This window comes from Gilliamella sp. G0441 (assembly GCF_050589305.1).
Lineage (GTDB): Bacteria > Pseudomonadota > Gammaproteobacteria > Enterobacterales > Orbaceae > Gilliamella.
Map to the genome: position 1 here is coordinate 1 of NZ_JBNRJF010000005.1, position 57,671 is coordinate 57,671.

Annotated in this window: 57 protein-coding genes, 1 tRNA gene, 2 pseudogenes and 1 riboswitch (1 of these 61 running past the window's edge); of the genes and pseudogenes, 35 read left to right on the forward strand and 25 right to left on the reverse strand. The window is 33.9% G+C overall.

Annotation, left to right across the window (positions count from 1 at the left end; genetic code table 11):
- The 6 genes from ACKJXD_RS05710 to ACKJXD_RS05735 all read left to right on the forward strand — a co-directional run.
- Nucleotides 1–624: hypothetical protein (locus tag ACKJXD_RS05710; protein ID WP_430875784.1), on the forward strand; the 624-nt coding region annotated here is incomplete at its 5' end.
- Between the two features lie 6 nt (nucleotides 625–630).
- Nucleotides 631–1,566, forward strand: coding sequence for a hypothetical protein (locus tag ACKJXD_RS05715; RefSeq protein WP_430875785.1), 936 nt, complete (start codon nucleotides 631–633; stop codon nucleotides 1,564–1,566).
- Nucleotides 1,566–2,507 carry a hypothetical protein gene (locus tag ACKJXD_RS05720; protein WP_430875786.1) on the forward strand — a complete coding sequence of 314 codons (942 nt, stop codon included), beginning with the start codon at nucleotides 1,566–1,568 and terminating at the stop codon, nucleotides 2,505–2,507. The genes ACKJXD_RS05715 and ACKJXD_RS05720 overlap by 1 nt, the downstream gene beginning before the upstream one ends.
- A complete protein-coding gene (locus tag ACKJXD_RS05725) occupies nucleotides 2,507–3,445 on the forward strand; it encodes a hypothetical protein (RefSeq protein ID WP_430875787.1) in 939 nt (312 codons plus the stop codon). The genes ACKJXD_RS05720 and ACKJXD_RS05725 overlap by 1 nt, the downstream gene beginning before the upstream one ends.
- Nucleotides 3,446–3,449: 4 nt before the next feature.
- Complete coding sequence (locus ACKJXD_RS05730) at nucleotides 3,450–4,388, forward strand: hypothetical protein (protein ID WP_430875788.1); 939 nt, start codon at nucleotides 3,450–3,452, stop codon at nucleotides 4,386–4,388.
- A gap of 6 nt (nucleotides 4,389–4,394) precedes the next feature.
- Nucleotides 4,395–5,327 (forward strand): hypothetical protein, encoded by a 933-nt coding sequence (locus tag ACKJXD_RS05735; RefSeq protein WP_430875789.1) that lies wholly within the window; start codon nucleotides 4,395–4,397, stop codon nucleotides 5,325–5,327.
- Between the two features lie 87 nt (nucleotides 5,328–5,414).
- Here the strand turns inward: ACKJXD_RS05735 and ACKJXD_RS05740 are convergent, their stop codons facing one another.
- The 3 genes from ACKJXD_RS05740 to ACKJXD_RS05750 all read right to left on the reverse strand — a co-directional run bounded on the left by ACKJXD_RS05740 (nucleotide 5,415) and on the right by ACKJXD_RS05750 (nucleotide 7,615).
- Nucleotides 5,415–5,714: a DUF6694 family lipoprotein gene (locus ACKJXD_RS05740; RefSeq protein WP_220217041.1), complete on the reverse strand. Its 300-nt coding sequence runs from the start codon at nucleotides 5,712–5,714 to the stop codon at nucleotides 5,415–5,417.
- 293 nt (nucleotides 5,715–6,007) lie between these two features.
- Nucleotides 6,008–6,349, reverse strand: coding sequence for a hypothetical protein (locus ACKJXD_RS05745; protein WP_220217040.1), 342 nt, complete (start codon nucleotides 6,347–6,349; stop codon nucleotides 6,008–6,010).
- Nucleotides 6,350–7,405: 1,056 nt separating this feature from the next.
- Nucleotides 7,406–7,615 carry a helix-turn-helix transcriptional regulator gene (locus ACKJXD_RS05750; protein WP_430875883.1) on the reverse strand — a complete coding sequence of 70 codons (210 nt, stop codon included), beginning with the start codon at nucleotides 7,613–7,615 and terminating at the stop codon, nucleotides 7,406–7,408.
- A 147-nt stretch (nucleotides 7,616–7,762) separates the two neighbouring features.
- On the opposite strand from ACKJXD_RS05750, the gene ACKJXD_RS05755 reads away from it, so the two are divergent.
- The 4 genes from ACKJXD_RS05755 (at nucleotide 7,763) to ACKJXD_RS05770 (ending at nucleotide 10,885) form a co-directional block, all read left to right on the forward strand.
- Nucleotides 7,763–8,437 (forward strand): LexA family transcriptional regulator, encoded by a 675-nt coding sequence (locus tag ACKJXD_RS05755; protein WP_430875790.1) that lies wholly within the window; start codon nucleotides 7,763–7,765, stop codon nucleotides 8,435–8,437.
- Nucleotides 8,438–8,464: 27 nt separating this feature from the next.
- Nucleotides 8,465–9,025, forward strand: coding sequence for a hypothetical protein (locus ACKJXD_RS05760; protein WP_430875791.1), 561 nt, complete (start codon nucleotides 8,465–8,467; stop codon nucleotides 9,023–9,025).
- 113 nt (nucleotides 9,026–9,138) lie between these two features.
- Complete coding sequence (locus tag ACKJXD_RS05765) at nucleotides 9,139–10,203, forward strand: DUF262 domain-containing protein (RefSeq protein ID WP_430875792.1); 1,065 nt, start codon at nucleotides 9,139–9,141, stop codon at nucleotides 10,201–10,203.
- Between the two features lie 10 nt (nucleotides 10,204–10,213).
- The gene (locus ACKJXD_RS05770; protein WP_430875793.1) at nucleotides 10,214–10,885 is read left to right on the forward strand and encodes an MAE_28990/MAE_18760 family HEPN-like nuclease; all 672 of its coding nucleotides are present in this window, start codon (nucleotides 10,214–10,216) and stop codon (nucleotides 10,883–10,885) included.
- Here the strand turns inward: ACKJXD_RS05770 and ACKJXD_RS05775 are convergent.
- Together ACKJXD_RS05775 and ACKJXD_RS05780 are read right to left on the reverse strand one after the other, a co-directional pair.
- Nucleotides 10,865–11,896: a DNA cytosine methyltransferase gene (locus ACKJXD_RS05775; protein ID WP_430875794.1), complete on the reverse strand. Its 1,032-nt coding sequence runs from the start codon at nucleotides 11,894–11,896 to the stop codon at nucleotides 10,865–10,867. The two genes, ACKJXD_RS05770 and ACKJXD_RS05775, sit on opposite strands and share 21 nt — an antisense overlap.
- Nucleotides 11,897–12,444: 548 nt before the next feature.
- Nucleotides 12,445–12,969 (reverse strand): hypothetical protein, encoded by a 525-nt coding sequence (locus ACKJXD_RS05780; protein ID WP_430875795.1) that lies wholly within the window; start codon nucleotides 12,967–12,969, stop codon nucleotides 12,445–12,447.
- A 374-nt stretch (nucleotides 12,970–13,343) separates the two neighbouring features.
- Here ACKJXD_RS05780 and ACKJXD_RS05785 point away from each other — a divergent pair, with 374 nt between their 5' ends.
- The 9 genes and pseudogenes from ACKJXD_RS05785 to ACKJXD_RS05825 all read left to right on the forward strand — a co-directional run bounded on the left by ACKJXD_RS05785 (nucleotide 13,344) and on the right by ACKJXD_RS05825 (nucleotide 18,368).
- Nucleotides 13,344–13,628, forward strand: a complete 285-nt coding sequence (locus tag ACKJXD_RS05785; RefSeq protein ID WP_430875796.1) for a hypothetical protein — start codon at nucleotides 13,344–13,346, stop codon at nucleotides 13,626–13,628.
- 1 nt (nucleotide 13,629) lies between these two features.
- Entirely contained in the window at nucleotides 13,630–14,376 is a 747-nt protein-coding gene (gene bet, locus ACKJXD_RS05790; RefSeq protein WP_430875797.1) for a phage recombination protein Bet, read from the forward strand.
- Complete coding sequence (locus tag ACKJXD_RS05795) at nucleotides 14,357–14,917, forward strand: lambda exonuclease family protein (RefSeq protein WP_430875798.1); 561 nt, start codon at nucleotides 14,357–14,359, stop codon at nucleotides 14,915–14,917. The genes bet and ACKJXD_RS05795 overlap by 20 nt, the downstream gene beginning before the upstream one ends.
- A 287-nt stretch (nucleotides 14,918–15,204) precedes the next feature.
- Complete coding sequence (locus tag ACKJXD_RS05800; protein ID WP_430875799.1) at nucleotides 15,205–15,384, forward strand: hypothetical protein; 180 nt, start codon at nucleotides 15,205–15,207, stop codon at nucleotides 15,382–15,384.
- A complete protein-coding gene (locus ACKJXD_RS05805; protein ID WP_430875800.1) occupies nucleotides 15,377–15,634 on the forward strand; it encodes a hypothetical protein in 258 nt (85 codons plus the stop codon). The genes ACKJXD_RS05800 and ACKJXD_RS05805 overlap by 8 nt, the downstream gene beginning before the upstream one ends.
- 2 nt (nucleotides 15,635–15,636) lie before the next feature.
- Nucleotides 15,637–16,260: a single-stranded DNA-binding protein gene (locus ACKJXD_RS05810; protein WP_430875801.1), complete on the forward strand. Its 624-nt coding sequence runs from the start codon at nucleotides 15,637–15,639 to the stop codon at nucleotides 16,258–16,260.
- Between the two features lie 114 nt (nucleotides 16,261–16,374).
- Nucleotides 16,375–16,815: pseudogene (locus ACKJXD_RS05815) on the forward strand (SAM-dependent methyltransferase).
- Between the two features lie 93 nt (nucleotides 16,816–16,908).
- Nucleotides 16,909–17,409 carry a hypothetical protein gene (locus tag ACKJXD_RS05820; protein WP_430875802.1) on the forward strand — a complete coding sequence of 167 codons (501 nt, stop codon included), beginning with the start codon at nucleotides 16,909–16,911 and terminating at the stop codon, nucleotides 17,407–17,409.
- Entirely contained in the window at nucleotides 17,325–18,368 is a 1,044-nt protein-coding gene (locus ACKJXD_RS05825; protein ID WP_430875803.1) for a tyrosine-type recombinase/integrase, read from the forward strand. Before ACKJXD_RS05820 ends, ACKJXD_RS05825 begins: the two co-directional genes overlap by 85 nt.
- A 23-nt stretch (nucleotides 18,369–18,391) precedes the next feature.
- Here ACKJXD_RS05825 and ACKJXD_RS05830 read toward each other — a convergent pair.
- The 4 genes from ACKJXD_RS05830 to bamE form a co-directional block, all read right to left on the reverse strand.
- Nucleotides 18,392–18,468: transfer RNA gene (locus tag ACKJXD_RS05830), tRNA-Arg, on the reverse strand.
- Nucleotides 18,469–18,769: 301 nt separating this feature from the next.
- Nucleotides 18,770–20,785, reverse strand: coding sequence for a DNA helicase Rep (gene rep / locus ACKJXD_RS05835; RefSeq protein ID WP_220217038.1), 2,016 nt, complete (start codon nucleotides 20,783–20,785; stop codon nucleotides 18,770–18,772).
- A gap of 110 nt (nucleotides 20,786–20,895) precedes the next feature.
- Nucleotides 20,896–21,858 carry a tRNA dihydrouridine(20/20a) synthase DusA gene (gene dusA, locus ACKJXD_RS05840; RefSeq protein ID WP_430875804.1) on the reverse strand — a complete coding sequence of 321 codons (963 nt, stop codon included), beginning with the start codon at nucleotides 21,856–21,858 and terminating at the stop codon, nucleotides 20,896–20,898.
- A gap of 491 nt (nucleotides 21,859–22,349) precedes the next feature.
- Nucleotides 22,350–22,763 carry an outer membrane protein assembly factor BamE gene (gene bamE, locus ACKJXD_RS05845; RefSeq protein WP_220217036.1) on the reverse strand — a complete coding sequence of 138 codons (414 nt, stop codon included), beginning with the start codon at nucleotides 22,761–22,763 and terminating at the stop codon, nucleotides 22,350–22,352.
- 212 nt (nucleotides 22,764–22,975) lie between these two features.
- On the opposite strand from bamE, the gene ACKJXD_RS05850 reads away from it, so the two are divergent.
- The 6 genes from ACKJXD_RS05850 (at nucleotide 22,976) to tamB (ending at nucleotide 32,012) form a co-directional block, all read left to right on the forward strand.
- Entirely contained in the window at nucleotides 22,976–23,587 is a 612-nt protein-coding gene (locus ACKJXD_RS05850) for an FKBP-type peptidyl-prolyl cis-trans isomerase (RefSeq protein WP_220217035.1), read from the forward strand.
- Between the two features lie 277 nt (nucleotides 23,588–23,864).
- Nucleotides 23,865–24,686 (forward strand): 4-hydroxy-tetrahydrodipicolinate reductase, encoded by an 822-nt coding sequence (gene dapB / locus ACKJXD_RS05855; RefSeq protein WP_430875805.1) that lies wholly within the window; start codon nucleotides 23,865–23,867, stop codon nucleotides 24,684–24,686.
- A 9-nt stretch (nucleotides 24,687–24,695) separates the two neighbouring features.
- Nucleotides 24,696–25,202, forward strand: coding sequence for a tRNA adenosine(34) deaminase TadA (gene tadA / locus ACKJXD_RS05860; protein ID WP_430875806.1), 507 nt, complete (start codon nucleotides 24,696–24,698; stop codon nucleotides 25,200–25,202).
- A gap of 116 nt (nucleotides 25,203–25,318) precedes the next feature.
- On the forward strand, nucleotides 25,319–25,858 hold the full coding sequence (hpt, locus tag ACKJXD_RS05865) for a hypoxanthine phosphoribosyltransferase (RefSeq protein ID WP_220217032.1): 540 nt from the start codon (nucleotides 25,319–25,321) through the stop codon (nucleotides 25,856–25,858).
- Between the two features lie 627 nt (nucleotides 25,859–26,485).
- A complete protein-coding gene (gene tamA, locus ACKJXD_RS05870; RefSeq protein WP_220217031.1) occupies nucleotides 26,486–28,210 on the forward strand; it encodes an autotransporter assembly complex protein TamA in 1,725 nt (574 codons plus the stop codon).
- Between the two features lies 1 nt (nucleotide 28,211).
- On the forward strand, nucleotides 28,212–32,012 hold the full coding sequence (gene tamB / locus ACKJXD_RS05875) for an autotransporter assembly complex protein TamB (protein ID WP_430875807.1): 3,801 nt from the start codon (nucleotides 28,212–28,214) through the stop codon (nucleotides 32,010–32,012).
- A gap of 36 nt (nucleotides 32,013–32,048) precedes the next feature.
- Here tamB and mnmD read toward each other — a convergent pair whose 3' ends face one another.
- Complete coding sequence (gene mnmD, locus ACKJXD_RS05880) at nucleotides 32,049–32,777, reverse strand: tRNA (5-methylaminomethyl-2-thiouridine)(34)-methyltransferase MnmD (RefSeq protein WP_430875808.1); 729 nt, start codon at nucleotides 32,775–32,777, stop codon at nucleotides 32,049–32,051.
- A gap of 89 nt (nucleotides 32,778–32,866) precedes the next feature.
- Here mnmD and ACKJXD_RS05885 point away from each other — a divergent pair, with 89 nt between their 5' ends.
- The 6 genes from ACKJXD_RS05885 (at nucleotide 32,867) to ACKJXD_RS05910 (ending at nucleotide 37,671) form a co-directional block, all read left to right on the forward strand.
- On the forward strand, nucleotides 32,867–33,598 hold the full coding sequence (locus tag ACKJXD_RS05885) for a 1-acylglycerol-3-phosphate O-acyltransferase (protein WP_220217028.1): 732 nt from the start codon (nucleotides 32,867–32,869) through the stop codon (nucleotides 33,596–33,598).
- 3 nt (nucleotides 33,599–33,601) lie between these two features.
- The gene (locus ACKJXD_RS05890; RefSeq protein WP_430875809.1) at nucleotides 33,602–34,369 is read left to right on the forward strand and encodes a methyltransferase domain-containing protein; all 768 of its coding nucleotides are present in this window, start codon (nucleotides 33,602–33,604) and stop codon (nucleotides 34,367–34,369) included.
- Between the two features lie 111 nt (nucleotides 34,370–34,480).
- The gene (gene rfaD, locus ACKJXD_RS05895) at nucleotides 34,481–35,407 is read left to right on the forward strand and encodes an ADP-glyceromanno-heptose 6-epimerase (protein ID WP_220217026.1); all 927 of its coding nucleotides are present in this window, start codon (nucleotides 34,481–34,483) and stop codon (nucleotides 35,405–35,407) included.
- Nucleotides 35,408–35,418: 11 nt separating this feature from the next.
- Nucleotides 35,419–36,465: an ADP-heptose--LPS heptosyltransferase RfaF gene (gene rfaF, locus ACKJXD_RS05900; protein WP_430875810.1), complete on the forward strand. Its 1,047-nt coding sequence runs from the start codon at nucleotides 35,419–35,421 to the stop codon at nucleotides 36,463–36,465.
- A 2-nt stretch (nucleotides 36,466–36,467) separates the two neighbouring features.
- On the forward strand, nucleotides 36,468–37,430 hold the full coding sequence (gene rfaC, locus ACKJXD_RS05905) for a lipopolysaccharide heptosyltransferase RfaC (protein ID WP_430875811.1): 963 nt from the start codon (nucleotides 36,468–36,470) through the stop codon (nucleotides 37,428–37,430).
- Between the two features lie 40 nt (nucleotides 37,431–37,470).
- Nucleotides 37,471–37,671 (forward strand): YaeP family protein, encoded by a 201-nt coding sequence (locus ACKJXD_RS05910; protein ID WP_220217023.1) that lies wholly within the window; start codon nucleotides 37,471–37,473, stop codon nucleotides 37,669–37,671.
- Here ACKJXD_RS05910 and ACKJXD_RS05915 read toward each other — a convergent pair.
- The 3 genes from ACKJXD_RS05915 to trmA form a co-directional block, all read right to left on the reverse strand.
- Nucleotides 37,664–39,061, reverse strand: coding sequence for a heavy metal sensor histidine kinase (locus ACKJXD_RS05915; protein WP_294826311.1), 1,398 nt, complete (start codon nucleotides 39,059–39,061; stop codon nucleotides 37,664–37,666). The genes ACKJXD_RS05910 and ACKJXD_RS05915 overlap by 8 nt on opposite strands.
- Nucleotides 39,048–39,734 carry a heavy metal response regulator transcription factor gene (locus tag ACKJXD_RS05920; RefSeq protein WP_220217021.1) on the reverse strand — a complete coding sequence of 229 codons (687 nt, stop codon included), beginning with the start codon at nucleotides 39,732–39,734 and terminating at the stop codon, nucleotides 39,048–39,050. Before ACKJXD_RS05920 ends, ACKJXD_RS05915 begins: the two co-directional genes overlap by 14 nt.
- 362 nt (nucleotides 39,735–40,096) lie before the next feature.
- Complete coding sequence (gene trmA / locus ACKJXD_RS05925; RefSeq protein ID WP_220217286.1) at nucleotides 40,097–41,194, reverse strand: tRNA (uridine(54)-C5)-methyltransferase TrmA; 1,098 nt, start codon at nucleotides 41,192–41,194, stop codon at nucleotides 40,097–40,099.
- Nucleotides 41,195–41,719: 525 nt separating this feature from the next.
- Here trmA and srmB point away from each other — a divergent pair.
- Together srmB and ACKJXD_RS05935 are read left to right on the forward strand one after the other, a co-directional pair.
- Complete coding sequence (gene srmB, locus ACKJXD_RS05930) at nucleotides 41,720–43,030, forward strand: ATP-dependent RNA helicase SrmB (RefSeq protein WP_294826307.1); 1,311 nt, start codon at nucleotides 41,720–41,722, stop codon at nucleotides 43,028–43,030.
- Between the two features lie 145 nt (nucleotides 43,031–43,175).
- The gene (locus ACKJXD_RS05935; protein ID WP_255556853.1) at nucleotides 43,176–43,778 is read left to right on the forward strand and encodes a peroxiredoxin C; all 603 of its coding nucleotides are present in this window, start codon (nucleotides 43,176–43,178) and stop codon (nucleotides 43,776–43,778) included.
- Between the two features lie 215 nt (nucleotides 43,779–43,993).
- Here the strand turns inward: ACKJXD_RS05935 and ACKJXD_RS05940 are convergent, their stop codons facing one another.
- The 8 genes and pseudogenes from ACKJXD_RS05940 to eco form a co-directional block, all read right to left on the reverse strand.
- Nucleotides 43,994–44,308 carry a DMT family transporter gene (locus ACKJXD_RS05940; protein ID WP_220217019.1) on the reverse strand — a complete coding sequence of 105 codons (315 nt, stop codon included), beginning with the start codon at nucleotides 44,306–44,308 and terminating at the stop codon, nucleotides 43,994–43,996.
- A gap of 25 nt (nucleotides 44,309–44,333) precedes the next feature.
- A complete protein-coding gene (locus ACKJXD_RS05945) occupies nucleotides 44,334–44,657 on the reverse strand; it encodes a DMT family transporter (protein ID WP_220217018.1) in 324 nt (107 codons plus the stop codon).
- Between the two features lie 390 nt (nucleotides 44,658–45,047).
- Nucleotides 45,048–45,692: a 3,4-dihydroxy-2-butanone-4-phosphate synthase gene (ribB, locus tag ACKJXD_RS05950; protein ID WP_430875812.1), complete on the reverse strand. Its 645-nt coding sequence runs from the start codon at nucleotides 45,690–45,692 to the stop codon at nucleotides 45,048–45,050.
- 197 nt (nucleotides 45,693–45,889) lie between these two features.
- Nucleotides 45,890–46,094: riboswitch (FMN riboswitch) on the reverse strand.
- Nucleotides 46,095–46,203: 109 nt separating this feature from the next.
- Nucleotides 46,204–46,962 carry an ABC transporter permease subunit gene (locus ACKJXD_RS05955; protein ID WP_363317359.1) on the reverse strand — a complete coding sequence of 253 codons (759 nt, stop codon included), beginning with the start codon at nucleotides 46,960–46,962 and terminating at the stop codon, nucleotides 46,204–46,206.
- 243 nt (nucleotides 46,963–47,205) lie between these two features.
- Nucleotides 47,206–48,075, reverse strand: a pseudogene (gene potH, locus ACKJXD_RS05960) (putrescine ABC transporter permease PotH); the annotation flags it as partial.
- A 321-nt stretch (nucleotides 48,076–48,396) separates the two neighbouring features.
- Nucleotides 48,397–49,491 (reverse strand): putrescine ABC transporter ATP-binding subunit PotG, encoded by a 1,095-nt coding sequence (gene potG / locus ACKJXD_RS05965; RefSeq protein WP_430875884.1) that lies wholly within the window; start codon nucleotides 49,489–49,491, stop codon nucleotides 48,397–48,399.
- A gap of 148 nt (nucleotides 49,492–49,639) precedes the next feature.
- The gene (locus ACKJXD_RS05970) at nucleotides 49,640–50,749 is read right to left on the reverse strand and encodes an extracellular solute-binding protein (protein ID WP_220217283.1); all 1,110 of its coding nucleotides are present in this window, start codon (nucleotides 50,747–50,749) and stop codon (nucleotides 49,640–49,642) included.
- Between the two features lie 308 nt (nucleotides 50,750–51,057).
- On the reverse strand, nucleotides 51,058–51,552 hold the full coding sequence (eco, locus tag ACKJXD_RS05975) for a serine protease inhibitor ecotin (RefSeq protein WP_220217014.1): 495 nt from the start codon (nucleotides 51,550–51,552) through the stop codon (nucleotides 51,058–51,060).
- Nucleotides 51,553–51,656: 104 nt separating this feature from the next.
- Here eco and ydiK point away from each other — a divergent pair, with 104 nt between their 5' ends.
- Nucleotides 51,657–52,709, forward strand: a complete 1,053-nt coding sequence (gene ydiK / locus ACKJXD_RS05980) for an AI-2E family transporter YdiK (RefSeq protein ID WP_220217013.1) — start codon at nucleotides 51,657–51,659, stop codon at nucleotides 52,707–52,709.
- 143 nt (nucleotides 52,710–52,852) lie between these two features.
- Complete coding sequence (gene pssA / locus ACKJXD_RS05985) at nucleotides 52,853–54,211, forward strand: CDP-diacylglycerol--serine O-phosphatidyltransferase (protein ID WP_430875813.1); 1,359 nt, start codon at nucleotides 52,853–52,855, stop codon at nucleotides 54,209–54,211.
- Nucleotides 54,212–54,356: 145 nt separating this feature from the next.
- Here the strand turns inward: pssA and ACKJXD_RS05990 are convergent, their stop codons facing one another.
- From ACKJXD_RS05990 to dhaL, 4 genes are all read right to left on the reverse strand, one after another.
- The gene (locus ACKJXD_RS05990) at nucleotides 54,357–55,328 is read right to left on the reverse strand and encodes a sugar-binding transcriptional regulator (protein WP_220217011.1); all 972 of its coding nucleotides are present in this window, start codon (nucleotides 55,326–55,328) and stop codon (nucleotides 54,357–54,359) included.
- 23 nt (nucleotides 55,329–55,351) lie between these two features.
- Entirely contained in the window at nucleotides 55,352–56,131 is a 780-nt protein-coding gene (locus ACKJXD_RS05995; RefSeq protein ID WP_430875814.1) for a triose-phosphate isomerase, read from the reverse strand.
- 135 nt (nucleotides 56,132–56,266) lie between these two features.
- Nucleotides 56,267–57,379 (reverse strand): glycerol dehydrogenase, encoded by a 1,113-nt coding sequence (locus ACKJXD_RS06000; protein WP_430875815.1) that lies wholly within the window; start codon nucleotides 57,377–57,379, stop codon nucleotides 56,267–56,269.
- Nucleotides 57,380–57,463: 84 nt separating this feature from the next.
- Nucleotides 57,464–57,671 carry the final stretch of a dihydroxyacetone kinase subunit DhaL gene (gene dhaL, locus ACKJXD_RS06005; protein ID WP_220217008.1) on the reverse strand. Its footprint extends 443 nt past the window's final position, so only the last 208 of its 651 coding nucleotides appear in the window; the start codon falls outside the window, past its right edge; it ends in the stop codon at nucleotides 57,464–57,466.

The window sequence follows — 57,671 nt, forward strand, 5'->3', positions numbered from 1 at the left end:
GCTGTTTTAGGCAAATATGCCTCTTTTAGAATGAGATTATATTATAGAAAAAATTTTAGGGATCAAGAAATTCCTGAAATCCCTATACTAGATTTCGAACTGCCTTATGAAGAGACTAAAGATTTACCTTATTTTGAAAAATCGTTTGAATTTGAAGCGCAAGTGCCTTATCAAATGACAGGTTGGACAAAATCTAAAGATTTAACCAAAGTCCCCGATTTAGAAAAAAAAGTAGTAAAAAAAATAGAGGAGTTGCGTACTATTTTAGAAAATAAGGATACAGAAGCTTACTTTCAAGCAGCTATGCCTAGATGGAAAGAAAAATTTATCTGTTTATATGCCACTCAACAAGAAATTGAAAATTTTTTTCAAGAACGTTCTTTAACTAATGGGGAATATTCAAAGATATTTGATGGTATACAAATTTTACCGATTGAAGACTATCAGATAATAATTGAACCCAATAATAGGATTGTAAAATTAAGACAAAAAGACAAAGATGATTTTTCTGACGGAATTAAATTTAAAGCAATTTTTAAAGAAAATAATAAGGAGTCTAATGGAAGTTATTTATTCCGTTTCCATATACCCGAAGGCTCTGACGAATTAGAGGTAATAAGATAGGTAATCATGAAAAAATTAATCAGCTTGTTTTTATTAAGTTGTTTTCTGTTTTCTTGCGGACAAGAAAATCAAGAAAAACAAATGGAAGAAATCATACAACAAGAATTAGCCTTAACGCAAAATTACACACATCGCCCGGCATTTGGTGCACAAGTTACCAAAAACGGATGCAAACTCATTATTGAAGTCGAGGGAGCACAAGATTATCGATTTACTGATAATACTGGACAATCAACCATGTTGCCTTTAAATTTTTTATTATTCAATGCCGGTAAAAAAAATGTCATCATCAAAGTCTACCCGAGAGATGGAGAAGACTATCTAACTAAATACGCTAACGCATCTGTTACCATATACCGAGCAGCCGACAAGGATACTTCTTTAAAAGATTATCAACAAATTGCCGACTTTAACTTGCCACAAGGGTTGGAAGAGCAAAAGTTACCTTATTATGAAGCTAAATTGATGATTGATGTCGATGTACCCTTTACTTACGATCAGGAGCTTGCTACATCTATTAATTTAAAAAATATCCCAAATATCGAACAAAAAATTGTCGAAAAATATAATCAAATTAGAACAATATGCATTAACAAAGATGAAATTAAGTACTATAAGGAATCTATACATGCTTCAGGTATTGTATCTAACACAACCTACGAAAATACTTATGAGGAAATAAAAAATTCATATAAAAGAAAGCCTATGCTAACCGATTCGGATTCTAGAATAACAAATCGCGAATTTTTGCCTATCGAAAACTATACTATACAATATTATGCCAATGGTAAAATTGTTGCACTTTGGCAAAAAAATCTATGTCCAATGCTTTATATGAAAGCTCGTGTAAAAAATGATGAAGGAGAAGAAAGAAATATAGAAGGAGGTCGACCTATATTCTTATATATGCCACAAGGTAGCAATGAGTTGAAGGTATGGTAATGATGAAAAAATCAATTAGCTTGTTTTTACTTAGTTTTTTTTTGTTTTCTTGCGGGCAAGAAAACAAAAAAAAACAAATGGAAGAATTAATACAAAAACAAGTATCTTTAACCCAAACCTATAATCATCGCCCAGCATTCGGTGCACAAGTTACCAAGAATGGTTGCAAACTTATTATTGAAGTAGAAGGAAGTACCGATTACAGATTCGTAGATAATACAGGTCAATCAAGCATGTTGCCTTTAAATTTATTATTACTTAATGCCGGCAAAAAAAATGTCATCATCAAAGTCTTCCCGAGAGATGGAGAAGACTATATAACCCAACATGCTAATGCATCTGTTACCATTTACCGAGCAGCCGACAAGGATACTTCTTTAAAAGATTATCAAAAAATTGCTGAATTTAACTTACCACAAGGGTTGGAAGAGCAAAAGTTACCTTATTATGAAGCTAAATTGGTGATTGATGTTGATGTACCCTTTACTTACGATCAGGAGCTTGCTACATCTATTAATTTAAAAAATGTTCCAAATATCGAACAAAAAATTGTCGAAAAATATAAACAATTAAGACAATTATGTATTGAATTCAAAGAGTTCGAGTTACATGATCAATTATTACATGAAGCAGGTAAATATTTTAATGTTTTATATAATAATACTTATGAAGAAATAAGCAAAAATATGAAAAAAGGAAAAATGGCTTTAATAGATAATGATTCTCGTGTGATAAAAAGAGAATTTATCCCTTTAGAAAATTATACTATTAAATACTATTCCAACGGTAAAATTGTGGCACTTTGGCAAAAAAATCTACGTCCGATGCTTTATATGAAAGTTCGTGTAAAAAATGATGAAGGAGAAGAAAGAAATATAGAAGGAGGTCGACCTATATTCTTATATATGCCACAAGGTAGCAATGCGTTAAAGGTATGGTAATGATGAAAAAATTAATTAGTTTATTTTTACTTAGTTGTTTTTTGTTTTCTTGCGGACAAGCACAAAAAACAGATAAACAAATAATTCAAGAAACTATGCAAGCAATTGAAGTGCCAAAGCAGTACAAGCAAGAACCGTTCTATTATGTCGGAATTTACAGCGCTAATATTAAATGGGAACTATTTGTTAATGATGTACAAATGTTTGCCCATTATCAAGGTAAAATTACCAGTCCCATTGTCCCATTAAACTATCGAATATTGGGCAGTGGTAAACAAAAAATAACCTTTCGCATTTATCCCCCGAATGGACAGGCTGTTTTAGGCAAATATGCCTCTTTTAGAATGAGATTATATTATAGAAAAAATTTTAGGGATCAAGAAATTCCTGAAATCCATATACTAAACTTCGAACTGCCTTATGAACAGACTAAAGATTTACCTTATTTTGAAAAATCGTTTGAATTTGAAGCGGAAGTGCCTTACCAAATGACAGGTTGGACAAAATCTAAAGATTTAACCAAAGTCCCCGATTTGGAACAAAAAGTAGTAAAAAAAATAGAAGAGTTGCGTACTATTTTAGAAAATAAGGATACAGAAGCTTACTTTCAAGCAGTCATGCCTAAATTGAAAGAAAAATTCATCTGTTTATATGCCACTCAAGAAGAAATTGAAAATTATTTTCAAGAATACTCTTTAACCAATGGGGAATATTCAAAGATATTTGATGATATACAAATTTTACCGATTACTGACTATCAGATAATACTTGAACCCAATAATCGGCTTGTAAAATTAAGACAAAAAAACGGTGATAGTTTTACAGACGGAATCAAATTTAAAGCAATTGTTAAAGAAGATAAAAAGGAGACTACTGGAAGTTATTTATTTCGTTTCCATATACCCGAAGGATCTGACGAATTAGAGGTAATAAGATAGGGTAATGATGAAAAAATCAATTAGCTTGTTTTTACTTAGTAGTTTTCTATTTTCTTGTGGACAAGCACAAAAAACAGATAAACAAATAATTCAAGAAACTATGCAAGCAATTGAAGTGCCAAAGCAGTACAAGCAAGAACCTGCCTATTATGTCGGAATTTACAGCGCAAATATTAAATGGGAACTATTTGTTAATGATGTACAAATGTTTGCTCATTATCAAGGTAAAATTACCAGTCCCATTGTACCACTAAATTATAATATACTGGGCAGTGGTAAACAAAAAATAACCTTTCGCATTTATCCCCCGAATGGACAGGCTGTTTTAGGCAAATATGCCGCTTTCAGAATGAGATTATTTTACAATAAAAATTTTAGGGATAATGAAGATCCTGAAATCCCTATACTAAACTTCGAACTGCCTTATGAACAGACTAAAGATTTACCTTATTTTGAAAAATCGTTTGAATTTGAAGCGCAAGTGCCTTATCAAATGACAGGTTGGACAAAATCTAAAGATTTAACCAAAATCCCCGATTTGGAACAAAAAGTAGTTAAAAAAATAGAGGAGTTGCGCACTATTTTAGAAAATAAGGATACAGAAGCTTACTTTCAAGCAGTCATGCCAAGATCGAAAGAACAATTTATCTGTCTATATGCCACTCAACAAGAAATTGAAAATTCTTTTCAAGAAGACTCTTTAACCAACGGGGAGATTTCAAAATTATTCGATAATATACAAATTTTACCGATCACAGACTATCAAATAATAATTGAACCCAATAATAGGATTGTAAAATTAAGACAAAAAGACAAAGATGATTTTTCTGACGGAATTAAATTTAAAGCAATTGATAAAGAAGATAAAAAGGAGATTACTGGAAATTATTTATTCCGTTTCCATATACCCGAAGGATCTGACGAATTAGAGGTAATAAGATAGGTATTCATGAAAAAATTAATAAACGTGTTTTTACTTAGTTGTTTTCTGTTTTCTTGCGGACAAGCACAAAAAACAGATAAACAAATAATTCAAGAAACTATGCAAGCAATTGAAGTGCCAAAGCAGTACAAGCAAGAACCGTTCTATTATGTCGGAATTTACAGTTCTAATATTAAATGGGAACTATTTGTTAATGATGTACAAATGTTTGCCAATTATCAAGGTAAAATTACCAGTCTCATTGTCCCACTAAATTATAATATACTGGGCAGTGGTAAACAAAAAATAACCTTTCGCATTTATCCCCCGAATGGACAGGCTGTTTTAGGCAAATATGCAACTTTTGATCTTCGGGGAGAATACTATCGGGATAAAAGGAATATGGAAAAATACGATTCTTTTTTGAATTTTAAATTGCCTTATGGACAGGTTGAAGATTTACCTTATTTTGAAAAATCGTTTGAATTTGAAGCGCAAGTGCCTTATCAAATAACAGGTTGGACAAAATCTAAAGATTTAACCAAAGTCCCCGATTTGGAACAAAAAGTAGTTAAAAAAATAGAGGCGTTGCGTACTATTTTAGAAAATAAGGATACAGAAGCTTACTTTCAAGCAGTTATGCCCAGATGGAAAGAACAATTTATCTGTTTATATGCCACTCAAGAAGAAATTGAAAATTATCTTCAAGAACACTCTTTAACCAATGGAGAGGTTTCAAAGATATTTGATGATATACAAATTTTACCGATTAAAGACTATCAGATAATAATTGAACCCAATAATAGGCTTGTAAAATTAAGACAAAAAAACTGGAATAGTTTTACAGACGGAATTAAATTTAAAGCAATCGATAAAGAAGATAAAAAGAAGACTACAGGAAGTTATTTTTTCCGTTTCCATATACCCGAAGGCTCTGACGAATTAGAGGTAATAAGATAGGTAATGATGAAAAAATTATATATTTTTACTTTTTAGTCCTTTATTTTGCCAAAAAAAGCTCGCATTTAACGAGCTTTCAATCTTTTACTATGGTTGACTTTTGCTATACTCTTTTAGGATTTCTTTTGCCGTTTTACCATCAAGTTTTTCTTCCAATATTTGCTGAATTTTAGCTTCATCACCTCCAGTTTCAAAACTAGCAGCTAAAACAATCTTCAATATTGCTTTTTTGAAATTATCGCTATCCTCTCCCTTTAAAGTTTCAGATATTTCTTTCATTGATGCTTGAAATGCTGACTTAGATGAAGCGTCAACTTTAGGTGAACCATCACCACATCCAACTAAAACAAAACTAACAACAAATACAGCTAGTAACTTCTTGAACATGTATAATTTCCTTTTGTTAATTGATTTTTTTTGTAATTATACACAATTAGCCATCGAAGGAATATCGATTATTTTCTCTAACAAAGATAAATAGGTAATAATGACCTTATCACTGTATTATCATCAAAGAAAAACGCAAATTCATGCACCAAATAGCTCGGTGGACCAAAATTAACACCAGTCAATCAGCCTCAACTGTTGGCTTAATATTTTAGGGAACTGCTTGTAATTGCGATTTATAACACTTTAATGTGCTTACAGGTTAAAAAATACAGATATAAACAGTTGCAAGGCTACTGCGTAACTAAATGTAGTATATCGCAGCTATCATCATAGACTGAATATGCTGTCGCACATAACCAAACAACCAAAGCTATCACTCTCCAATAAGTAACGCCACCATTTTTTAATAAATTAAATAAACCGACAAGAACCAGAATCGAATTTAAAAAATTAATTGAATAAATAAATAAGATTACGCTAATTCTAAACGATGTTGGAACGTGATATGCGTTGAAAATAAAAGTCATTGCAAAGAAAATTGCAGCTAAAATCACACTAAATAAAACACCGAACACCCAAAAAGTTACAGCTAGGCCTAGATCGCCTTTCACTAATCTCTTAAATATATTCATATCTATTTCTCGTGTATAAATAAAATACAATATACAGCCAAATACATTATTCACAAAATTATTTACGGGTGAATTTATGAATACTGATAACTCGAAAAGGCGAGCATCCTATATACTTTGTCCTCTTTATAAGGCTTTTTAGATGTGATTATGATTAATGAAAATTTTGTTAATGTGAAAATCAAAGATAGGTTTTAGAAAATTTATGAGTTAATAAACTGCGAAATTAATTTTTGCCTTACTTTGCACATACGTGGTGAATTTAGGTGGATTATTTGGCTTGGTCTACCGGATGTTTGTCTTGGGTTTTGCAGATTCAATGGCTTTTACGGTATTTTTTATTGCTGTATTAGAATATACCGTAACGACACCGTTAATAGATTGATGTTGTCAATTCTATAGAATCATATTAGATCGTGTAAAAATTCTAAAAATCAAGTAAAAATGGGATTTAATCTTAGTCGAGTATTGTGAGTCGTTGATGAAATGGCGTCCCCTACAGGATTCGAACCTGTGACCTACGGCTTAGAAGTGCCTTGACGTATTAAAATATATTAACTGAAAAACCTTAATAAACCTATAAACAACAAGGGCCAGCCACAACTTCGGTTAGTAGATTTTTATAAATTTTAGTATATATTAATTGATTTTTATGTCACAAATTGGTCACACTACTATATTTGTAACTTGCCCGCCTGCGGTATTCATCAACCCCAGCACACGCCCCTGCCGATGCAATTTTTTTGCTGTCACCCTCGTTTTCTAAAATTTTTTTATGTTTTCATAAATAAAATCAACTGGATTCATTTTTTACCGCCCTCAACGTATAGTAAAAACAAGTTTTTTTGGTTTTTTCATTAATTTTGTGATACTTGTGTTTAACATAAACCAGTTTAAATAAACGACCGGTTTCGCGTAATATCTCGCGCTAATTGCTGGCGTCGTATCAAACTGATTAAATCACCGTTTAATTTCGTGCTGGATTTTTATCGAGCGTTCGATATTGCCCGTCACTACAGACGGCAATAACGCGTTCTAGCTGTGATTTTGGGTTGGTTATTTACATGTCTGTTTACGATTACTTTTATTAATTGTTTGTTTTGGTGGAAAAATATCATCAATGGAGGTATTAACACCGGAGCTAACAAAAAAACCTGCAATTTTTCTACATGTTTCTAAAGCGACATCTCGTTTACCGGATTCATAGTGTGACGCACCTTGAGATACATTTAAAGCCTGCGCTAGGTTTTCCTGAGTGATATTAATTTTTTTCTATAATATTTAATTTTGTTCATAAACAATCCCCTAAATTTTATTACATAATGTAATCAATAATTGCAACAAATATTACATTATGTTGGTTGTAAATTTAATACATACTGTAATAATTTAAAAAATAAATGAGGATTACTTATGGCTAACACATGGCAAAATATAGTTAAAAACAGAATGAAAATTGTTGGCGAAACGCAAGAAAGTCTTGCGGAAAAATTAAATGTTACTCAGGGTAGCGTTGCTCATTGGTTATCAGGACGTAGGAAGCCCGATACTGATATTATTGCATCTATACTGAAGGCTGTTGGAATTAAGGAAATTACAATAAACGCTGATGGCTCAGCTATAGAAAACAATGCGAAAATTAAAAACAAAAAAAATAATTTTCTGGTTGAAGTTCTAAATATTACGGCTAGCGCAGGATTGGGCTACCTAAACTCGGATGTGAAGGAAGTGATTAAATTAATTGAATATGATTCGGAGCAGGCAAAAACGCTATTTAAAGGTGTGAACGCTGAAAATTTGAAAGTCATCAATATCAGTGGTGACAGTATGCAGGGCACGTTTGATAGCGGTGATGCAATATTTGTTGATGTATCTAAGCGGATGTTTGAGGGGGATGGAATTTATGTTTTTACATTCGGTCGTAATCTATTTGTAAAACGATTACAGGTAATTAAAAATGTTATTCGAGTGAAATCCGATAATCAGCTTTATGATTCGTGGGATATTAGCGAGGATGAAATTGATCAACTTTATATACATGGGAAAGTAATGCTTAGTCAATCAATGCTATTAAGGAAACATGGTTAATTTAATTATTATAATAAGGATTAAAAAATGCGAAGATTTATTTCAATTTTATCTATAATATTCATAATGTCTGGTTGTGCTAATTATAATTATAAAGAACATAATGAGCACTATTTCAAAAATAAAACTCACTTTTGCTCTAGACTAAATGATCAGAATGAATGTAAAAATGAAGGATGGGATGATAGCTTATTTTCGGCTATTAATCCCCAAAATAATACTTGGCAACTAATAACGCTCTATGGCGCATGGAGCGGATATCTCAATGTATTTTACGGGAAAATAGAACGAAATCAGGTTGATGAAGCGATTTCAGAAATAATAAACTTTATTCGATGGTCTCATCTCCCAGCGGATCAATTGCTTTCACAAAAAAATGATTATGAAAAAAATATAAAACTCAATGTAATAGGTACCGAATATCACATAGAAAAAGGCGTGCCATATGCAAGATTAGCGTATTATCCAAAATCTTATTTTATTCCTCTTTTTGTAGAAAACCATTATCTTATAGATGAATCAACAGCTCGCGAAATATTAATAAATTTATTGTTATGGAAAAAATCTACTGAAAATCAGTTTCAGTGAAAAAAATAACCGCTTCGGGGTTTATATAAAAACGAATGTATTGATGATTTTTTAAATATATAAGTTGTGGAATCTTATTTTAATAAAATATTGTTATATGAAGGGTGGATACAATGAAATTTGATAAAGAAAAAACCGAATTAGATAATCAAATTACAGAAGAAAAGCGAATAACTGATCATCAAATAAGAGAGTATCCGCTTGAAGTGATATATGATAAGTTTATTAGAAAACTAAAAGATGGCACAACAGAACTATTTGTTCCAGAATATCAAAGAAGCCTTGTTTGGAATGAGATTCAACAATCCAGATTTATTGAATCATTATTATTGGATATACCTATACCTTATATTTTTGCAGCGGATGTTGGAGATGGGAAAAATAAAGGGAAATTAGAAATTGTGGATGGAAGTCAAAGAATAAGGACAATTGTCAATTTTATTGACAATAAATTTACTCTAAAAGGATTAAAAAAATTAACAAAAGCAAATGGATTCAAATTCGAAGATTTTAGTGATGCGCGCCAACTTAGATTTCTACGAATTACTCTTAGAATGATTGAGTTAACAGAACTAGCAAAAGAAGAAACACGAAGAGATATCTTTGATAGATTAAACACTGGTGGCACTAAACTAACAGACATGGAGCAAAGAAGAGGCTCGTTAGATGGGCCTTTTATGCAATTTTTAGATAACTTAAGTCAAAATGAAATATTTAAAAAAATATGCCCTATATCAGAACGACGATCCGATAGAGCTGAAAATACAGAAATGTTACTTAGATATTTCGCATATAAAGATAACTATTTAAATTATAAAAAAAGTGTCAAAGATTTTCTTAGTGAATATTTAGATAAAATGAATCAGTCCTTTACAAAGGAAGAAGAGACAAAACTAACGAAACAATTTATTAAAATGTGCAGCTTTATCGATAAATATGTACCGAATGGATTTAGAAAATCTTCGACATCAAACACAGTACCAAGAGTTAGATTTGAAGTTTTGTCTGTTGGCGCATCATTAGCTCTGAAAATAAATCCTAAGGTTATTCCTTTAAATATAAATAAATGGATAACATCTGACGAATTTTTGATTCATACTAAAAGTGATGCGTCAAATTCAAGACCTAAACTTAGAGCAAGATTGGAATATGCTCGAGATAGATTTTTAAACAAGTGAAGAAATAGTAATGCAAAGTGCGATTTTGTTTAATGAAAGAAAAGAGGATATTAATAAATATTTAGATTTTTTATTGGATTCAATCAATAATAAAACTATTAGTAACGAAATATCCCACATTATGAAGGCTAATGGCTACTTAATGCTTTATAATTTAATAGAATCAACATTTACCGAAATTATAAATGATATTCATACAGCATTAAAAAATGAGAGAAATCTTAATATAGATAAATTAAAGCCATCTTTGGCAAAAAAGGCATGCTCACTTACTGATCGTGAATATTTAAAATCATATGGTAAAGATGGATATCGTAATATTAATTCAGTTATATTTAATAGCTGGTTGAACAACTATGAAAAGCTTGTCAGTAATGAAAAAAACCCTTTATTCTCTGGGAATATTGACGGAAAAATAATTAGAGAAATTGGTGATATATATGGCTTTAATCATAAAACATTAGATCGAGAAGATAATGCTATGTATGTTATATTGGGAATAAAAAAAGCAAGGAATTCGCTAGCTCACGGAAAAGAATCTTTTCTTTCTCATGGAAAACAAAAATCAATTGACTCGTTAAAGAAAGAAAAAGAACTTACAATCAATTATCTAGAAGAATTACTCAATGAAATCGCTAAATATATTAAGAATAAATTATATTTAAAAACCCAAAGCCGATAAATGATTCACTATGGATTGTCCAATAGCTTTGCCTAATTTAACAGGAACGGCGTTACCAATCATTTTTCCTACTGCTCTCATATTAATTTCGTTAGATTTACAAAAAACATAATTATCAGGAAAACTCTGCAAAACTGCAGCCTCCCTTAATGAAATAGCTCTATCCTGCTCTGGATGGCCAAATCTTCCATTTCCATATCCATAACAAAGTGTTGTAATTGTTGGACTTGGTTTATTCCACTCCATTCGTCCATATACTGCAGAGTATCCTTTCCCCGTTAATTTTTTGTGACATTCAAGTCTCAGCTCACTAGGCCAATCAAGCCAAGAACCACCCGGAACAGAATGTTTAATTCTTTTTTTATTTATTTTGGATAGCTTGCTTGCTCGGTGTAAAGCATCGGTGATACTTACTTCACCATCATTTATTTTAGGAAATTTACCTATGGCTTCTTTTACGGTTATAGGTTTATCTATTGATGGAGGTATAAACTCGACAGGTCCAAATCTTGATGCCAACAATACTTGTCGATATCTTTTTTGTGGTACTCCATATTCTAAACAATTAATTTTCTGTTCAAAAACATAATATCCTAGCTGTTTTAAAGAATATACAAAATCATTATAGACTGAATGCTTCACTACTTCGGGGACATTTTCCATTGTGACTATTTCTGGAAGAATGTCATTAATTAATCTTGAAAACTCATATAATAAAGGCCATTTTTTATCATTACTCTTATTTTTAGCTTGAGTATAATTTGAAAATGGCTGGCAAGGAGCACAACCCGCAAGAACTTTAATTTTCGCATTGCCAAAAAGTTCATTTAGATCATTAGAAGTTACTTCTTTAATATCTTTATTTATAAAAATAGAACTATTATTTTTTTCATAAGCATAACGACAAGAATTTTCTATATCAATTCCTGCAATTACATTCAAACCTGACTGTTGCATTCCATGAGTTAACCCTCCAACACCACAGAATAAATCTATAACCTTAATATTCATATTCGACCTTTTAAAAATTACTAATATTATTATAGCAATTTAATTTTAAAACCTCGAGTTTTTTCATACCTAAAATCCGCATATGGAATCTTTTTCCACTCAACATGAACAAAAAACAACCAGCTAAAATTACATTTTGTGATATAAACACATCAAAACAATCAACTTACCAAAAAAGTTAAACAAGACTACGAGTTATTTAGCAAGTTAAGAAGATTCAAATAGCTAGCTGAGGCATATGAAAGTACAGCGGTTTTGATTAGATAGTCGAACGGCGCGACTTTAAACCATGCGTCGGGACTGTGCGGTAACTCAATACAGGCGGTAAACAATCAAACTAAATGTCTTTTAGTAAGAGTTATATAGTTTGAACAAAATTGATGGTGGTCAACCCACCTTAACTGATGACCGAATAATTCGGGAACTTTCTATAATGCTAACACTAGAAAGTTAGTGTGTATGTATAGGTCAAGAAATACAGATGTAAACGGTTGCGAGGCTACTGCGATAGTGTAGCAATCAAATCAAAATAATACTAATCATCATAATCATTCAATTTTTTTGATTTCGTTTCTAATAAATTTTTCGAATGATGAATCTAGTGTAAAGCGACATTCGGTATCAAATGTACGCGGAAAACTACATTGAAAAATTAACCCCTTATTAATAAGCTTAATAACATGTTTAGGTATTTTTTCCGCTTCAAATGAAATGTATGGATAACCACTATGTAATAAATAAGCAATAACTTCTTTCTCAGATTTATTTAACGAATTAATTAATGATACTAATTCATTTCGTTCTTTATTTAACTGTTTTTTATTAGAAAAGTTTGTATGGAACTTTTTAAAATTTACCACTACAGAATAAATAAAACTGCACAAAATAAAACTGGTAGCAAAAACCGCTATTTCATAACTGAATGGAATTTTTACTTTTTCACTAAATTTAATTTGAATTTCGGTGGGAACTATAAAAAAAATACATAACGAAACAAGAACTATCAACATACTTTTCAATGAAAAAATATCCTTTCTAAAAATAGAAATAATAGTAACTAGCCAATCTGGCATAAATAAAAATCCTTGTTTTTACGTGGTTATACATATTCTAAATCCTTGTACGTGGTTGTCAAGGAAACCTGAGCGTGTTGCAGTATTACTCAGGCATATTCCTAAGCGCGTTTACAAGAGTTCTTACGAATACTGACAGCTCGGAAAGACGGCGCAATGCTACATCCTATTTGCCCTCCTAGCGAGGGCTTTTTACGAGGTGACTATGACTAATAAAGATTTTGTTAATGTGAAAATCAAAGATAGATTTCACAAGGATTACGAGTTAACAGACAGCGAAATTAAGTTTCGCCATCTTTTGCACATACTTTGTGATTTTAGGTGGATTATTTGGCTTGTTCTACTGGATGCTACAGATTGCTACGAGGTGAGTTATGCAATTACATAAATTGGTTGAAAATGGTTACGAAAGAGCTTGCTGCAATATGTTAAACAATATTGAAATGCAAGATGCTAAGGATGAATGGATTGAAAGCCGAGCCGAAGAACTAATTAAAAACTTTAGTAATGACAATGACTGGCAAATAGTAGAGTTAATCAACGTTAGGTTAGAAAACAATCCGGTAGATACTAACATTTATAACCAATTTATAACTGATATCTGTTATTCACAAGCAAAAACCGAATATAAAGAAAAATTCAATGAATGGAGATTTTAGAATGAGCGGAAACAAACTAACGGAATTGACTTTAACATTATCCAAAAAGTTAGAGCTAGGAAGCCCCAAGGGGATTCTTGATGTACTAAAAAATACAGCATTTAAAAGTAATGCTAATGACGATCAATTAACCGCCCTTTTAATTGTAGCTAATCAGTATTCATTAAATCCGTGGACTAAAGAAATTTATGCATTCCCTGATTCACGTAACGGTATAGTGCCAATTGTTGGCGTTGATGGATGGGCAATAATTATTAATCAAAATCCACAATTTGATGGTATGGACTTTGGCCAAGATGATGAAAAATGTACATGCAAGATTTATCGAGGAGATAGATGCCACCCTATCTCAGTGACCGAATGGATGAGCGAATGTAAAAGAGATAACGCTCAACCATGGAAATCTCATCCAAAGCGTATGCTAAGGCATAAAGCAATGATTCAATGTGCAAGGCTTGCTTTTGGTTTTGCAGGAATTTACGACCAAGATGAAGCCGAACGAATTATTGAAGGTTCAGCTACTGAAGTAAATACAGGTAAACAATCAGATGATAGACGTCCTGAGCTAATTAAGCTATGCGAAGATGAAGCTAAAAAAGGGTTAGAAGCTTTTGGCGCCTATTGGATGTCAATTAGCCAAGAAGATAGAAAAATCATTGGTAATGATGAAAAAGAACGAATCAAGGCATCATGTCCAGTTGAAGTAGAATTTAAAGAGGTAAATCAAGATGGCAACACTTTTAAATGAAGTTGAACAACGTACCGATGAATGGTTCAAGATAAGACTAGGAAAAGTTACCGCTAGTCGAATTAGTGACGTAATGGCGAAAACTAAAAGTGGATACGCCGCATCTCGTCAAAATTACATGGCTCAGCTGATTTGTGAACGACTAACTGAAACACCTGCAGAATCATACACTAATACAGCCATGCAACGTGGCACAGAGTTAGAGCCAACAGCCAGAGAGCTATATGTATTAAACCAATTTGATGCAATCGTTACAGAAGTGGGGTTTATCCCCCACCCTGCAATCGAAAATGCTGGTGCTAGTCCTGACGGACTGGTAAATGACGACGGGCTAATCGAAATAAAATGCCCTAACACATGGACGCATTTGGAGTTTATCCAGTCACTAAAACCCAAACGAGAATACATATTACAAATGCAATGGCAAATGATTTGTACGGGTCGCAAATGGTGTGATTTTGTGAGTTACGACAATAGATTACCAGATAATCTGAGTTTTAAATGTGTGCGAATTTATTATGACGAAAATTTAGCCTGCTAAATCGAGTTGGAGGTTATCCTGTTTTTGCAGGAGCTGGATGAAAAAATTAAACAAATAAAAAAATATAGCCGTTCCAGTGACGGTTTTTTTACGGAGTAAAACAATGACCAGATTAATTTTGAATATAACAGTGGGCTTGGCGGTTAATATTTATACGGAATTGTCTGGCTAGATGACGACTCATGGTTAGAACGTGGTGAATATGACGTAGCGCGTGGTGGGAACATAAAACATGCCACGACATACCGAATGAGTGTAAGCGAACAAATTAATTTTAGGAGGTTTAAATGTCTAAATTTATTGAGGTGACGGACGTTAAAGAGAAAACACTAGTGAATGTTGATAAAATTCTTTGCGTTTTAGATCATACCACAAACGCCTTTATTAGATTAGGTGGAGAAGTTGCACTTCCTGTCAAAGAAACCTACGAGGAAATAAAAGCCATGCTGGAGGTGGTTAATGGCTAGGTTTACGGGCACTTTTGTTCATACTGTAGAAAAAACTTACAAGTTCGAAATCGAAGCTGACGAGGCTAAATTGAGGGCGCAATCATGTATTCCTGAAATGCTCGATTGTGACGGTCGTTGGAAGGAGCGAGTTGATTTAGTTTGCTGGGGCGAGGTCAAGGAAATTACGACTAAAACAAACGTTCGCCACGACCCGTCTGGTGAATATGACTATCTGTGTGATTATAAATTAAAGCTGATTGAGGAATGATTATGAAATATTTTAGCTACGACCATCACGGTAATGGCGTTGAATATCACGATACAGCAGAAGAAGCAAAAAATTATGCTCAAGAGTGCTTGGATTCATATACGCAAAATGACAACCTTGATGATATTGATATTTGTTGGGGTGAAATAAAAGAGGCGGTGCACTCAAATAATGCTGTTCTGGAATTAAAACCAACCAATTATTGGACTGAAAAAAAAGAATCGCTCCTCTTAGTGCTTGAGGAGATGCACAAGATAATGGAGAAGGAGAGAAATTCTTATCCTCGGACCAAACAATTCAACAACCGGAGAGTAACAATGGCAATTAATACATTGACAGCAACAGGAAATGCCGGACAGGATGCTATATTACGATATGCACAAAACGGCACCGCGATTGGTGAGTTTAGTTTACCTGTTAAGTTCGGATATGGTGACAAACAAAAAACCGCATGGCTTAAATGTGTAATGTGGGGGAAGCTTGCAGAAGGTTATGCTCCGTATATCAAAAGGGGCGATTTGGTTGCAGTTAGCGGGGAGTTCTACATTGAGGAGTGGCAAACTGAGGGGGGGTTCACTCAAAACCATGTTTACGAGTTTCACAAATTCAAACCACTAAAAAAATAAACGCAGAACAAGACCAACAAACACCAAACACGCAACTATCGCCACCACCTGCAATGGAATTTGATGACAATATACCGTTCTAATTCTAATTAAAGGAGTGCTGTATTTATGAACATAAATAACCCCGTCATTGACGTTTGCCGTGGCTCTCGTATGTTCTATTTTGATAAACGAAACGAGAGTCACATTTTGTGTGACGGACGAACATTAGAAATCAAACCGGATGCTCAGCTAGATTTTACAAACCTGCCTTTTCGAGATGAAATGTTTTATTTTATTTAGTTTGTTTCGCCCCCCTCACTTAATTAAAGTTGGCCAAGAAAGTTGGCTTGCAAAAAAATATGGCCAGCTCGATAAATTAACGTGGCGAGAAGATTTAAAAGCCGGATTTAGTGAATGTTTCCGCATACTCAAAACAAATGGCACATTGATTTTTAAATGGAATGAAACAGATATACCAGTTAAAGATATTTTATTACTAACTGAATACAAGCCCTGTTTGGCCACATTAGCGGTAAACGCTCCAATACACACTGGATATCGTTTATTAAATAAAAATTTAGGAAATGATAATGACCAAACAATTAAAACCCTGCCCGTTTTGTGCTAGTACAAATTTCTTTATTGAAGGCGGTATAGGCAACGGAAGTGAACAGTAATACATTAAAAAAATATCAAACTCAGCTAAAAAAATTAAAATCTAAACAGGACGTTGTAGGGGCAGAATTGGAGGACTGTCAACAACGTTACAACCAGATTAAAGCCGAAATTTTAGAAACTCAAACGAAAATCAACGAGCTATCACGCAACAATCAATTAATAGTTAGTGAACATGCAACTATTAGAGTGCTGGAGCGTGTTTTTGAAGTAAATTTAGATGAAATTAATCAACAAATAATTGATGACGTTCTGCCAATTTATACAAAATTGGGGGACGGGATTATACTAGTTAAATGCATTGATATGCGTGCGGTAATAAAAAATGGAGTTATAGACGAGAGCAAGAAAAATAATAATAATGTTATTCGGCTGGCTCTTGTTAATGACAAAAAGGAGTTAAAGAAATGTCATTATCAAAGAGAGGTGGCGTCTATTATCTCGACATCCGCAGTCCAAGCGGTGAAAGAATTAGACGATCTACTGGGGTAAGCGATAAAAAACTTGCTCAGGAGTACCACGACAAAGTAAAACACGAGCTATGGTCTATTAGCAGACTGGACAAACGTTTGGAGCGTACATTCGATGAGGCTCTCCTATTATTATTGAATGATGGAAAAGATCAAAAAGATTACGCAACGAAAGTCCGACATGCCAAATATTGGCGACCTATTTTTGGCGGTAAACCGTTATCATCCATTACTGGTGAAATGATATGTAATAATTTACCGACACATAATGCCAAAAATAAGGCACCACTGGCTCCGGCTACGATAAATAAATATCGCAAAACCATACTCAGAGCGTTAAGTTCAGCCCAGAAAAACAATTGGATCGCATCCGTTCCGTATGTCGGGAAACAGAAAGAGCCTAAGGTTAGGGTTAGATGGGTAAAGAAGCCGCAGGCTCAAGAGTTGTTAAAAGCCATTTCCCTAAAATGGTTAAAGGACGTTTGCCTATTTGCCCTATTAACGGGCGCAAGACGCACCGAAATTTTAACCATGACGTGGGATAAAATAGATTCTAACAATAAAATAGCAATAGTCAGTAATGTCATTGCAAAAAACGAAAAAGCCAGGTCTTTACTGTTAAATGACGAGGCAATAGCGTTATTAAAAAGCCGACGGTTGATCGATAAAAACTATGTGTTTGTAAATTCGAAAAACAATCATATCAATGATATTGATCGTCGTGCGTTTAATCGTGCTACTGAAAAATGTAATATCGATGATTTTCATTTTCATGATTTACGTCACACATGGGCGAGCTGGCATGTTCAAAGCGGAACTCCTCTATTTACTCTAAAAGAGTTGGGAGGCTGGGAAACACTGAAAATGGTGAAAAAGTATGCACATTTGAATACTGATCATTTAAGCCAATTTTCAAATGCAGTCACAATTTGGTCACAAAACATTAATAAAAATAATCAAGACTTAAACTTGGCGGTGTAACTCGTTGATTATCTTATGTTTAATGGCGTCCCCTACAGGATTCGAACCTGTGACCTACGGCTTAGAAGGCCGTTGCTCTATCCAGCTGAGCTAAGGAGACATGTTATCATTGATTTGTTGATTTAACGCTGTGTATTATATAAAGCTATTTCGATCCGTCAATGATTTTTAGTCGTTTGTCTGCTTAGATTATCAAAATATCATCAATTTATCGTTTTATTTGTCTATATTTGCTAATCGTTATAACGGTATTTTTAGGTTATCTGTTTATCGGTTTTATTTAACTTCTATCGATCACTTAAACATTTTCCATTTGGAAATTTTAATTCTAAATTTCTATCTGCTTATTCTTTCCGCCTGTTTTTAAATTTTTTCGAATTAAGTTTAATTGTGATTGATATTTATTTAGCATTGGCTATCTGCGCTTTTAACATAGCAAGCCTGCTTTGTCCTTGTTGCATATTCTTCTCAGGGGATAATTTTGTTCGTTCATCCGTCCAATTGAGATCATCTTGAGGGAGTTCCAGCAAAAAACGGCTTGGCTCTACGTAAACTGTTTCGCCAAATTGTTTGCGCTGACGACTAAAGGAAAAAGTGAGTTCTTGTTGTGCACGGGTAATGCCAACATAAGCAAGACGACGCTCCTCTTCTATATTGTCCTCATCAATACTGTTTTGATGCGGTAAAACGCCTTCAGACATGCCGACCAAATAGACATAAGGGAATTCTAATCCTTTAGATGCATGAAGTGTCATAAGCTGAACTTGATCGAGTTCTTCTTCAGATTCGTTACGTTCTAGCATATCCCGTAAGGTAAATCTTGCTACGGCTTGTTCAAGTGTCATACCTTCGTCAATGTCATCACCCTGTAACATATCATTTAACCAACTGATTAATTGCTCTACATTGCGCATTCGCATTTGTCCTGCGGTTGGTGAAGGTGATGTTTCATAAATCCAACTTTCATAATGGATTCCATGCAGTAACTCGTGAATAGCTTCCATGGGTTCATTATGGGATTTTTGAATTAGTGAATCAAACCATTGAATAAAGAGTTGTAGCGTTTCCATTCGTTTGCCAGATAATACTTCCGTAAGTCCCATATCATGACTTGCTTGATATAAACTGACAGCTCGATGATTTGCCCATTCCCCTAGTTTTTGGATCGTTACTGGCCCTATTTCACGTTTTGGCGTGTTGATAATGCGTATGAACGCATTATCATCATCGGGATTTGTCAATAATCGCAAGTAGGCCATGAGATCTTTAATTTCAGTTCGAGCAAAAAAGGAAGTCCCCCCCGAAATTCGATAAGGAATCCGGTATTGCATTAACATTTTTTCAATCAATCTGGCTTGATGATTTCCACGATATAAAATTGCATATTGACCATATTGACTGTTATTCGCAAATCGATGACCAATTAAATCATTGATCACCTTTTCCGCTTCGGACTCTTCGCTATCGGCAGAGATAACTTTAAGCTCTTCACCATAACCCAGTTCTGAAAATAGTTTTTTTTCAAATATATGGGGATTATTTTCAATTAAAATATTGGCAACTTTTAAAATTCGCCCGGAAGATCGATAATTTTGTTCGAGTTTTATAACTTCTAGATTAGGAAAATCTTGTTGGAGTAAAACTAAATTTTTAGGGCGGGCTCCTCGCCATGAGTAGATCGATTGATCATCATCGCCTACAACAGTAAATTTGGCTCGATTACCGACTAATAATTTAATAAATTCATATTGACTGGTATTAGTATCTTGATATTCATCAATGAGTAGATAACGAACTCGATTTTGCCATTTTTCTCGAACTTCTTCATTATTTTTTAATAATAAGGTAGGCAATAAGATAAGATCATCAAAATCCAATATACTGCAAGCTTTTAATTGTTTTTCATAAAGCTGATAACAATGAGCAAATAATTTTTCTTTATTGGTTTGTGCCCTAGCCATGGCTATTGTTGAGTCGACAATATCATTTTTCCAATTCGAAATAGTTGAACGTAGTTGGTTAATGAGATCTTTATCGCCATCTAACCATTGTTGAGTTAGTTCTTTGAGTAATGCCGTTTGATCATGATCATCAAATAAAGAAAAGTTAGCTTTAATGCCAAGATGTTTATATTCTCGACGAACGATATCCAAACCCAGTGTATGAAAAGTCGAGATTTTAAGCCCTCTTGCCTCTTGTTTGCTGAGTGATTGAGCAATACGCTCTTTCATTTCACGCGCGGCTTTGTTGGTAAAGGTTACAGCAACAATGTGGCGTGGCAAATATTCCTTAACACGAATTAAGTAAGCAATTTTGTTTATTATAACCCGAGTTTTCCCCGAGCCTGCACCGGCTAAGACCAGGCACGGGCCAGAAACATATTCAACAGCTTGTTGCTGACTTTTATTTAACCGCACAGAATTTAAACCTTTATGAAAATGGCTTAATAGTATATAACGATTTGCTCGTCACCTGCAATTATGCTTGATTTTTAAACAAACATAACAACAGAATGACGCTGGCAATGTTACTGAATAAAGTTCAAAGCTTGTTCGACAACTTCAATCCCTGCCCCTTTTTTATGTGCATTTTCGCTAAGATAGCGTCGCCATTGTTTTGCACCTTTTTGTCCATTAAAAATACCCAATGTATGGCGCATAATATGGTTAAGTTGAGCACCTTGTAAAAGTTGTTGTTCAATATAGGGATAAAGGCAACGTATTGCCTTTATTGGATCTATGGGTTGCGTATCTAAACCAAAGATTTGGGAATCAATGTGTGCTAATAACATGGGATTCTGATAGGCTTCTCGTCCCACCATGACGCCATCAACATAATTTAAATGGTGTTTTATTTCGTCGATCGTTTTAACACCGCCATTGATGGCTATGGTTAAGTTAGGATAATCTCGTTTGAGTTGATAAACTCGTTCATAATCAAGTGGCGGAACTTCACGGTTTTCTTTAGGGCTAAGTCCCGATAACCATGCTTTACGTGCATGTACAATAAACGTGTTAGTATAAGGTAGAACTGTTTCAATAAATTGGCATAAAAAAGCATAGCTATCAAAATCATCGATCCCAATTCGAGTTTTAACCGTTACAGGAATATCGATTTGTTCTTGCATTGACGCAACACATTTGGCCACGAGATCCGCATTTCCCATTAAGCACGCACCAAACATGCCATTTTGAACGCGATCTGAAGGGCAGCCAACATTAAGATTTACTTCATCATAACCATGATTTTGAGCTAATTTAGCGCACTGTGCTAATGCATTGGGATCACTTCCGCCAAGTTGTAAAGCAATAGGATGTTCATCGACATTAAAATCAAGATAATTCCCTTTACCAAATAAGATTGCTCCTGTTGTTACCATTTCGGTATACAGTAAAGTTTGTTTGGTCAATATCCGATGAAAATACCGACAATGTTTATCGGTCCAATCTAACATGGGTGCTACAGAAAATTTATTTAGTGTTGAATTCATTGATATACCAGTATTAATAGAGGAATTGAATTTTTAATAGAGTATATAGGATTTTTCATCCTATTCTTTCATTTACTTTAGGTTAGTTCTGTTTTTAAGAATCCCTAACTTATTGAATAACTGAATTTTAGATTAATCACTTTTGAGTTATTTTATCATAAAAAAGCGTTTTGCTGATGAAGTTTTTCACTAATATTAAACGTTGATAAATAGAAAATAATTTCTTCATAGGATTAACAAATCTGGCATGTAGTCTCCCCTATTTTATCCTATGAGTAAATATTTTATCTCAAAGGGTAAAATAATTTAGTTAATGCAATCAATTTAAAATCATTTTAGAAATTTTATCGTAGATACTTTCAGTTCTGTAACTTTTTATTATATTTTTAGCATAATAGTTGAAAAAATATCCCCTAAAGAAATATAACTCACTTAACAAAAAACCTCGTCAAATGGCGAGGTTTTTATATTTCACATAATAACTGAGTAATTTATTCTACGTTTTCACTATCTGTATTCGAATCAACTTGTTCAGACGATTCTTGTTTATCCATTTCTTGTAAAGTCTTCGAACCTTCTAATGAAGAAGTTTTGATATCAGAAACTGTACCCATTTCGTTAAAATAAATAGAATAAGTAATTTGGCTGACACTGCCATGCTGTGGTTGTTGACGGAAAACATAGTACCAAACATTATCACCAAAAACTGACGTTAACATAGGTGATCCCATTATAAATACGACCTGTTCCTTCGTTTGTCCAACTTTTAGTAAATCAACTGCATCTTGTGTCACATAATTACCTTGATTAATATCTGGTCTATAAACCAAACGATCGATGGTTGAACAACCGGTTAACAAAATACTTGTCACAATTGCAAGCGAAGTAAATTTACGTAACTGCATTAAACTTAATCCATTTTGAAAATACAATGTTACCTATTATCGCTGATATTTTAACTAAGCGCTAGCCAAAATAATAAATTCTTTATAAATTATGTAATAAATAGGTAATGTTAATTAGATAAAGGTATTTATTACTTGACATTTATCTTGGTATCTACAAACTTAATAAAGTTTTAACATATATTTATAAACTACAACTCAAAAGGTAAAAAATGAAATTAGAAACGATAAATCAAAAAGCAAGTTATGCTATTGGATTACAAATTGGTCAACAATTAAAGGAATCGGGTTTAAATGATTTAGATCTTGACGCATTAAAATCTGCAATGCAAGACGTTTTAGCCGATAATCAGCCAGCGTTACCATTACATGAATTACATGATGCATTACGTCATATGCATGAAAAAGCCACAGAAGAAAAAGCAAAACAAGCTGAAAAAATTGCACAAGCGGGTAAAGATTTTTTAGCAGAAAATATCAAAAAAGATGGCATTAAATCTACTGAATCAGGTCTACAATATGAAATTATTACCGAAGGTACTGGCGCTTTACCTAAATCAACAGACCGTGTTCAAGTTCATTATACGGGACAATTGATCGATGGAACTGTTTTTGACAGCTCTGTACAACGAGGACAACCAGCTGAGTTTCCGGTTAATGGCGTTATCCAGGGGTGGGTTGAAGCATTACAGCTGATGCCTGAAGGTTCCAAATGGAGACTTTATATTCCTCAAGAACTTGCTTATGGTGCGCAAGGTGCGGGCGGCTCAATTCCACCCTACAGTACTTTGATTTTTGATGTTGAATTACTAAAAGTTTTATAAAATGATTGGACGCATTTAAGCGTCCTTTTTTAATCCAATTTTTGGCAGAAAAATACACGTCAATAGCAATAATCTTTTAACGTTAACTACAGCTGAAATTAAGAACAGCGACAATCATATTCCATCCCAAATATCATTAACGATATATGAGAATGCTCATTTAAATTATTACAAAACGTTATTTAAATTATGGCATTTTAATTGTTGTGCAGTGTATAAGTATTATGTTTTCCGATATAATATTTAAATTATATCAAAAAAAGATAAGGAAAATTTTATGTCAACAAACCTCATCCGTATCGCTATTGCTGGCGCAGGTGGAAAAATGGGACGTCAATTAATTCAATCTGTGGCACAAATCGAAGGGTTAACTTTAGGTGCTGCATTTGAAAGACAAGGTTCTTCACTGATTGGAAGCGATGCTGGTGAACTTGCTGGAATAGGGATTTGTGGAGTCACTATCACGGATAATTTAGAACTCGCCAAGGATCAATTTGATTTGTTAATTGATTTTACCCGACCAGAAGGTACGCTTGCTCATTTAAATTTTTGTGTTGAACATAAAAAAATGATGATCATCGGAACTACAGGTTTTGATGATGCAGGTAAGCAAGCTATTACGGATGCTGCAAAAAAGATTGCCATAGTTTTTGCTGCGAATTTTAGTGTAGGCGTAAATTTAGTCCTTAAATTACTTGAAAAAGCCACAAAAATCATGGGCGATTATACCGATATCGAAATTATTGAAGCTCATCATCGTTATAAAGTCGATGCCCCATCGGGTACGGCTCTTGCAATGGGCGAATCGATAGCGCAAGCTTTAAATTGTAATTTGAAAGATCGTGCAATTTATTGTCGTGAAGGTCATACCGGTGAAAGACCAAAAGGGGCAATTGGTTTCTCAACCATTCGAGCGGGAGACATTGTTGGTGAACATACGGCGATTTTTGCCGATATAGGCGAACGTGTTGAGATTAGTCATAAAGCATCTAGCCGTATGACATTTGCCAACGGCGCTGTCCGTGCTGCACTATGGCTTGCAAAACAGCCTGTTGGACTCTACGACATGCGAGACGTATTAAATTTGAACAATTTATAAATAATGGCTATGTCAGATGAAGATTGGATGCAATATGCATTAACACTTGCCAAGCGAGCTGAATCCTTAGGGGAAATTCCGGTTGGTGCCGTGATTGTCGATCAAGATAATCAAGTTATTGGTGAAGGTTTTAACCAATCGATATTGACCCATAATCCGACTGCTCATGCGGAAATGCTTGCTATCGAGCAAGCAGGTAAATTTATCAATAATTATCGTTTAATCAATACGACGCTTTTTGTCACACTAGAACCCTGTATTATGTGTGCTGGTGCAATAATCCATAGTCGAATTAAACGAGTGGTATATGGAGCAAGTGATTATAAAACGGGGGCTGCTGGCTCGTTTATTAATATTCTATCTTATCAAGGAATCAATCACGTTGCGCAAGTGCAAGGGGGCGTGTTAGCTGATGAATGCAGCTTGCTACTCAGTCAATTTTTCAAAAAACGTCGCTTAGAAAAAAAAGCAGCCAAGATCGATGCTAATAAATTGCTCAATAAAAGTATGCTTTAATTAGCATCCGGTTATCAAACCTTAAACTTAGCAGATAAAAAGAAGCTTGGTTATTCTTTTTATCAATGAAAATTGTTAAAATCTAATTTAATTTTTAAATTTTTTGAGTATTAGTAATGAAGAAACACACTTTAGACATGATGATATCAACGGATGATATTCAAAAACGGATTAAAGAACTAGGACAACAAATTAGCCAAGATTATAAACATAGCCAAAATGAGCTTATTTTAGTTGGTCTGCTACGTGGTTCGTTTATTTTTATGGCAGATTTAAGCCGTGCAATTACTGTCGGTCATGAAGTTGATTTTATGACAGCATCAAGTTATGGTAATGCAGTTGTCAGTAATCGAGACGTCAAAATATTGAAAGATTTGGATGAAGATATTCGTGATAAAGACGTGTTAATTGTTGAAGATATTATTGATACCGGTAATACGTTAAGTAAAGTCATGGCTATTTTGAAATTACGCCATCCTCGTAGTATTGAGATTTGTACGCTTTTAGACAAGCCTTCCCGTCGTGAAGTGGCTGTACCGGTAAAATATATTGGTTTTTCAATTCCTGATGAGTTTGTCGTTGGTTATGGTATTGATTACGCTCAACATTACCGCCATTTACCTTATATTGGTCAGGTAACATTGCTTGAAGATTAAATCAAAATTGATGAAAATCTACTAAATTTAATTTAGTAGATTTCTTTGAAACTAATGCACATTAATGCATTAATCAACCAAAATCGACAGCTTCATCATTAAAAATTAATTACTAATCGTTCTGCATTTCATGAAATAAAAGTCATGTAACCTATTAATCGCAATTTTTGAACATATGTCTATTGTTCCGAAAAATAGCCTTTTCGCTAATACAAAGAGGCTTAAATATTAGGTTTTCGAAATGAGTTAAACTTTTTAGATAAAAATTATTTAAATCTGTTATTCATTAGAACGTGTCTTTCACTATCACTGCTTTCAAGCATCAATCAAAGCGTTAAATTTTTTAATGCCTGATTGAAGCTTAATTTTAGATTGAAAACATCAGCTAACAATTCTAAAATTAAGAAAAAATATTGAGTTATGTAAAAATAATTTTATTTAATCTTTTATAAAATTAGATTTACAAATTTAAGATAAAACTTTTTAGAGAAATTTTTATCCAATAAATCTTAATTTTCATAGCATTTCATAGACGATCAAACATTAAATATGGTAAATTTGTTATCTAAACAAGCCTATATACTCATTCAAATAATAATTATTAAACTTTAAAATATCGAGGTTTTTGTGTCACGATTTTCCTGTTCATTTTGTTTACTTTTAGCAGTAACACTTGTTTCAGCATCGAGTTATGCTGACATGAAGTTATCTATTAAGGGGTTATCAGGGGAACTTGCTGACAATGTTGATGCTCGCATTTCGTTAATCACTCCCGATAAAGTCAGTGACACACCAAATTTCAAACGCTATTTTGAAAGTGAAGCCCAAAAAGCACTGCGAGCTTTAGGTTATTATAACCCTATATTTCAATATGATACGAAAAATCCTAAAATACTGACTGTGACCATTTTACCGGGTGAACCGGTAAAAATTAAACAATTAAATATCAGTATTGATGGCGAAGGCAAACAAGATGAAGATTATCAAAAATTGCTTGATAATAATCTGCCTAAGACTGGCGATATCTTAAATCATGGAACTTATGAGTCTTTCAAAAAAAGTCTTCAAAATTTAGCCCTAAAAAAAGGGTATTTTGATGCAAATATGACTAAGCATCAATTAGCCGTATCGACTGACTACCACCAAGCTTTTTGGAATATTGATTTCGATACAGGTCAACGCTATAAATTTGGCAAAATTGATTTTCACAATACAAAAATTAGAGATGACTATTTGAAAAACATCGTCCCTTTTAAAGAAGGTGAAGAATATACTGCCGAGCAATTATCGCTATTCAATAAACGATTAGCCTTAACAAATTGGTTTAATTCTATTGTGGTCTCTCCTGATTTTCCTCATGTGACAAGTGATAAATCACTTCCTATTGATGTTATTACCACGCCTCGAAAAAAAAATAATATGGATTTAGGGCTTGGTTTTTCAACAGATAACGGAGTACATGGCAAAATAGGTTGGAATAAACCTTGGATAAATAGCCGAGGACAAAGTTTTCAAAGTAATCTATCACTTTCATCGCCGGAACAACTCATTACAATGAGTTATAAAATACCATTAAAAAAATCGCCTCTTGAACAATATTATACTATTCAAGGTGGTTACAAAAAGATTGATAATAATGATACCTATTCACGATCTTACACATTTGGTGTTGTCAGAAATTGGGATAACTTTGAGGGATGGCAAAGCGCACTAGGTTTGAATATGTTGCGAGATAATTTTACTCAAGCAGATTCAAGTTTTAAAACTTTTTTATATTATCCTTCTCTTAGTTTTTCCAGAATTCGAAGCGATGGTAACGTCCTTGCAATGTGGGGAGACTCCCAACGTTATTCAGTTGAAGCGGCTGGTGAAGCATTAGGTTCTGACATCAATTTAATTCGTTTTCAGGCTCAACAAACTTGGATTCGTTCGTTGTATAATTCTCACCGATTTATACTACGTGGCAACTTTGGCATCATACAAGCGAGTAATTTTGATCGTGTGCCACCATCCTTCAGATTTTTTGCTGGTGGGGATCGTTCTATACGTGGTTATAGCTATCAATCCATTTCCCCTGAAGATAAAAATGGTAAATTAAAAGGTGCCTCTAAACTTATAACTGGATCATTCGAATATCAATATAATATTACCGGTGCTTGGTGGGGGGCAGTTTTTGTTGATACTGGCGAGGCGATTGATAAAGTTGATAAAACTAAATTTTATACAGGCAGTGGTATTGGGGTGCGTTGGGCTTCACCGGTTGGACCAATAAAATTTGATTTAGCGACGCCGTTAAATCGAAAAGATACTGGTTCTGTTCACCTATATATTGGTTTAGGAACTGAATTATAATATGGCTAAAAATCCAATCAGAGAAAAAAAAATAAAAAAAATAAAACGTATACGTAAATGGAAAAAACGAAGTATTGTGGTTTTATCCATTTTTGTATTTTTAATTCTATCTATTGTTATGATGCTTTACACCAGTTTGGGTGTAAAAATCACGACCTTCATTTTAGAAAAAAGCCTTCCTGAACTAAAAATTGAGAAAGTAGAAGGCACGTTAAGTGATTTACATATTAACGGAATGAGTTTAGAACTACCTGGTATCGATATTAAAGTTAATGATGCATCATTAAAATTATCTGGATTGTGTTTGATAAAAACTAAAGTTTGCATTAACAATTTTGAAACTGATGGTGTAACTGTCTCGATTAATACTGAAAAATTGAGTAAAACGCCTGACGAACCAATTGACCAAAAGAGTGAACTGATTAAAACCCCAATTCCAATTGAATTAAAAAAAACACATTTAACAAATATTAAAGTTAACGTGAACGATATGCAATTTAGCTTGACCGATTTGACTGGTGAAGCAACTTGGGTAAATGAAAAAATCTATGTATTTCCAACGGTAGCCAAAGATTTAAGTGCTATTTTTGCTGATCAAACTCAAGATACCTTGGTCACTCACTCCGTTGAGGATAATATCCCTCTTAATCAAAAGATTAATCAATTATTTAATCAACCATTAATTGAATCTCTTCCGGAAATTAGTATTCCACTGAATATCAATGTAAATCGCCTGACTGGCGATAATTGGCTACTCCATATTGGAGGACAAGATTATCGATTCAATCAAGTCACCATTCAAACTGAAATCAAGGATAATCATATTATTGTTCAACAGGTTGATACTGATGCCAAAACACCTTTTGTCAATGGACATGCTTTTGTTTCAGGAAAAATTACACTTGGAAATGATTGGCCTTTAGATGCTTTAGTTAAAGTTAACACGGCAAACGATCAACTTGATGGAAAGTTCTCTGGCAAACTATTTGGCGTATTGGCAACTAACCTGTCGATTAAAGGTGTTAACAACGTTAGTCTTAATGGAAATATCAATTTTATCGAAAACTATCTGCCAGTTATGGTAAAAATTAACGGCAAGCATATTCAATGGCCAATCGAAGGTAATTCAGTCTATCAATTGAACAATTTTGATTTATCGATAGATGGTAATGTGCAACGTTATAAATTAGTAGCTAATGGTGACATCAAAGGACAAAATTTGCCTGACACATCCTTTGATTTTTCTGGAAATGGAACAAATCAATCCGCAACATTTGATCGTGGCATGATAAAATTTCCACAAGGCAAAATCGATATTTCTGGAAATATCGATTGGCAAAAAGCACTTCAGTGGGACAGCAGTATAACGTTGTCCAATGTTGATATCACCAAAGAATTCCCCGATTTTCCAATTCGATTAAATGGTAAACTGAAAACTACCGGTATGTTTGAAGGCAATAAATGGCAATTAAATCTGCCTATTTTTCAGTTAAAGGGAAATATCAAACAAGCCAATTTTGCATCAAACGGAAATGTACAAATCAATTCCCAAAATGTTATCAATGCTAAAAACTTCGAAATTTTATGGGGAAAAAATAGAATTAATATTGATGGAGCTTCTGATAAAGGAAATTTAGAAGCAAAAATTAACCTAGCATCGCTTTCATTATTCTTAGATGATTTACAAGGTACCATTGCTGGAAATATAAAATTCAATGGTGATATTAATGATCCGATTATCAATACCAATCTTACTGTTAATAAATTAATGTTACAAGACATATCAATTGCATCGGCAATGATTAACGGAAAAGTTAAATATCAACATCAAGTTAGCGGTCAATTAAAGATAACTGGTCAAAACATTTCACTGCCTAATCAGATCATAAAAAAAGCAAATATTGACCTTTCTGGAAATGAAAATCATCATATATTGGATATCAATCTTGCTGGTACCCCTGCCTCATTTTCCACCAAGCTCATTGGCGAAATTAATAATAATCGGACTAAATGGGTTGGTAATGTCTCACAAGCACTCTTAACGTTAGGTGAGAAAAATCATTGGCAATTAACTAAATCATTACCTTTGTCTTATGATATTACCACACAGATTCCCACCATTGATGCACATTGTTGGCATAATAATCAATCAAGTATTTGTTTAGATAAAGCCTTATCATTAAAACCAAATACCGAAACAAGTATAACCTTAAAAGATATTGATCTTGCTAAGCTTCCAATTCCAAATGATGGTGAAACTAAAATTACAGGTACCATCAATGGACATGCAGATATTAAATTTACAAGTAATAACAAAATACCGACTATCAAAGCAAATATTAAAGGCGACAAGGTATATGTACAGCAAATGATTACATCACAATCATTACCTATCCCTTTTGATATATTTAATATCAATGCTGAATTTAATGAACAACAAGCCAATTTAGATTGGCTATTTAGTTTAAAACAATTGGGAAAAATCAGTGGTAATTTAACAATTATCGATCCAATTGAACAAAAAAAATTAAGTGGGCAATTAAATATTGATCATCTCGCTTTAGCCATCATCAATCCATTACTGGATAAAAATGATTATGCTAAAGGCGCCATCGATGGCTCAGTGAAGTTTTCTGGATCATTAATGGATCCCTATTTAACTGGTGGTATTGACTTACAACATAGCGAAATTAAATCTAGCCAACTTCCTATCGATTTGAAATCAGCAAAACTTAATATTGATTTCAATGGTAAATCATCCACTTTAAAAGGGACATTAACCACTCAGTCAGGCAATATAAATATCAATGGTAATGCCAGTTGGAATACAATTGAAAAATGGCAAGCCCAACTGACCATTAATGGTGCAGCAATGGAAGTAACTGTCCCTCCTATGATTGTAATGACAGTTGTTCCAGACATCAAAATTAATGCTTCACAAGACGAGCTGATTTTATTCGGTAAAGTAAATATTCCCAAAGGAAAAATAACAGTAGAATCATTGCCACCGTCCAGTGTTGATGTATCACCTGACGAAGTCATGCTGGATAAAAATTACCAAGTTATAGAACCACAAAAATTTGGTACTAAAATTAGTAGCCATCTTGAAATTGTTATCGGTGATAAAGTCAGTGTTGATGCGTTTGGTTTAAATGCTTCATTAAAAGGGAATTTGATGGTGGCACAAACCAACAAAGGGTTAGATCTTCACGGCGAAGTGTTAATTCCGAAAGGAAGATTTCATGCTTATGGTCAAGATTTAGTAATTCGTAAAGGCATAATTACCTTTTCAGGCCCCACTGACCAAGCACTGTTAGATATTGAAGCCATTCGCAATCCAGACTCAATTGAAAACAGTAATATTACAGCGGGTATTCGAGTTACAGGATCATCAGAAGAACCAAAAATTGAGATATTTTCAGATCCAGCCATGTCACAGCAAGAAGCGTTATCCTATTTAATTCGAGGACAAGGACTTGAAAGTAATGACCAAAGTGATAACGATATGATGACAGCATTATTAGTCGGTATTGGCACGGCTAAAACAGGCAAATATATTGGCGATATTGGAAATGTTTTTGGTATCAAAAATCTGTCTTTGGATACTCAAGGCGCGGGTAACAATTCTAAAGTGGTAGTCAGTGGCTATATTTTGCCACATCTACAACTTAAATATGGCGTGGGTATTTTTGACTCATTAGCCACATTCACTTTACGTTATCGCTTGATTCCAAGTCTTTATCTGGAAGCGACATCAGGATTGGCACAAACTTTAGATCTTATCTATCAATTTGAGTTCTAATCTATTTCCTATTTTGAATTAAAATAACCTTACCAATTAGTTTGGTAAGGTTATTTCATTTTTACAACCTGTCAACATTTCGCGTTTTATTCCAAATCCTTTTCGTTTATAAACATTAAATCCTGCTGCTTGCAAATTTCGACGAACAAATCCAGCAGAGGTAAATGTAGCAAAAGTCCCTTTTAATGCTGTAAATTGATAACACGGTTTAAATAAAGATTGAGACCACATATCTGGATTTTTAGCTGGCGAAAATCCATCAAAAAACCAAGCATCAACTAATAAATTTTGTTGAGCTAAAAAATCGGGAAAACAACAAATATCATCATACAGTATGGTTAGATCAATATTATTTAACACATTATTATTTTCATATAATTGAGCATGTAACTGTTTAGCTAATGAATAAAGTTCATTCTCTTTAGGGATTACCTTTTCATGCATCTTTTTAATTTCATTAAGTGATAGCGGATGTTTTTCAACGCTTAAAAATTTAATTCCCTCTAAAATATGGTCAGGATAGTGTCGTTTAAATTCCAAAAATGTTTGCCATAAAAGCAAAAAATTCAAACCAGAACCAAAACCTGTTTCGCCAACAATGAAAATATTTTTTTCATGCGCAATGAAACGTTCATATAACCTATTTCCTTCAATAAAGACATATTTAGTTTCGGCAATTGCACCTTCAGTATTAAAATAAACATCATCGTAATAAGTAGAAATTGGAATATTATTTTCGTTCCAAATAATTGTCGATTTTTCCATGACGCCTCTTTATTCAGTTGAAGTCGATCAAACTGTATATTGACACAGTTTACGTATATAATACGCTAAATCAATTTATGAGGTAAATTATGGTTTTTCTTTTCCGCTTAATTACTGTAGTAATCATCGGTATTATTGTTTGCGTACTGGGCGTCATTTTTTGTTTATTCAACCCTCGAAATCCAAAAAATGTAGCAAGATTTGCACATTTATTCAGTTTTTTCTTCAAACCTATTTTGGGCGTAAAAGTTGATACTCGTCTTTATTCTGGAATAGATAAATTAGGAAGTTGTGTTTATATAGCAAACCATCAGAATAATTTTGATATGATTGTTGCGGCTGATATTGTTCAACCTAAAACGGTCACAGTAGGTAAAAAAAGCTTGGCATGGATCCCCTTTTTTGGTCAACTCTATTATCTAACAGGCAATATCTTAATTGATCGCAATAATAAATCAAAAGCTCACGACACCATTGGGCAAGTAGTGAAAGAAATCAAAAACCGTGGCATCTCAATCTGGATGTTTCCGGAAGGAACACGAAGCCGTGGACGTGGATTATTACCATTTAAAACGGGTGCCTTCAAAGCGGCTATCGCAGCAGGCGTGCCTATTGTGCCAATTTGTGTTTCTGATACCAACAATATCGAGTTAAATCGTTTAAACAATGGTCATATGATTGTTGAAATGCTCGACCCTATTGAAACGGCGTCTTTACGCAAAGAAGATGCAAGAGCATTAATGGAAGAATGTTATCAAAAAATGGCTGACAAACTCTCTCAAATAAACAAAGAAGTACAACAACTAAACAATCAACAATAATTTATGAATAACCAAGACCGCAATTTTGATGATATCAGTCTTAAATTTGCCCAAAATATATACGGCACCAGTAAAGGAAAAATTAGAGAAGCAATTGTTTGGCATGAGTTGGAAAAAATTTTAACTCATTTTCCAGCAAACAAACCATTAAATATTCTTGATGCTGGAGGAGGACAAGGTCAAATAGCTTGTCGATTGGCTAAACTAGGTCATCAGGTTACACTTTGTGACATTTCAGTAGAAATGCTTGAGTTAGCTAGAAAAAAAGCTGAAGAAGACAATTTAACTATCAATTATATTTGCAGTTCGATTCAGCAGCTTGAAAATGTCATTGAAGGTCAATTTGATATTGTTATCTGTCATGCCGTTTTAGAATGGGTGGCAGATCCAATTGATGTTTTACAGTCATTAAAAAAACATCTTAATTCTGATGGTTATTTATCACTTATGTTTTATAACTATCATGCTTTGTTGTTCAAAACAGTGACGCTTGGCAATTTTGGTTATACACAATCAGGTCTGGCTAAACGCAAAAAAAAGACATTATCACCCGATTATCCAAGAATACCTGAACAAGTCTATAATTGGTTAACTGACCTCAATTTTCAAATTATTGAAAAAACGGGAATTCGTATTTTTCATGATTATCTTAATAATAAAGCTAAGATTGAAACGCATTTTTCACAATTACTTGAATTGGAAAAGCAATATTGTAAAACGGAACCTTATTTACACTTAGCAAGATATATTTTAGTTACTGCAAAAAACTAAATTAATGGATTAAACCAGTACCAAACAAGCTTTTTTAAAAACTCCACTCGAAAAATGAGACATAAATCGGTATGATATGAAAATTAATTTTAAGAGTTAAGGAAAATCATTATGATCGTGGTAACCGGTGGCGCTGGATTTATTGGAAGCAATATTGTCAGAGGACTTAATAAACAAGGCATTAAAGATATCCTTGTTGTTGATGATCTTACTGACGGGACTAAGTTTGCAAACTTAGTGGATTTAGATATTGTCGATTATATAGATAAAGATGAGTTTGTCATATCTGACAAGATTGGTAAATCATTTGAGATAGAAGCCATATTTCATCAAGGGGCTTGCTCTTCCACTACTGAATGGAATGGCAAATTCATGATGGAAAATAACTACAACTACTCTAAAATTTTATTAGATTATTGTTTAGAACAAAGTATTCCTTTTTTATATGCCTCTTCAGCGGCAACTTATGGTGGTCGGACAAATAACTTTATCGAAGAGCGAGCCTATGAAAAACCACTAAATGTATATGGTTACTCTAAATTCTTATTTGATCAATATGTTAGACAAAAATTACCTCATGCTAAATCACAAGTTTGTGGATTTCGTTATTTTAATGTTTATGGACCTCATGAAAACCACAAAGGTAATATGGCAAGCGTTGCCTTTCATCTCAATACCCAGATAAAAAATGGCGAAAAACCAAAACTGTTTAAAGGCAGTGAAAATTTCAAGCGAGACTTTATCTATGTTGATGATGTTGTAGATGTAAATTTATGGTTTTGGAAAAATAAAATTTCGGGTATTTTCAATTGTGGAACTGGTCGAGCAGAGTCATTCCAATCCGTTGCTAATGCCGTGCTAAATTATCATCGAACAAATGAAATTGATTATATTCCCTTCCCTGCTCATCTCCAAGGTCACTATCAAACCTTTACTCAAGCAGATTTAACTAAATTTAGACAAACAGGGTGTCCTATTGAATTTAAAACCGTCAGTGAAGGGACAAGCGAATATATGAAATGGCTTAATGAACAATAAAAGGGCGTTTAATGAAAACTCTGATTATTGGACCATCATGGGTTGGCGATATGATGATGTCGCAAAGTTTATATCGTACTTTAAAACAGATTCACAACGATATTGAAATTGATGTTATGGCTCCTGCTTGGTGTCAAGCATTATTAAAGAAAATGCCTGAAGTGAGTCAAACCATTCAGATGCCATTAGGTCATGGAGAATTTGCTTTATCTAAACGTTATCAATTAGGAAAATCATTACGCAAAAATAACTATGATCAGGCAATTGTTTTACCCAACTCCTTTAAATCAGCATTAATTCCTTTTTTTGCGAAAATTCCTAAGCGCACTGGTTGGAAAGGTGAAATGCGTTATGGCTTATTAAATGATCTTCGTAGGCTGGATAAACTCGCTTATCCGCTGATGGTTGAGCGTTATATTGCACTTGCTTACCCTAAAGATCAAATTCAAAACGCAGTTCAATTACCCAAGCCTCTCTTATGGCCGAAACTAAACGTTGAACATAATGAAATAACGGAAACGTTAGCAAGTTTCAATATCCTTAATGATGTACCTTTAATTGGATTTTGCCCAGGTGCTGAATTTGGGCCAGCTAAACGTTGGCCAGACTATCATTATGCTGCGCTAGGTGACATGCTAGTTAAGCAACATGCAAAAATTATCATTTTTGGCTCTGACAATGATCGTCTTGTTGGTGAAAGAATCATTGCACAAATGGCTCATGGCGATGCGTGCATCAATTTAGCAGGTAAAACCACACTAGAGCAAGCTGTGAATTTAATTGCGGCTTGTAAAGCAATCGTGACTAATGATTCGGGGCTTATGCATATCGCAGCAGCTTTAGACCGACCGCTTGTTGCACTTTATGGTCCAAGTAGTCCGGATTTTACGCCTCCTTTAACCGAAAAAGCAGAAATAATACGTTTAATTACGGGTTATCATAGAGTTCGTAAAGGGGATGCTGAACATGGTTATCACCAAAGTTTAATCGATATCAAGCCTGAAAGTGTTTTTGAAACCTTAATGAAACTTATTGCTCGATGTGAAAAGAGTAACTAATTATGCGTGTACTTGTTGTCAAAACGTCATCTATGGGAGATGTACTTCATACCCTCCCCGCTTTAACTGATGCATTCAATTGCTTACCTGATATTACATTTGATTGGGTTGTTGAAGAAAATTTTGCGCAAATTCCTGCTTGGCATTTTGCAGTAGATAACGTTATTCCAGTCGCTATTCGACGTTGGCGCAAAAATTGGTTTTCTAAATCTATCCGTCAAGAGCGCCATCAATTCATAAAATTACTTCGAGAACGTGAATACGACTGTATTATCGATGCACAAGGACTAATAAAAAGTGCTTTCTTAATTACTCGTAAAGCATTAGGAACTAAACACGGCTTAGATCGAAAAAGCATTAAAGAACCCATAGCTAGTTGGTTTTATGATGTTAAACATAATGTTCCTAAATCCATGCACGCCATTGAACGTGTAAGATTACTTTTTGCAAAAAGTCTTGGTTATACCTTACCCGAAAAAATCGGGGATTATGCTATAGCACGCCATTTTTTAACCGACTTACCCTTAGATCATGGACAGTATTTGGTTTTTTTACATGCGACAACCAGGCCTGAAAAACACTGGACTGAAAATGCATGGCGGGATTTAATCGAATTAGTTGAACCTTCCGGATTAAAAATCAAATTACCTTGGGGAGCGCCCCATGAACAAAGTCGAGCTAATCGTTTAGCTGAAGGATTTGAACATGTCGAAGTATTACCCAAATTATCACTTTCACAAGTTGCTTCAGTACTAGCTGGAGCAAAAGCAGTGGTTTCAGTTGATACGGGCTTAAGCCACTTAACCGCGGCACTCGATCGCCCCAATATCACTTTATTTGGTGAAACTGATCCAAAATTAATCGGGGGTTATGGAAAAAATCAATTTAGTATTATCTCGCCTGAACAAAATATGGAAACTATTTCAGCTAAAGAAGTTTATCAACAATTAGCTGAATTTATATAATTTTAATTTAAACAATAGATTATTTAAAGGAATCAAGTTAATGAACAAATACTGTGATCTTATACGTGAAAAATATGCTCAAATTGGTAGTAATGAACTTGGTTACCTTGATGATGCTTTAGGTGCCGTTATGCAAGTTTTAAATGAAGTGGCAATAAATGAAAATGTTCCAGATGAGCTCAAACTAAAAGCCGCTTATGCAGCGGCTAATTTATTAATGAGTGATTATGATATTAAATAGCGGTTGGTAAATTAATGATGAATCGCGTTGATACATCATCCGATTCAACATAAATAGTTCCTTTATGCGTTTCAATAATTGATTTAACAATTGCAAGACCAATACCAGTACCTGAGCTATCACTACGATGACGAGATTCATCAACGCGGTAAAATCGTTCAAAAAGATGGGGCAAATGTTTTTTATCGATTTTTTCACCTGGGTTTGATATAACAATTTTAATACGTTTTTCGCTCATTTGGCTTAACGTTATCGTTATAATCTGATTAACAGGAGTATAACGAATAGCATTCGATAAAATATTACCGATTGCTCGACCTAACATCATTTTATCGCCTTGTATATGTGAACAATTCCCTTCAAGCTTAAGTGTGATATTTTTTTCGTCCGTCAATGGTTCAAAATAATCACACATCATAAGAATCATATTTTGTAGGTCAATATCAATCAGTTTCGGTACCAATTGTCTATTATCAGCTTGTGCAAGAAATAACATATCAGAAATCATTTGTGACATCTTTTCATATTCTTCAAGATTAGAATATAAAATTTCACGATATTCTTCTGTAGTACGAGCGTTATTTAATACAATTTGTGTTTGAGTTGTCAGATTTGTAATTGGTGTTCGCATTTCATGAGCGATATCTGCCGTAAAGTTTCGCTGACGAGAAAAAACATCTTCCATACGATTTAGCATATTATTAAAAGCTTTTACCAAGCTAACATATTTAACGGGTACGGATGATGTTGGTATACGATAGTTTAGATTTTTTAAACTAATTCTCTCTATTTTCCTTATCAAACGATTAATCGGTTTTTGAGTGTAATAGATACTAATTAAAGAGCCAATTAATGCTAACACACAGGATATAACAATTAATAACCCTAAACCGTTTCTTAATCGGCTGATAAACTCCAGTTGTACATCACGACGAACGGCCACAATAGTGGTAAACTGCTGACCATTTTCCCCTGTTACTCTTGATGCTGCAATTCGATACGAAGACTTATCAATATTTTCAATCGAAGTACTTTCATCTTCAATGATGCGTTCAAATTCTTCATGAGTAAGGGCAATCGCTAAATTAGGACCGCGTGTGCGATAAACGATTTTTCCCATATCATCAATAATATAAACAAATAAATGATGATGACCGGTAAGAATTAATAAAAGGTTTTGAATAAATTCATCACGATTATCACTTGGAGAATAATAAGTGAGCTCACGTTCGATAGATGTGATAACGGAATTGAGTTCAGTCACATTTTGCCTGATGGAAAACTTTTCAAACGATCGCTCAATCAAATGACTAAAACAATAAAGTAGCCCACAAGTAAGCAGGCAAACTATAAGCGGTAAACGAAATGATATTAATTTATTCTGCTTCATCCAATACATCTATCTTGTAGCCCATACCACGCACTGTATGGATAAGTTTCGGTTCAAATCCAGCATCAATTTTATTACGTAAACGTCTGATAGCGACATCTATCACATTGGTATCACTATCAAAATTCATGTCCCAAACTTGTGAAGCAATTAATGAGCGGGGTAACACTTCACCAGGATATCGTAAAAAATATTCCAATAAAAGAAACTCTTTATTAGTTAGGTCGATGCGCTTATCAGAGCGAGTCACAGTACGTTTGGGTAAATCCATGACTAAATCTGCTATACTTAGTTGATAATTATTAACTTGGGGAACATTTCTTCTTAATAATGATTTGATTCTTGCTAATAACTCAGCAAATGAAAATGGTTTAACTAAATAATCGTCTGCGCCTAAATTTAGCCCTTTAACTTTGTCTTCTACACTACCCATAGCTGTTAACATTATAATCTGGGTATCTTTACCTGCTTCTCGAAGTGATTGAACAATTTTCCAACCGACAATATCGGGCAACATTACATCTAATATTATTAAATCATAATCTTCTGTCATTGCTCTATGGTAACCATCTAAACCATTTTTGGTTAGATCAACAATAAAGCCAGATTCGACTAAACCTTGACGAAGATACTCCCCGGTCTTTTGTTCATCTTCAACAACTAACAATTTCATTTTGAGTATTTCCTATGCCAATATATCTGGTTATCTAACTTGCATAATAGCTTTCCTATAATATAGGAAAAGTGCAAAAACATTCATGATAATTCAATGACTATTTTGTAATCTTTCTGTCATTAATTGGTTTGGATATGTTTGTTATAGTATCCACACAATGATTCATGAGGCTAGACATTATTGTTTCATTGTTTTATTTCCTTTCATCCATTCCTTGCAATTTAATGCAGCCCTAGTTTACCTAGGGTTTTTTTTTAACTAAAAAAAATGAAAACCAGAAAAATACTCGAAATAATAACCAATTGGCATAAATTCCAAGTATTTTAACAAAATTAAAGTATTTTGAATATCAGATTCACTTACTTTTTATTCAAAACAATACCTGTTTCAACATGTTCCGTATAGGGAAACTGATCAAACATAGCAAAATGACTTACAGAATGCGTTTGAGTTAACTGTTGAAGATTGTCATACAATGAATGCGGATTACAAGAAATATAAATAATTGTTTTATAATTTTTAAGGTTATTTATCGTAGCATCATCAAGCCCTGCCCTAGGGGGATCAACAAGCACCGTATCACATTGATATTCGTCAAGATTAATACCTTTTAATCGATTAAAACTCCTTTCTTTTTTTATAGCAGAAGTAAACTCTTCTGCTGATAAACGAGCAATAATAAGATTATCAATATGATTAACTGAAATATTATGTTGTGCGGAATAAACAGAAGCTTTAGCTATTTCAGTGGCTAACACTCTTCGAAAGTTTTGTGCTAAAGCAATCGAAAAGTTTCCGTTTCCACAATAAAACTCTAAAAGATCCCCTGATAACCCCTTAGTAACTGATATAGCCCATTCAAGCATTTTAATATTGACGGCTGCATTAGGTTGAGTGAAACTATTTTCGACTTGGCGATAAATAAGATTTTTACCCATTACAGGCAATATTTCATCGACATAATCTACATCAATTGTGATTTTTTGATTACTTGCTCTACCAATAATATTACATTCAATTCCTTGTTGAGCTAATAAGAGCTTCAACTTTCTAGCTTCTTCTCGCCACTCATCACTTAATTTTTTATGATACAGAAGAGTAATGAGTAGTTGACCGCTTAACGTAGAAAAATAATCAATTTGAAACAGTAAATGACGAAGTAATGCATTATCCTTTAATAGCGGTATTATTGCCTGCATAGCATCATTAATTAAGGTTGTTGCTATAGGAAAAGTATCTACTTTGATACGTTTTTTTGTTTGTTTATCAAACATAATATGATAAAGATCATCCTTATCATGCCATATTCTAAATTCTGCTCGCATTCGATAATGACTAATCGGCGACGAAAACACCGTTAACTCAGGGAGTGAAAAATCGGATAAAAGCGCTTTTAAATTTGCTGCTTTTTTTTCAAGTTGTTGATGATATATATCGGTTGAAAAACAGTTTGTCATTTTCATTATCAGATCAATTAGATTATTGGGAATATTATTGAGTACAAGAAATTTAGCCAATCTAAATAAAGGCTATCAACAAAATTATGATATTTAAAAGCTAATTAACTCTATCCATCAATATCAAAATTTATATAAATTCACTTTTATCGTTAATTCTAACATAAACCACTTTTTTTGATAAGCACTAGGCTTGAATGTGACAGTGTGTACGAATCGCTATGATCAACTTATATTAAGTAAATTTAAATAATTTATTAACTACACTATTGTTATGTCACAAAACGTTTTAATTAGTACTGAAGTTAATGAGGCTTAAATCTCAAATAAAATATCACATAATCAATCTAATTTTTATGTGTTGCGAATATTAAATTAACGATAAGACTAGCCCATTTTTTGGATAAAATAGATCGATAACTATCGCCTGAATACATTTAGAATGATAACGATTGTCGTTATAAGGTTGTAGTTATAATGATTGCCGTTATAATGTGTTTCAAATTTCTAGTTATAAAGGTCATTATGACAACGCAAACTTTTTCTGATTTAGAGTTAGACGATGTATTAATTCATAATCTCGAAGCCCAAAATATTACTTCACCTACTGTTATTCAATCAAAAACTATTCCTGTAGCTTTAGATGGTAAAGATATATTAGGTTCCGCTCCAACGGGAACAGGCAAAACGCTGGCTTTTTTAATTCCTGCTGTCCAACATCTGTTAGATTTTCCACGTCGAAAGCCTGGGCCACCAAGAATTTTAATCTTAACACCAACCCGTGAACTGGCTATGCAAATTGCGGAACAAGCAAAGAATCTAACTCAATCAACCCATTTAAGTATTGCCACTATTACTGGTGGTGTCGCCTATATGAATCATGCTGAAATATTCAGTAAAAACCAAGATATCGTTATTGCGACAACCGGAAGATTATTACAATATATTAAAGAAGAAAATTTTGACTGTCGTGCGGTTGAAATGTTGATTTTAGATGAAGCCGATCGCATGTTAGACATGGGCTTTTCACAGGATGTCGAAACTATTTCCGCTGAAACACGTTGGCGTAAACAAACTTTACTCTTTTCTGCAACGCTTGAAGGAGAAGGGTTATATAATTTTGCTGGACGTATTTTAAATAATCCTGTTGAGATCAATGCAGAGCCATCACGTAAAGAACGAAAAAAAATATTGCAGTTTTATTATCGAGCAGACGATCTAACTCATAAAGTAGCCTTATTAACCCATTTACTCAAGCAAGATGAGTTCAAGAAAAGTATTGTTTTTGTGCGCAAACGTGAACGAGTTCATGAATTAGTCTCTTGGTTACATCAAGCAGGTATTCAAAGTTGCTATTTAGAAGGTGAAATGGTTCAAGCTAAACGGAATGAAGCGATAAAAAGGATCAGCAATAATACAGTTAATGTACTTGTTGCCACCGATGTGGCTGCTCGCGGTATTGATATTGATGATGTAACACATGTTATTAATTTTGATGCTCCTAAAACAGCTGATGTTTACTTGCATCGAATTGGTCGAACAGCTAGAGCAGGAAAAAAAGGCACCGCCATCATGCTTGTCGAAGCGCATGATAACCAATTATTACAAAAAATTGAACGTTATATTCAAGAACCAATTAAGTTAAGAACAATTGATGAGCTACGTCCAAAAACAAAAGCGCCAAAACCGGTTACGAAGAAAAAACCATCACAAAAAGCTAAATCAAAAAGCTCAATAAAAAAATCTGAAGAATCGAAAAAGAAAAAAGTTAAACAAAGATTGCGAGATACTAAAAACAAAGGAAAGCCTAAAAAACAAGCCCTTAAAGATTTATAATTATACAAATTAAATAAAAAATATAATCTTTATAGTTTAAACTTATGAAATCGATTGTTCATAATGACTTGGACTATTAGTGTTAATTGCTATAATGAATTCAAATTTTGATTTGATTTTTAAGTTTTAAACAAGGAGAAACATCATGACATTAGTCACTCGCAAAGCACCAGATTTTACCTCTTCAGCAGTATTGGGGTCTGGTGAGATTGTAAATAACTTCAACTTGGCTCAACATATTCAAGGTAAATATGCTGTCGTATTCTTTTGGCCGATGGACTTCACTTTTGTTTGTCCATCAGAAATTATTGCCTTCGATCACCGTCTAGAAGAGTTTAAAAAACGTGGCGTTGAGGTTATAGGTGTTTCTATGGATTCAGAATATGTTCATAACGCATGGCGTAACACACCACAAGATAAAGGTGGTATTGGTGAAGTTAAATTCCCAATTGTTGCTGATATTAAACACACGATTATGCAGGCTTATGGCGTTGAGCATCCAGAAGCAGGCGTTGCGCTTCGTGCATCATTCTTTATTGATAAATCAGGAGTTGTTCGTCACGAAACGATCAATGATTTACCAATTGGACGTAACATTGATGAAATGATTCGCATTATTGATGCTTTCCAATTCCATGAAGAACATGGTGAAGTTTGTCCTGCACAATGGACTAAAGGCAAACAAGGTATGCAAGGCAATCCAAATGGCGTGGCGAGCTATTTAAAACAACACGCTAACGAACTTTAATCATTTTAAACAAATTGAGTTCAATTTATCTTAATAAACCGGGGAAACACTCCGGTTTTTTTATTGAATAAGCTTAGTTTCAAATTTAAACAAGTTCTGAAGCTTTAAGTCAACTCGTTTGAAATACTACTCATTAATTTAAAACAATCCCTTTATTCCAGAAGGGTATCAGATAATAAAGTGGCACAATTCCCAATAACCTTTTAGCAAGGTATTTACATCGTCATATGTAACCCTACAACCCCAATAATTATGATAATCAAGCCCAGTAATCGAGCGGAATTTTTGGGTTCATTAAAAAAGAACATATTGGCAAATACTGCTCCGGATGTACCGAGTCCAACCCAAACTGGATAAACAATACTTAATTCAAGGTAATGAAGGGAAAAATAGAAAAGAACAAAAGAAACAAAAAATCCCCCCCAATATAACATCAATCTTATCGCTTTCTTTTGCTGAGAGTAGAGCTTTAGCCCAATTGCACCGATTACCTCAAAAAATGATGCAGTTAAAATTAAAAGCCATCCCATAAAATAATCCTCAATTTTTTGTCGATTAGCTGTCTGTGCGTTTAAGTTGCACAACACCGATAATAATTAGTGCTACAAAAAAGAGTTGCATCAATTTGATCTCTTTTCCAAAAAACACCATATCAATCACTGTTGCACCAACCGCACCCACGCCAGAAAATATGGCATAAACCGTCCCGGTTGGAATGGTTTTACAAGCATTTGTTAAAAATGAAAAATCGACAATAATTAATGCGATAATAATTATCCAATGCCAAAATTCAGTTGCAAGACTGAATCCTAGAATCCAACATACTTCAAAAAAGCAGGTTAATATAACAAATCCCCACTCTTTATTAATGCTAAACATAGCTACCTCACTGCTATCATTTTATTTATTGCTTGATTTTGCTTTTTCTACCGATGTATATGGTTAAAAAAAAGGATGGTTCGCAAACATGAAGTTTTGCCACCGAAAGATCATAATGTTTATGCAGAAAAATACGTGGTTTAATATTAAACTAACTTAAGTCGCACTAAAACATTTTGATAATTAGCTACTAATTTACTTTGCTTATCTTTTACAATTCTATAATGAAGATATTTAAATGGCAAGGTCAACAATGATTATTCAATAATTTGACTTTTATCATTGATGGCGGAGATTATCCTTATTGAAAACGGTTAATGCAACTAAACTAACTTAATCATTTATGTTTTAAATTACATTTGTTCCCCCATATAAAAGGGGGAAATTAGTTTATTTCGATAATGATTTTAAGTAACTTGCAATATCTTCAATCGTCACAACTGGAAGATGATGCTGTTTAGCAAATTCAACCACTTGTGGTGCTCTTGCCATCGAACCGTCATCATTGGTTAATTCACAAATTACAGCAGCAGGTTTGAATCCAGCTAATTTGACCAAATCGACAGATGCTTCTGTATGTCCTCGTCGAGCAAGTACTCCTCCCTCTTTAGCAACCAGCGGGAAAACATGCCCAGGATGATTTAAATCACTTGGCTTAGCCTCATCAGCAACAGCGGCTTTAATTGTCGTAACGCGATCTGCCGCTGATACGCCTGTTGAAACACCTTGAGCCGCTTCAATTGAAATTGTAAAAGCTGTGTGATTTTTACTGGTATTATTTGATACCATCATAGGTAGATTCAATTTATCACACTGTTGTTTTGGCATACATAAGCAAACTATCCCACTTCCATAACGGATAGTAAGTGCCATTTGCTCTGGGGTTATGGTTTGTGCAGCCCAAATAATATCGCCTTCATTTTCTCGATCTTCATCATCCAAAACTAATACACCTTGCCCTGCTTGAATGGATTCAATCGCTTTTTTGACACGTTCTAGTGGTGTTCCAAATTCATTTAAATTAAACTGATTCATGGTAAATACCTAGATCCTTTTTCAATATATTTATTATTTTCTAAATTATCTTAATAATCCAAGATGAATACTCATCAATTGAATTTCAAGCTAATTTAAATAAAAATAAACTCAATACCAGAATCAGGGCTGTGCTTGACCATAGTGATATTGCTAAGTAGCAAAATATGCAACAAATAGCAAATTAAGGAAAGATAAGCAACTCTCTTTTATCCAGACTTTAACTGTCGGCTTTGGAATTTCACCAAATCTGCTAGACCTTAATATAAATTAATCATCCTCAAATACACGTCAAATCATTTCGCCAAACAATGGAAATAATTTTATATTTGCTGACCCAAATATTAAGCGCTCGTGGGCTATACCACCGGTGGGGACTTACACCCCGCCCTGAGAATTTTGTTAGTTAACTAACACTCGACACTATAATACAAAACTGAAGAAAAAAATACGGATATTTTAAAAAGAAAAATATTGCCGCATAATGCGGCAATATGGTGTATAAAAGGATTTAATGCATACGTGTTTCACGCAATCGACGACGTTCTGACTTACGCATCCATAACCATGAAATAAACCCTATAATGCCAACAATTAATAAAATAATTGTGGCAAGTGCATTAACTTGAGGATCAACACCCAACCGAACTTTAGAGAAGATGAGTTTTGGTAAGGTCATGGCACCAGGTCCAGTCACAAAATTAGCAATAACCACATCATCAAGTGATAATGTAAATGCGAGCAACCAACCCGATACTAAAGCAGGTGCTATCATTGGTAACGTTATTACAAAAAAGACTTTTAATGGATTTGCGCCTAAATCTAATGCAGCTTCTTCGATAGATTTATCCAATTCTCTTAATCTTGCACTGATTACTACTGTCACATAGGCAGTACAAAAGGTTGTATGTGCCATCCAAATCGTGATAGCACCCCGATCTTTTGGCCAACCGAGCACCTGCCCCATTCCAACAAAGAGCAATAGCAATGCTAAACCCGTTATTACATCAGGCATAACCAATGGTGCTGTTGTCATAAAAGAAAACAAATTTGAACCACGGAATCGTCTAAAACGAATAACGGCAAAAGCAGCCAAGGTACCAAGTACAATCGCAAATGTTGCTGCGCAAGCCGCAATGGTTAAACTTAGACCAACAGCCTTAAGTAAGGTTTGATTATGAATTAATTCAAAGTACCATTTTGTTGAAAACTCCGCCCAAACGGTGACTAAACGAGAACTATTAAATGAATAAATAATCAAAATAATCATTGGGATATATAAAAAAGAGAATACCACCAATAAAATAAGTCCTTTAAGGCTTCGGAAAAATAATGCTAAAGTTACGATAATAGTGACAATCAAGCTGAAAACAAAACAGCCAAAGTACAAACTGCCATGAGTTAAGAGTTCAAATCCTGAGGATGAAATCAAAACAGTTAATATAATAGAACCGATCAACAATGAGGAAAATACAATCAAGGCAGACCTTATGATAATTGATAAATTATTCATTTATTTGCCCCCCATTTGTCGGTTTTGAAACTTATTAAAATAATAAATAGGGACGATTAAGATCAATAACATCACCGATGCCACCGCTGACGCTGCTGGCCAATCATGATTATTAAAGAATTCTGTCCATAATTGAGTTCCTATCATAATACCTTCAGATGGCCCCAATAACTCTGGTATAACATATTCACCGACGGCAGGAATGAAGACTAACATTCCCCCTGCTATTACCCCATTTTTGGTTAATGGCACAATAATTTTAAAGAAGGTTTTAATCGGTTTGCACCCTAAATCCAACGACGCTTCAATTAATGTTGAATCAACTTTGGTCAGCGATGTATAAATCGGTAAAACAACAAAAGGCAAATAAGAATAAACAATCCCTATGTACACAGCGAAATACGTTTTCATAATGATTAATGGCTGATCGATTACCCCTAACCACATTAAAAAATGATTCAATAGTCCATTAGGATTTAAAATACCTATCCATGCGTAAACACGAATTAAAAATGATGTCCACGAAGGTAAAATAATCAGTAACAACAAAATATTTCGCGTTGACGGTTTACATTGTGAAATTGCCCAAGCCAATGGGTAACCAATTAAAATACATAAGATTGTTGATATAGCTGCAATTTTTAATGACTGCAAATAAGAATCAAAGTAAATGGTATCGGTCAGTAAATTGAGATAATTACCAAAATTCAACGTAATATTTAACAAGCCATCTTCAAAGCTTAATAAATCCGTATATGGCGGTACAGCGGAAGCTATTTCAGAAAAACTAATTCTAAAAACAATCAAAAATGGTAATAAAAACAGTAACAGCATCCATAAATAAGGAATGGCTATGACAGTTAAGCGACCATAAAGTGTCATCAAATCTGTATCTTCAGGCTGTTTTTGAATTTTTTTAACAGCAAAATAGATAGCAACTAAACCGGCTGGTATAAATAAAATACTCCCAGCAATAATCATTCGATAAGCAAGTTTAGAAGGCTTATAATTTGCTAAAAATAAACCAAAACATGATGTTAAAAAGCTTAATATTAATGCACTAAATACCGCATCTAAAAATAAGTTATCAAATGCATCTGTGGTGACAAAACGCCAATAAACACAGAGCAAGACAAATGCATTTAATACTACACTCCAAAAAATGGAACGCATCGTTATATCCTCTTTTGTTTATTCGGTTAGAACCACACAGCTATCAACATCCCAACTTAGGTTAACGGTATCCCCCCAAGTCGGCATTCCTTTTCGATAACGGTGCTCATTTTGTAGTTGTGCAATAATAATTTGCCCACTTGATAACTTAACATGATAAATCGATAAATCACCTAAATAAGCAATTTCAACCACTTCACCAGTCGCAACGTTATAGCCATCTTCAGGAATATCGTCACATAATTTGATTTTCTCAGGACGAAGTGCAACTTGAATAGGAACACCTTCCACCGCAGGGGAATCGTAATCAACTTTTAATGGATTCTTAATCATCGGACAACTAATAACCAAGCCGTCTTCAAGTGTTTCTTGCAAGATGCCATCAAACACATTTACCGATCCAATAAACTCCGCACTATAACGGCTATTTGGGTGTTCATAAATTTCTTCCGGCTCACCAATTTGAACGAATTGCCCTTTATTCATAATAGCGATACGTCCAGCCATAGTCATGGCTTCTTCTTGATCATGGGTAACCATCACACAAGTTGCGCCAACTTGTTCTAAAATACTCACAACTTCAAGTTGCATGCGGTCACGAAGTTGTTTATCTAACGCCCCCATTGGTTCATCAAGTAGCAATAATTTTGGACGTTTTGCCAAGCTACGAGCTAAGGCAACGCGTTGTCTTTGACCACCTGATAATTGATGTGGCTTACGTTTTCCAAATTGTTCCATATGAACAAGCGCTAGCATTTCTTCAACGCGATGTTTGATCTCTTTATTATCTAATCTATCTTGTTTAAGACCAAAAGCGATATTTTGCTCAACCGTCATGTGAGGAAAGAGAGCATACGATTGAAACATCATATTAATTGGACGATTATAAGGTGGTACTTGTGACAAATCTTTACCATCTAAAATAATTTGCCCAGATGTTGGTTGTTCAAATCCAGCTAACATACGTAAAAGTGTCGATTTACCACTTCCTGAAGCACCAAGCAAGGCAAAAATTTCACCGGTGTAGATAGTGAGATTAATATCATCAACGGCATAATAATCATCATTAAAAACTTTGGTTAAATTTTTGATCTCCAATAGCGGAGTAACCATCTTTTTTTTAGGCTGAACCTGAATTGTTGTTTTATTATTCACTCTTTTTTCCTCATAACAACAAGCCATAAAAAACGAAACGGAAAGATTAAATCAATCTCTCCGTCTATAATAAATAACACTAGATAATCAATTGTTTATTAAAACTTTATCGACCAGTTTTAAGTTTTGTCCACGTACGAGTAATCACGCGTTCAAGTTTAGGTTCTTTAACTTTTAATGTAAACAATTTTTCCATCACTTCTGGTGAAGGATAAATAGCAGGATCATTTTTAATTCTCGGCTTAACAAAATTGTCATTTGCTTCTTTATTTGCGCTCGCAAAATTGACATCATTTGTGACTTGCGCAGCAATTTCTGGCTTCATGATAAAGTTTAAAAATTCATGAGCTTCATCGACATTAGCTGCATCTTTTGGGATAGCAAAAGTATCAAAAAAGACTAGCGCCCCTTCTTTAGGTATTTGATAACCGATATGAACGCCATTTCTAGCTTCATTTGCACGATCTCTAGCCTGTAATATATCACCAGACCAACCTAAAATGACACAAATATCACCATTAGCAAGATCAGTTATATATTGAGATGAATGAAAATAACGAATATTCGGTCTTACTTTTGCTAAAAGATCATAAGCCGCACCAGTATAATCTTTGGCATCAGTGCTATTAGGATCTTTACCTAAATATTGTAACGCACTGGCAAAAATTTCAGTAGGCGCATCTAAAAATGCCACACCACAATCTTTTAGTTTTTCCATATTTTCAGGTTTAAACACTAAATCCCAGCTATTTACTGGCGCATCATCACCTAAACGTTCTTTAACTTTATCGATGTTATATCCTATACCCGTTGTCATCCACACATAAGGAATCGCATAAGTATTATCTGGATCGTGGGTCGCCATTAATTTCATTAAATTAGGATCAAGATTTTTCCAATTTGGTAATTTACTTTTATCTAACGGTAGATAAATACCTGATTTGATCTGCCTTGCTAAAAAACTATCTGAAGGTGAAACGACATCAAAACCTGAATGACCGGCCATTAATTTTCCTTCAAGCGCTTCATTAGAATCATAAACATCATAAACAAGTTTGATACCCGTTGATTTTTCAAAATCGTTGATAGTTTCATGACCAATTTGACCGGCCCAATTATAAAAATGTACGACACGATCTTTAGCTATAGCAGAATGAGATAACGCTAGTGCAACACCAGCAATAATTGAAAGAATTGTTTTACGTTGAGTAAACATGCTCACCACTTCTCCTCTAAAATAGGGATATTACATGTTAAACACAAGCCCATTGAAAAACATAATGGACCCCCAAATTTTACCAACAACCTATATAAATAGTTTGGCGAAACCGAGGTAAGCAAGAAACAACTTACCATTAACATACAACTGGGTATAGGTGCATTCCTTGCATTACGTGGGATAAAATACCTTTTTTTTTAAAGAAGTCCATCTAAAATGTAAAATATCTTACATTTTAAGCTTAAATGGCTATATTTTATCCACTCATTTCTTCGATTAAATTGTCTGCTTAACGTAGCCAAACTTTATTCAACTCTGGCTGGCAATACTTTAGAATCTGGTTGCCATATACGATATTTAACTTGGATATCATTTGGCGCATAAATCATGATTGGTAGCCGACTATTATAATCTAGCCATCCTAAATTATGATCCACTGTAACAAATTCAGTCTTATTAGTACTTTCAAGACACGCCATCATCGTTGATATACCGCTATTAACATTTTCAACCACGTAATAAGAGTATCCCCAACCTTTTAATTCTTCTTGCTTGATTGTTCCAGTTAAGCGTTTAACATTACAATCAACATTTATCTCTTTTCCTATTAATAGTTCAACTCGGGCATTATTTTCATTAGCTAAAGGAGGTAAATTTATCGCATAACGCACATAACCTTCACTTGCTTGAGGATAAGGCGCAATGTCGTTAGCATTTTGTACAGTTTGCGGTAAAGTTGGTGTTGTAGAACAAGCTGTAAGAACAGCTGATGTTAGCAAAACAAGCATCAATTTTTTCATTTATAGATCTCCAATGTAACTTAATTCATTAATAATGCATAATATGCTTTTTCAGTTATTATGCGTATAATAACATTTTATTTGTTAATTACTATGGACAGAAAATGCAAACAGAAAAAAATAATAGTGATTTATTGAAGTTAATTCTAAATCTTCTAATAATCGGATTATTTATTATTATAACTTACCGAATAGTTGAGGTTTTTTTATTCGGTTTTTTTTGGGCTGTAATGGTCGTCATTACGACTTGGCCATTAATGAAAAAAATTCAAAAGAAACTCTTTAACAAAAGATGGTTGTCTTTGCTAGTTATGGCATTAATATTGGCAATTGTTTGTGTCATTCCGTTTATTTTGATTTTTAGTAGTGTTGCTCAAAATAGTCACTATCTTATTGAATGGGCGAAAACGTTATCTCATCATGAATTACCAACTTTAGATTGGTTAAATAATATACCAATGTTCGGAGAAGAACTCCATCAAAAATGGCTAGATTTAATCAAAACGGATGGTTCAGATTTAATCACAACCATTCAACCTTATATCGGTACAATGATAAAATGGCTTATTGCACAAGTAACTAATATTGGTATATTTATTTTCCATGCTGGTATAATGATTACTTTTAGTTTATTACTCTTCTTAAAAGGAGAAAGTATTACTAAAAATGTTTATGTGTTTGCTAATCGTTTATCAAAACAATATGGCGAAACGACAATAACGTTAGCTGGACAATCAATTCGTGCTGTCGCGCTGGGCGTAGTAGTAACGGCAATTACTTTAGCATTAATCGGTGGCTTAAGTTTTATGTTAACTAAGATGCCGTTAGCTGGTATTTTAACACTGATCTTATTTATTTGTTGTGTGGCTCAAATTGGCCCTGTCATTGTCATGCTAGGCTGTATTATTTGGCAATTTTGGAATGGTCACACTGTAGCGGGTATTATCTTAATTATCGTCGCTATTGTATTAACAACACTTGATAGTGTAATGCGTGCATATTTAATTAAAAAAGGTGCGGATTTACCATTTTTGTTGATATTATTTGGTGTTATTGGCGGTTTACTTGGTTTTGGTATGATGGGATTATTTATCGGCCCGGTAGTACTAGCCTTAACCTACAAAATCATTCAGACTTGGGTTAGTGAGCAATCTTAAACATATATAAACAGAAACATTATATTTTTAATTGAAATAATTTTCTAAGTTAGATTTTAATGTGTTGTATAAAAAGGAGATTTATTTATCTGACAAACACTCTATTTTTTAGGATGTGTGTCAGATTTAATAATATAAAAATCATGCGAATACCTTTTATAAGATATAATCATAAAAAGCAACTTGAAGAATTTGCTAAAATTCCTCAACAAGCCGATCAATATCGTATTGTCTATGATCCTCAAACTTATCGTCTTGCTTTACTTGATGCAATCGATAAAGCAAAAAAACGCATCTATATTGTTGCATTATATTTAGAGCAAGATGAAGCAGGAACTGAAATACTTAAAGCACTTTATGACGCGAAACAACAACGACCAAATCTAGATATAAAAATATTTGTCGATTGGCACCGAGCTCAACGTGGGCGAATTGGCGAAGATAAAAGCAAAACAAATGCCCGTTTTTATTATCAATTCAAACAAGAAAACCCTCATATCGATATTCCGATTTATGGTGTTCCTGTTAATCACCGTGAAGTACTTGGTGTCCTGCACCTTAAAGGCTTTATTATTGACGACACGGTGATTTATAGTGGAGCAAGCATTAATAATGTTTATTTACATAAATTCGATAAATACCGATATGATAGATATCATTTTATCACCAACAAACTATTGGCAGACAGTATGGTTGACTATATTGACACCTATTTTCTTGCGAAAAATGGTTTGCAACGGTTAGATGGTCAAACACACAAAACGAGAAAGCAAATTAAACCTGAGATTAAATCGCTCCGTCAACAATTGATGAATGCTAATTATCAATATACTGGGGATGCAGATAACCAATCGCTTTCAGTGGCTCCAATTTCTGGTTTAGGTCGTAATAATAATTTACTGAACAAAACCATCCACCATTTAATTAATGCGACTCAACAAAAAATTGTTTTTTGTACTCCGTATTTTAATTTACCCAATATTTTAGTTCGGGATATCATTCGTCTATTACGAAAAGGTCGTCAAGTCGAAATCATTATTGGCGATAAAACGGCTAATGATTTTTATATTCCAGAAGATAAACCATTTAATATTTCGGGTGGATTACCTTATTTATACGAAATTAATTTACGAAATTTTATAGAACGGCTTCAGTCTTTTATTGATAAAGAGCAACTTATTATTCGTTTATGGAAAGATGGAGAACAGACTTATCATCTTAAGGGGATTTGGGTAGATGAAGAATGGTATATAATTACAGGGAATAATCTAAATCCAAGAGCTTGGCGACTAGATCTTGAAAACGGTATCTTAATACACGATCCGAATCAAGAACTAAAAGATCAGTTTAATAAAGAGCTTGAAACAATTCGTGAGAAAACAACATTAGTTACGCATTTTCAACAAATTCAAGCAAGTCAATTTTATCCAAATCATGTCCATAAATTAATTAAAAGATTAACCCGCATACGAGTTGATCGAATTATTAAACGCTTATTATAAAGAAATAAGCGATAAGCAGTAAGTAAAGCATCAACTAAAAACAAGCTATAAAGAGTAAAATTTAAAAATCATTAAAAAATAACAATAAATGATTTTAGTTAAATCTCATCTTTATAGCTTCAAAGGTTTGACGAGATATTAATCATCAGTTTCTATTTTGTTGCAAGCTTAGCACCGTTCTGGCATTTGAAGCACTCGTTGCAATGATATCAATAACGCCAGAGCGTAGTGCGCCTAGTATAGCTGTCGCTTTAGTATTTTCCGAAGCAATAGCAATAACACATGGAATATTGCGTAACTCCTCAATACTTAGACCTATAACACGATCGTTCATGACGGTATCAACAGGCATGCCATTGATATCAAAAAAACCGTAACCAGCAATATCGCCAACGACACCTTGTTGCAAAGTTGCAAAAGTGACTTCTTGTGGTGTAAACCAACCTAATTGCACCATATAGCAATTTTCGTTCATATCTCCAAGTCCAACCAATGCAATATCGGCTTTCGCGGCTCGTTCTAAGGTATCTTTTATAACACGATTTTGAATAAAAGCTTGCTTAAGTTCTCGATTTTCAACATAAGCAGGTGCATAAAGTGTTTCACTCGTGGCGTTAAATTTTCTGGCTAAACTTCGACTAATATGATCGGCATCAATTAACTCACCGACACGTAATGTCCCTCCAATTCCACAAATAAATTTACATTGTTTTTCAGGGAATATACCAACGTGACTTGCAACAGCGGCAACATTTCGCCCCTGACCAACCGCAACCGTCATACCATTTTTTAAAGTGCTTGATAAATAATTGGTTACTAATGCCGCAACTTGTCTACGCTGTTCATCTTCATCTTGGTGATCTAAAGCGATCAAGGCGCGTTTGATGCCAAAATTATTGACAAATTGAAGTTCCATTTGCGAACTAAAAATAGGATGATATTTAACATTAATTTCAACAATTCCTTCAGACCTTGCTTTTTTAAGTAATCGACCAACTTTAATTCTTGAGATACCAAATCGTTTGGCTATCTCTTCTTGAGTTTGCTCGTACTCATAATAAGCAACCGCAATTTCAGTTAGCAGCTCTGATTCTTGCTTGTTTTTAAATCCATCCATTCGTATAGCCTTTCGTAAAAATATTAACTTTGCTGATTAATAGCCGATAATATATTACAAAAACCTTTTGCTTGCCATGCACTACGACCAATAAATAATCCATCGATATTAGGTTTAGTAATGAGTAATGTCGAATTTTCAAGATTTACACTACCACCATAAAGTAAAATCATTTGATTTGCGATAGTTTCACCATACAATTCTATTAATGCCGATCTAAGTTTTAGATGTATTAATTCCGCTTCTGTCGGCGTCGCTGGAGTGCCATGTTCACCTATTGCCCAAATAGGTTCATAAGCAATAATGACTTGTGTGGCTTGCTGTTTATCAATACCAGACAAGGCTATTTTCATCTGTTTAATCACCGCTTCAGCAGACACCCCCCACGATTTTTCGTCACGACTATCACCAATACATACTAATGGCGTCAATCCGTGTTTTAGTGCTGCTTTTACTTTTTTATTGATTGCTAAATCATTTTCGCCAAAATATTCTCTGCGTTCAGAATGCCCTATCTCAACTATCGTTGCACCTGTATCTTTGACCATTATTGGTGAAATTTCACCGGTAAACGCCCCTGAATCTTCATAATGCATATTTTGCACACCTGTTAGACAGTTCATTTTATTTGTTGCCATATAACTGGCAACCTCACGAACACAGGTAAAAGGGGGTATAACAAAAGGTTGAATATGATTGTTCAAACTCTCAGGATAAAACGTTTTTAATTGTTCACAAAATAATAGTGCTTCTGCTAGTGTTTTATTCATCTTCCAGCTGGTACCTATGAATATTTTCTTCATAATTTTTCCTGTCGATAATCAGAGAAGGGGTTTAAATAATAGTGGTTAAATACATCATTAAAAACTGCATTATCATCTATGTAACACTTCTTTCAAGCAACTTAAACAATGCTAGAAAGAAGTGCTGTGAGATGTTTATTTAATTCCTAAACGTTTTTTGTAATTTTTTACATGATAATCCGTCGCTTTAATAGCTTGTATTACATCATCTGCAGTGACTTTGAAAGGTAAGCTATGAATAGTTTCGACTGGATCTACTGCTTTATTACCGATTAATTGAAACTCTTCTTCGGTAATTTTATCTAAATGAACTTCTTCTAAGGTAATGGGTAAACCGAGTTTAATATATAGATCAATGTACCGCTCCAGTTCAGCAATTGGACGTCCTTCTAATACTAGTTGAGCTATAGTGCCATAAGCAACTTTTTCCCCATGTGTTAAATGATGGACATCCCCCGAAACAGCAGTAAAACCATTGTGTATAGCATGAGCTGCACCTAATCCACCATTCTCAAACCCCAATCCACTTAATAACGTATTGGCTTCAACTACCGCTTCTAGTGCAGGGGTAACTAATTTTTTCTCATTTGCTTCTACCGCTAACAAGGCATAATCAAAAATTGTTTTTTCACATTCTCTGGCAATCGCTTCCCCAGCAATTGTTGCTATTCCACCGGCATCTGTTTTATGGCAACTACGAATTGAGGTTCTGGCTTCAACCCAAGTTGCAAGTCCATCGGCAATACCCGATTTCAACGATCTTACTGGTGCATTGGCAATTATGCGTGTGTCCACTAAAACTAAATCAGGATTTTTATAATGATGCCATAGGAAATCAAAAACCCCATCTTCAGTATATACAACTGAAACTTTCGCAGTTGGTGCATCTGTTGAAGCTGTCGTCGGTACACAGACTTTCGGTAGGTTATATTTTGCAGCTAATGCTTTTGCCGTATCTAACGTTTTTCCACCACCCACACCAATAATTGCATCAAATTTTTTATCCTTATATTCATCAAATAATCTATTAATTTCAATCATTGAACATTCGCCGTTAAAGACAGCTTTGGTAATTTCTAATCCCGATTTTTGCAATGAATCAGCAAGCTGATTAGCAGCAATATTCCAAATATTTTTATCTGCAAGAATTAAAAAATTTGTTCCAAAAGGTTTAACATACCCTTCAGCTCGTGTAAGCAAATCTTTACCTTGCACATACCTGTTTGGACTCACAAATACCTTATCCATCGTAATTACCTCTTATACACTTTTTTGACTTACTGATCATTATCAGAAATTAAATAATGATCGACACATTGCTTAAAAACTTTTTTACTTTTCCAGTTTCAATTGTTCTAAAAATTGATTCATTATCATCCATGCTGATTCAGAACCGGCATCTCGATGCCCGATTGCTCTTTCACCTAATCGCATTGAACGTCCTTTTTTAGCAACAAGCGCAATGGTGTTGTCTGAACCTTTTTTCATTTCATCAACACATTTTTGTAAGGTCGTGATTGGATCATCGGACGCTTGATAA

Coding starts and splice junctions, on each gene's coding strand:
- ribB (WP_430875812.1), bottom strand. CDS start 45,692: ATGAATCAGTTTAATTTAAATGAATTTGGAACACCACTAGAACGTGTC.
- ACKJXD_RS05775 (WP_430875794.1), bottom strand. CDS start 11,896: ATGAATATTAAGGTTATAGATTTATTCTGTGGTGTTGGAGGGTTAACT.
- ACKJXD_RS05765 (WP_430875792.1), top strand. CDS start 9,139: ATGAAATTTGATAAAGAAAAAACCGAATTAGATAATCAAATTACAGAA.
- eco (WP_220217014.1), bottom strand. CDS start 51,552: ATGAAAAAATTGATGCTTGTTTTGCTAACATCAGCTGTTCTTACAGCT.
- potG (WP_430875884.1), bottom strand. CDS start 49,491: ATGGTTACTCCGCTATTGGAGATCAAAAATTTAACCAAAGTTTTTAAT.
- dusA (WP_430875804.1), bottom strand. CDS start 21,858: ATGAATTCAACACTAAATAAATTTTCTGTAGCACCCATGTTAGATTGG.
- tadA (WP_430875806.1), top strand. CDS start 24,696: ATGTCAGATGAAGATTGGATGCAATATGCATTAACACTTGCCAAGCGA.
- ACKJXD_RS05805 (WP_430875800.1), top strand. CDS start 15,377: ATGGCTAGGTTTACGGGCACTTTTGTTCATACTGTAGAAAAAACTTAC.
- ACKJXD_RS05800 (WP_430875799.1), top strand. CDS start 15,205: ATGTCTAAATTTATTGAGGTGACGGACGTTAAAGAGAAAACACTAGTG.
- rfaD (WP_220217026.1), top strand. CDS start 34,481: ATGATCGTGGTAACCGGTGGCGCTGGATTTATTGGAAGCAATATTGTC.
- ACKJXD_RS05825 (WP_430875803.1), top strand. CDS start 17,325: ATGTCATTATCAAAGAGAGGTGGCGTCTATTATCTCGACATCCGCAGT.
- ACKJXD_RS05945 (WP_220217018.1), bottom strand. CDS start 44,657: ATGTTTAGCATTAATAAAGAGTGGGGATTTGTTATATTAACCTGCTTT.
- trmA (WP_220217286.1), bottom strand. CDS start 41,194: ATGACAAACTGTTTTTCAACCGATATATATCATCAACAACTTGAAAAA.
- ACKJXD_RS06000 (WP_430875815.1), bottom strand. CDS start 57,379: ATGGATAAGGTATTTGTGAGTCCAAACAGGTATGTGCAAGGTAAAGAT.
- ACKJXD_RS05990 (WP_220217011.1), bottom strand. CDS start 55,328: ATGGATGGATTTAAAAACAAGCAAGAATCAGAGCTGCTAACTGAAATT.
- ACKJXD_RS05755 (WP_430875790.1), top strand. CDS start 7,763: ATGGCTAACACATGGCAAAATATAGTTAAAAACAGAATGAAAATTGTT.
- ACKJXD_RS05810 (WP_430875801.1), top strand. CDS start 15,637: ATGAAATATTTTAGCTACGACCATCACGGTAATGGCGTTGAATATCAC.
- ACKJXD_RS05890 (WP_430875809.1), top strand. CDS start 33,602: ATGAATAACCAAGACCGCAATTTTGATGATATCAGTCTTAAATTTGCC.
- srmB (WP_294826307.1), top strand. CDS start 41,720: ATGACAACGCAAACTTTTTCTGATTTAGAGTTAGACGATGTATTAATT.
- ACKJXD_RS05970 (WP_220217283.1), bottom strand. CDS start 50,749: ATGTTTACTCAACGTAAAACAATTCTTTCAATTATTGCTGGTGTTGCA.
- ACKJXD_RS05735 (WP_430875789.1), top strand. CDS start 4,395: ATGAAAAAATTAATAAACGTGTTTTTACTTAGTTGTTTTCTGTTTTCT.
- ACKJXD_RS05730 (WP_430875788.1), top strand. CDS start 3,450: ATGATGAAAAAATCAATTAGCTTGTTTTTACTTAGTAGTTTTCTATTT.
- hpt (WP_220217032.1), top strand. CDS start 25,319: ATGAAGAAACACACTTTAGACATGATGATATCAACGGATGATATTCAA.
- rfaC (WP_430875811.1), top strand. CDS start 36,468: ATGCGTGTACTTGTTGTCAAAACGTCATCTATGGGAGATGTACTTCAT.
- ACKJXD_RS05910 (WP_220217023.1), top strand. CDS start 37,471: ATGAACAAATACTGTGATCTTATACGTGAAAAATATGCTCAAATTGGT.
- ACKJXD_RS05940 (WP_220217019.1), bottom strand. CDS start 44,308: ATGGGATGGCTTTTAATTTTAACTGCATCATTTTTTGAGGTAATCGGT.
- ACKJXD_RS05740 (WP_220217041.1), bottom strand. CDS start 5,714: ATGTTCAAGAAGTTACTAGCTGTATTTGTTGTTAGTTTTGTTTTAGTT.
- ACKJXD_RS05955 (WP_363317359.1), bottom strand. CDS start 46,962: ATGATTATTTTGATTATTTATTCATTTAATAGTTCTCGTTTAGTCACC.
- rfaF (WP_430875810.1), top strand. CDS start 35,419: ATGAAAACTCTGATTATTGGACCATCATGGGTTGGCGATATGATGATG.
- ACKJXD_RS05760 (WP_430875791.1), top strand. CDS start 8,465: ATGCGAAGATTTATTTCAATTTTATCTATAATATTCATAATGTCTGGT.
- ACKJXD_RS05780 (WP_430875795.1), bottom strand. CDS start 12,969: ATGCCAGATTGGCTAGTTACTATTATTTCTATTTTTAGAAAGGATATT.
- ACKJXD_RS05725 (WP_430875787.1), top strand. CDS start 2,507: ATGATGAAAAAATTAATTAGTTTATTTTTACTTAGTTGTTTTTTGTTT.
- ACKJXD_RS05850 (WP_220217035.1), top strand. CDS start 22,976: ATGAAATTAGAAACGATAAATCAAAAAGCAAGTTATGCTATTGGATTA.
- ACKJXD_RS05995 (WP_430875814.1), bottom strand. CDS start 56,131: ATGAAGAAAATATTCATAGGTACCAGCTGGAAGATGAATAAAACACTA.
- ACKJXD_RS05770 (WP_430875793.1), top strand. CDS start 10,214: ATGCAAAGTGCGATTTTGTTTAATGAAAGAAAAGAGGATATTAATAAA.
- dapB (WP_430875805.1), top strand. CDS start 23,865: ATGTCAACAAACCTCATCCGTATCGCTATTGCTGGCGCAGGTGGAAAA.
- ydiK (WP_220217013.1), top strand. CDS start 51,657: ATGCAAACAGAAAAAAATAATAGTGATTTATTGAAGTTAATTCTAAAT.
- ACKJXD_RS05920 (WP_220217021.1), bottom strand. CDS start 39,734: ATGAAATTGTTAGTTGTTGAAGATGAACAAAAGACCGGGGAGTATCTT.
- ACKJXD_RS05885 (WP_220217028.1), top strand. CDS start 32,867: ATGGTTTTTCTTTTCCGCTTAATTACTGTAGTAATCATCGGTATTATT.
- ACKJXD_RS05915 (WP_294826311.1), bottom strand. CDS start 39,061: ATGAAGCAGAATAAATTAATATCATTTCGTTTACCGCTTATAGTTTGC.
- tamB (WP_430875807.1), top strand. CDS start 28,212: ATGGCTAAAAATCCAATCAGAGAAAAAAAAATAAAAAAAATAAAACGT.
- pssA (WP_430875813.1), top strand. CDS start 52,853: ATGCGAATACCTTTTATAAGATATAATCATAAAAAGCAACTTGAAGAA.
- ACKJXD_RS05745 (WP_220217040.1), bottom strand. CDS start 6,349: ATGAATATATTTAAGAGATTAGTGAAAGGCGATCTAGGCCTAGCTGTA.
- ACKJXD_RS05935 (WP_255556853.1), top strand. CDS start 43,176: ATGACATTAGTCACTCGCAAAGCACCAGATTTTACCTCTTCAGCAGTA.
- ACKJXD_RS05715 (WP_430875785.1), top strand. CDS start 631: ATGAAAAAATTAATCAGCTTGTTTTTATTAAGTTGTTTTCTGTTTTCT.
- bet (WP_430875797.1), top strand. CDS start 13,630: ATGAGCGGAAACAAACTAACGGAATTGACTTTAACATTATCCAAAAAG.
- bamE (WP_220217036.1), bottom strand. CDS start 22,763: ATGCAGTTACGTAAATTTACTTCGCTTGCAATTGTGACAAGTATTTTG.
- ACKJXD_RS05785 (WP_430875796.1), top strand. CDS start 13,344: ATGCAATTACATAAATTGGTTGAAAATGGTTACGAAAGAGCTTGCTGC.
- ACKJXD_RS05795 (WP_430875798.1), top strand. CDS start 14,357: ATGGCAACACTTTTAAATGAAGTTGAACAACGTACCGATGAATGGTTC.
- ACKJXD_RS05720 (WP_430875786.1), top strand. CDS start 1,566: ATGATGAAAAAATCAATTAGCTTGTTTTTACTTAGTTTTTTTTTGTTT.
- mnmD (WP_430875808.1), bottom strand. CDS start 32,777: ATGGAAAAATCGACAATTATTTGGAACGAAAATAATATTCCAATTTCT.